Below are 49378 nucleotides of genomic sequence, written 5' to 3'. Positions count from 1 at the left end.
GGTAGCGAAATTCCTTGTCGGGTAAGTTCCGACCTGCACGAATGGCGTAACGACTTCTCGACTGTCTCAACCATAGGCCCGGTGAAATTGCACTACGAGTAAAGATGCTCGTTTCGCGCAGCAGGACGGAAAGACCCCGGGACCTTTACTACAGTTTGATATTGGTGTTCGGTTCGGCTTGTGTAGGATAGCTGGGAGACTTTGAAGCTCGCACGCCAGTGTGGGTGGAGTCGTCGTTGAAATACCAGTCTGGTCGTGCTGGATGTCTAACCTGGGTCCGTGATCCGGATCAGGGACAGTGTCTGATGGGTAGTTTAACTGGGGCGGTTGCCTCCTAAAGGGTAACGGAGGCGCCCAAAGGTTCCCTCAGCCTGGTTGGCAATCAGGTGTTGAGTGTAAGTGCACAAGGGAGCTTGACTGTGAGACCGACGGGTCGAGCAGGGACGAAAGTCGGGACTAGTGATCCGGCGGTGGCTTGTGGAAGCGCCGTCGCTCAACGGATAAAAGGTACCCCGGGGATAACAGGCTGATCTTCCCCAAGAGTCCATATCGACGGGATGGTTTGGCACCTCGATGTCGGCTCGTCGCATCCTGGGGCTGGAGTCGGTCCCAAGGGTTGGGCTGTTCGCCCATTAAAGCGGTACGCGAGCTGGGTTTAGAACGTCGTGAGACAGTTCGGTCCCTATCCGCTGTGCGCGTAGGAGTCTTGAGAAGGGCTGTCCCTAGTACGAGAGGACCGGGACGGACGAACCTCTGGTGTGCCAGTTGTTCTGCCAAGGGCATGGCTGGTTGGCTACGTTCGGGAGGGATAACCGCTGAAAGCATCTAAGCGGGAAGCCTGCTTCGAGATGAGGACTCCCACCTCCTAGAGAGGGTAAGGCTCCCAGTAGACGACTGGGTTGATAGGCCAGATATGGAAGCCGGGTAACCGGTGGAGTTGACTGGTACTAATAGGCCGAGGGCTTGTCCTCAGTTGCTCGCGTCCACTGTGTTGGTTCTGAAACCACGAACAACCCCGTCCATGGTCACGGACGGTGCGGTTGTCAGTTTCATAGTGTTTCGGTGGTCATAGCGTAGGGGAAACGCCCGGTTACATTCCGAACCCGGAAGCTAAGCCTTACAGCGCCGATGGTACTGCAGGGGGGACCCTGTGGGAGAGTAGGACGCCGCCGAACAATTTTTGCGAGAATGCCCCGCACCGGGAACGGTGCGGGGCATTCTGCGTTTCAGGACGGTTTCACGAGTTTGGTGTCGTAGGCCAGGATGACCGCCTGGACGCGGTCTCGGGAACCCGTCTTGGCGAGGATGCGGCCCACGTGTGTCTTCACCGTCGATTCGGCGAGGTGGAGGCGTTCCGCTATTTCTGTGTTGGTCCAACCCTGCCCCAGGACTTCGAGGATCTCGCGCTCGCGCTCGGTGAGGGAGGCGAGCCGCGGGTCCGGTGAGTCGTCGGCCTGTACGGCGGCCGGCAGGTGGTGGACGTAGGCGTCGAGCAGCCGGCGGGTCAGGCTCGGGGCCACCACGGCGTCGCCGGTGGCCACCGCTCGGACGCCGGAGAGCAGTTCCTCGGGCTGGGCGTCCTTGACGAGGAACCCGGAGGCACCGGCGCGCAGACCGGCGTAGGCGTACTCGTCCAGGTCGAAGGTGGTCAGGATGAGGACCCGGGTGCGTCCGCCGCCCGCGATGATGCGGCGGGTGGCCTCGATGCCGTCCAGGCCGGGCATGCGGACGTCCATGAGGACCACGTCGGGGGCGAGTTCGGCCGTCATGCGGGCGGCTTCCGCGCCGTTGGCCGCTTCACCCACGACCGTCATGTCGTCCTGGCTCTCCAGGAGCATCCGGAAACCGAAGCGCTGGAGGGGCTGGTCGTCGGCGATGAGGACGGTGGTCACTGCGGTGTTTCCTCCGGTAGGTGCAGGTGGACACGCCAGCCCCGCTCGGGGTGCGGGCGTGGGCCGGCCTCAAGTGTGCCGCCGTACAGGGCCGTCCGCTCGCGCATGCCGGGAAGTCCGCGGCCGTCGCCCGGGCTGTCGGACCGGACGGCGCGGCCGGTGTCCGTGACCGTGAGGGTGACCGAGCCTCCTTCGCCGTAGCGGAGCTGTATGTCGGCGGTGGCGTCCGGGCCCGCGTGCTTGAGGGTGTTGGTCAGGGCTTCCTGGATCACGCGGTAGACGGCGAGTTGGCGGCCCGCCGGGAGGTCGGGGCGGCCGTGCACGGTCGTGCGCACGGGCAGGCCCGCCCGGCGGACTCCGTCCACGAGCGGCGCGAGGTCGGTGAGGCTGGGCTGGGGGGCCAGTTCGGCGGAGTGGGGCCGGCCCGGAGCGTCCTCGCGCAGGACGTCGAGGAGGCGACGCAGCTCGCCCAGGGCCTGGCGGCTGGTGCTGCCGATCGCGTCGAGGGCCTGGGCGGCGCGCTCCGGGGACTTGGCGGCGGCGTACCGGCCGCCGTCGGCCAGGCCCGTGATGACGGAGAGGTTGTGGCCGATGATGTCGTGCATCTCGCGTGCGATGCGGGCGCGTTCCGCGGCGGCGGCGATCCGCGCCTGCTGGTCGCGCTCGGTCTCCAGGCGACGGGCGCGGTCCTCCAGGGCGGCCGTGTAGTTCCGCCGGGTGCGGACGGTGACGCCGATGAGGGCCGCCACACCGAGGGAGAGGAGCTGCGAGCCGAACTGCTGGTTCCAGGAGGCGCTGCTCTCGCCGTGGCGCAGCCCCGTCACGAGGACCTGGGCCAGCACCAGGGGTGTGGCCCAGCACAGGGCGCGCAGGGGCAGGCGCAGGGCGATGTGGAAGACGACGAGCAACTGGAGCATGGCGGCCTGGAGGATGGCACCGGTCCAGGCGTTGACGAGGGCGACCGGGACCATCGCGAGCAGGACGGCCGCCGGGTGCGCGCGGCGCCACAGGAGCGGGATCGTGAAACCCAGGCTCATGGCGAGCAGCATCGGACCGGGCACATCGAGGTTGTGGGCGATGCTGCGCCAGCCGCCGCCGGTGTAGTCGATCAGTGCTGCCGTCATCCAGAAGCCGGTCAGGAGCAGGTCCCAGACGAGCGGTCGGCAGCGGTCGAAGGCACGGACCCGGCGGACCAGGCGTTGGGCGTGCTCGGTGAGGGGATCGGCCGCCTTCTCTTCGCTCAGGTGCTCCATCCGCTCATCGTCGTGCGTCCGGGCGCGACGGGCGTCCTTCTCGGGGCCGTATATCAGGTGAGGGCCGTAGTACCGGGGTATTACGGTGACCCGCATGAGTGCCTCGGTCCCCGGTGACTACGTGATCCGCTCCATACGCGCCGACGAGTGGCCCGCCGTGAAGGAGCTGCGGCTGCGTGCCCTGCGGGACCCGCTGGCGCACCTCGCGTTCCTGGAGACGTACGACGACGCCGTGGGCCGGCCGGACTCCTACTGGCAGGAGCGGACGGCCAAGGCGGCCGAGGGCGCGATGGGGGCGCAGCAGATCGTCGCGGAGGGCCCGGAAGGGCTGTGGGTGGGCACCTTGACCGTGCTGGTCGAGGAGGCGGGGACGACCGACTGGGCCGGATTTCCGGTGGAGCGGCGGCAAGGACACGTGGTCGGTGTGTTCGTGCGGCGCGAGTGGCGCGGGAGCGGACTGACCAAGGCCCTGTTCGACGCCGGGCTGGAGTGGTCGTGGGCGCGCGGGCTGGAGCGGGTGCGGCTGATCGTCCACCCGGACAACGGGCGGGCGCAGGCCGCCTACCGGAAGGCCGGGTTCGCGCCGAGCGGGCGGACGGTGCCGCTGGAGGGCGGGGAGCCCGGCGAGGTCGAGCTGGAGTTCGCGGTCGAGCGCTGACGTGCGACCACCTTGCGGTGGGCGGCGGGTCAGACGGGCAGTTCGTCGTGGGGCCAGCGGGCGCGGGCCTGTTCGCGGGAGCGGAGCAGGGCCACGGTGGGCAGGCCCAGGTCCGCGCCGGTGGCCAGGAGCTCCGGCAGCTGGGGGAGCGGCGCCACGGCGGCCACGTCGTCCAGGACCAGGGTGAGTGGTGGGTCGAGGCGACCGGAGGATGACCGTTCGGCCATGCGCCGGCCGCTCTCGACCACGCTTGAGACGAGCGCCGTCAGCAGCGGCATCGCGCCGGGGCTCGTCCGAGGATCCTCGATGGATTCACCCACCACGTAAAGCGTTCCCTGTTCGTGCACGAAGGAATCCAGGGCGAGGGCATCAGTTCGGTTGGGAGTGCAGGCTTCGCGGATGTTGAGCGTCGAGAGGGCGGCCAGCGCTCGGGTGGTCAGCTGCTGGGCCATGTCCCGGCGGTCGGGGTGGGCGGTCAGGGCCCCCTCCAGCTCGCCCGCCGCGCCGGGTGCGGCCTTGGGGTTGGTGCGCAGGACGCGTACGGCGTCCTGGATCTGCAGGCCCTGGGCCCAGCGGTGGACGTGGCGGACGGTGCGGCCGTCGATGGCCGCCGCGTGGAGGTAGCTGCGCAGCAGGAGTTCGGCGGTGTCGCCGAGGGCCTGGTCGAGCCGGGCGGTGGGGCGGACCGGCGCCAGGAGGGCCGCCGCCCGGGCCGTGGCCGTCCCTCTGTCCTCGCAGCCGCTGGTGGGGGACCAGTGCAGGCGGGCCGGGGTGTCGCACAGGTGCGCGGGGTCGTAGAGGTGGCAGGGACCGAGTTTCGCGCGGGCGTCCTTGGTGTCCGACCAGAGGGCCGGGCTGGAGGTGATGACGAGGGCGGCGCCCTCCGCTTCGCGCAGGGCGTCGGCGGCGGTCCGGAGGCGGGAGTCCGGGGGACCGTAGTGGATCCCGGCCTCGGTGCGGCGGCTTTCCCATCCGCCCACCCGTCTGCCTGCGGCCACGGGGGCGAGGGGCTCTTCCGCGCGTGCGGGTTCTTCCGCGGGTACGGCCGCGGGTGCGGGGGTGGACTGCCGGGGCGCTCTCGGGGTCGGTACCTCGTGCACCTGCTCCGGTGCCGGCGTCGGCGTCGGCTCCGGCAGTGGTGCGGCCGCGGCCGCTCTCCCTTCGGCCCGCCGCCGCTGCCGTACCGCGCGCCAGCGGGCCACCGTGCCCAGCACGAACACGGTCAGCACGACCAGCACCATCAGCTGGCCGATGAACAGCCCCCAGAACAGCCCGTACCCCGAGAGGTCGGAGGCGGGGGTGTCCGGCCAGGCGCCGACGATGTCGTGCGGCTGGGCGACCAGATGACGCATGGCCAGGGGGGTGCCCGTGAAGGTGACGCCGGAGGGCCAGGCGCCGTGGGCGAACAGGGCGGCGAGACCGGTCGCCGTCCACACCAGCACGGTCATGCCGAGCAGAAAGGCGAGTATGCCGATCAACAGGCCGTCCGGGATGCCGCCCTGGCCGTCCCGCCGCTGGTCGTCCGGTCTCATCTGCCCCGTGCCTCCCCCTCGCCTAGGCCACCGTCGATTCCGACGAGTCGCCGATGTGCTGCTCCATGAAGGCCGCCGCCCTCTCCTCGGCCTCCAGCTCGGCGGCGCGCAGGGCGTCGTCGCGGAGGTCGGAGGAGGACTCGGTCATCGCGCGGTCGGTGAAGACCAGCGGGCGTTCGGTCTCCGTGATCAGGTGCTTGACCACCTGGACGTTGCCGTTGACGTCCCAGACCGCGATGCCGGGCGTGAGGGTCGGGATGATCTCCACGGCCCAGCGCGGCAGGCCCAGGACGCGTCCGGTGGCCCGTGCCTCGTCGGCCTTCTGGGCGTAGATGGTCCGGGTGGAGGCCATCTTCAGGATCGCCGCCGCCTCCCGTGCCGCGGCCCCGTCGACGACGTCCGACAGGTGGTGCACCACCGCCACGAACGACAGACCCAGCCGGCGCCCGAACTTCAGCAGCCGCTGGAACAGCTGCGCCACGAACGGGCTGTTGATGATGTGCCAGGCCTCCTCGACCAGGAAGATGCGCTTCTTCCGGTCGGGGCGGATCCAGGTGTGCTCCAGCCAGACGCCGACGATCGCCATCAGGATCGGCATGGCGATGGAGTTGCGGTCGATGTGGGAGAGGTCGAAGACGATGAGCGGCGCGTCCAGGTCGATGCCGACCGTGGTCGGGCCGTCGAACATGCCGCGCAGGTCACCGTCGACGAGGCGGTCGAGGACCAGCGCCACGTCCAGACCCCACGCCCGTACGTCGTCTATGGCGACGTTCATCGCCTCGGCGGACTCCGGCTCGGGGTGGCGGAGCTGCTCGACGATGTCGGTGAGGACCGGCTGGCGTTCGACGATGGTCTCGTTGACGTAGGCGTGCGCGACCTTGAGCGCGAAGCCGGAGCGCTCGTCGAGGCCGTGGCCCATCGCGACCTCGATGATCGTGCGGAGCAGCGCGAGCTGGCCCGTCGTGGTGATCGCCGGATCGAGGGGGTTGAGCCGGATGCCGTGGTCCAGGGCGGCCATCGGGTCGAGGCGGATGGGCGTTATGCCCAGCTCCTCGGCGATGAGGTTCCACTCGCCGACGCCGTCCTCGCCCTGCGCGTCCAGCACGACGACCTGGCGGTCGCGGAAGCGGAGCTGACGCAGGACGTACGTCTTCTCCAGCGCCGACTTGCCGTTCCCGGACTCGCCGAGGACCAGCCAGTGCGGGGCGGGGAGCTGCTGGCCGTAGAGCTGGAAGGGGTCGTAGATGTAGCCCTTGCCGGAGTAGACCTCGCGGCCGATGATCACGCCGGAGTCGCCGAGGCCGGGCGCGGCGGTGGGGAGGTAGACGGCCTGCGCCTGGCCCGTGGAGGTGCGGACGGGCAGGCGGGTCGTCTCGACCTTCCCGAACAGGAAGGACGTGAAGGCGTCGGTGAGGACGGTCAGCGGGTCCCGCATCAGGCTCAGCCCCTACCTTCGGATGCCGGTGGCGAACGGAAGTGTGTTCACGAAGGCGCGGTGGTGCTCACGGTCGCACCATTCCAGTTTCAGGTACGACTTTCCGGCCGAGGCCCTTATCGTCCGCTTGTCGCGGGCCAGCGCCTCGGGGGAACGGGAGGAGACGGTGATGTAGCCGACCAGGTTGACTCCGGCCGCGCCGCTGGCGAGGTCCTCGCCCCGCTGGTCCAGGCGGCCGTGGGCGGCGATGTCGCGCGGGTCGACGGTGCGGTTCATCTTGGCGGCGCGGGAGGCCTCGGCCTCGTCGTTGGTCTTCTCGGTCAGCATGCGTTCGATGGCGACCTCGGTGGGTTCGAGGTCCATCGTGACGGCGACCGTGCGGATGACGTCCGGGGTGTGGACGAGCAGGGGGGCCAGGAAGTTGACGCCCACCGGGGTCATCGGCCACTCCTTCACCCAGGCGGTGGCGTGGCACCAGGGGGCGCGGGTGGAGGACTCCCGGGTCTTCGCCTGGAGGTAGGTGGGCTCCATGGCGTCCAGCTCGGCCGGCCAGGCGTTGCGCTGGGTCATCGCCTGGATGTGGTCGATGGGGTGGTCCGGGTCGTACATGGCGTGGATGAGGGAGGCGAGCCTGCCCTGGCCCAGCGGCTGGCGGACCCGGATGTCGGCCTCCTGGAGGCGCGAGCAGATGTCGGTCAGCTCGCGGGCCATGACGACCGCGAGACCCGCGTCCCGGTCCAGCTTGCGCCCGTTCTGCGGGCGGGCGGCGCGGGCCATGGCGTTGGCCTCGGCCGCCAGCTCGCGGGTGTAGTGCATGCAGGCGACGAGATAGGCGCGGTGCTGCTCGCTGCTGGTCGACACCATCGACTGGAGCTGGTCGTACGACTGCTGGAGCCACGCCGGTGACTTGTCGTCGCCGCGCTGGGCGACGTCCTTGGCGTGCGCGTCGGGGTCGGCCGGGAGGGTGCGGGCCAGCATCTGGATGCGGGTGACGAAGCCGTCGCCGTTGGCCACGTGCTTGAGCAGCGTGCCGAAGCGGTCCACCAGGGCTTCCTGGTCCTCGGAGTCGCGCAGGCCGACGCCGGGGCCCTCGATCTCGATCGCGGCCGTCACCGTCTTGCGGTCGGCGTGCAGCAGCACGGCGATCTCGTCCGGCCCGAAGGGCGCGGCCAGCCAGGTGATCCGGCCGATGCCGGGCGGCGGGCCGACCTCGACCTCACGGCCGTCGAGCCGGGTGCCGGCCTCGATGGCGCCGGAGCGGTAGGTGGTGCCGTTGCGCAGGGTCCGCTTGTAGCTGCGGTTGATCTCGAACCACTTGTAGAACGTCCGGTGCTTGTACGGCACGTAGACGGCGGCCAGCGCGAGCATGGGGAAGCCGACGAGCAGCACGATGCGCAGGGACAGGACGGGGACGAGGAGCCCGCACATCATGCCGAGGAACGCGCCGACGATGATCAGCGCGATCTCACCGGTCTCGCGGTTGCGGCCGACGATCGCGTTCGGCCGGGCCCGGCCGATGAGATACGTACGGCGGGGCGTGACCGGATGGGACACGTGGGACTCGGTCGTCAACGCCCGTCACCTCCTGTGCTCTTGGTGCTGCTGTTGCGGGTGTTGCTGGCGTGAGGGGTGTTCACCGGGCTGCCGGAGCGCGGTGCGGGTGCGGCGGAGGGGACAGTTCCGCCGCCGCCGTTCGAGGGGCGCGTGCTGTGCGCGGCGACTCCGCCGGAGGCGGGGTTCGAGGGACGGGACGCGGAGGCGCCGGAACCGCCGCCCTGGCCGCCGCCGCTGTCGCCGTTGTGGCGGGTGCTGTGGGTTCTGATGCCCTGGGCGACCAGGTTCGCCGGGGAGCTGATCACGGCGGCGGCCTTGCCCTCGGCGCCCTGCATGATGCGGTTGTTGCGGCCGTTGGCGATCTCGTCGCCGAAGCCGGGGACGAAGCGGTAGATCATCGCGGACGCGAAGATGGCGAGCAGGATGATCGCGAGGCCGGAGACGACGGCGGAGAAGGCGTCCGGCCCGTCGTCGGCGGAGAGCGCCCCGGCGAGCCCGAGCACGATGACGATGACGGGCTTCACCAGGATCACCGCGATCATGATCCCGGCCCAGCGGCGGACGTGACCCCACAGGTTCTTGTCGACCAGGCCGGCGTAGACGACGGTGCCGAGCAGGGCGCCGACGTAGAGCAGGGCGGCACGGATGACGAGTTCCAGCCAGAGGACGCCGGCGGCGAGGATCGACACCAGGGAGACGACGATCAGCATGATCGGTCCGCCGCCGATGTCCTCGCCCTTCTTCAGGGCGCCGGAGAACGTGCCGAAGAAGGTGTCCGTCTGGTCGCCGGTGGTCTTGGCGAGGACGTCGGTGACGCCGTCGGTCGCCGAGACGACCGTGTAGAGGATCAGCGGCGTGAACGCCGACGCCAGGACGGTGAGCCAGAGGAACCCGATGGCCTCGGAGAGCGCGGTGGAGAGGGGGACGCCGCGCACGGCACGCTTCGCCACGGCGAGGAGCCAGAGGACGAGCGTGAGGATCGTCGACGCCGCGAAGACGACGGCGTACTGCTGGAGGAACTTCGGGTTGGTGAAGTCGACGTTCGCCGTGTCCTCGACGGCGGCGCTGAGCTTGTCGACGGTCCACGCGGCGGCGTCGGCGCAGCCCTTGGCGAGGGAGGAGAGGGGGTCGAGGGTGGAGGAGATACCGGGGGCGTCGGCTCCACCGCCACCGGTGGAGCCGGCACCGGAGTCGCCGTCTTCGCAGTACTTCCTGGCAGGCCCCGCGATGAGTGAGCAGGCGTCGTCGGAGTTCGTAGGTGTGGGACTGGGCTCTGCGGAAGCCGGCGTGGCCAGCAGGAAGACGGCCGTCTGAGCAGCGGCCACCAAGCCGGTGACGGTGAGAGCGCGGCGCTGGTTACCGGGCATACGTGAAGCCTCCGAACTCCTGGACCGCCTTGCCCATCTCCTCACCGCTGGACACTGCGTTGTCTCCAGGGACAGGCGTTGGGCCGGTTTTCTGGCTGGTCTCCAAGACCTTCCAGTCCATGCCGTTCCAGCTGAGGCTCATGGTCACGGTGAACCAGCTGGTCGTCACCGGGTGCGTCGTATTCTTCCCGGTCAGTCCGAACAACCCGGTGCACCAGACTTCTACGGTGGCGGCGCTGTCGCTGAAGGCAGTCACCTTGGTGCCAACGGGCGCTGTGCGATTGACGAAGGTACTCCCGGACGGCGCTCGCCCATCCTCGCCGAGCCCGATCTTCTTCAGGAACGCCGCCGAGTAGTCCGCGTCGAAGCCGGACTGAAGACGGTCGGCTGCCCCGGGGTCAGCGATGCTTTTCACGATGTCGTGCCGACGCGCGGCGTTGAACATCCCGTCAGACCCCAGAGCCACCGCGTAGTTCGCCGCCGCGCTCTGCGCGCCCTGCTCGTCGTGGGCGAAGCCCGACTGGACCGGGGCCGTCCCCGAGGGGGCCGTCGAGGACGTCTTCGGCTTGTCCGCCGCCGCGTCGGAGGAATCGGACTCGTCTCCTCCACGGTTCGCGAAGGCGATCGCGGCGATGAGGAGGACGACGACGCCGACCACGGTGACCAGGCTTCTGGACGACGAACGTCCGCCGCGCCGGTGACCGCCCTCCTCCTCGGGCAGCCGCACCCGCGTCCCGCTCATGCCGCCGTGACCGCCGGAGGACTGGTGGTCGTCTCCGAGACTCATGCCGCGTACGCCCCCTCGACGTCGTGCCTGCCGTAGAAGTACGACGGTAGCCGTGCTGGTTCCCGCGCGGGCGCGGTGTGGTGACTCGACATCAGGGAAACGCAACCTCAGCCGGTTGGCACGACGGGCGGGTGGGGTGGAGGGTGAGGGACGGACGTGAGTGCGGCTATACGGCCATCCCGTACACGATGGTGAAGAGCGTGCCGAGGGAGCCGATGATGAACACGCCCGTCAGGCCCGCGATGATGAGGCCCTTGCCCTGCTCCGCGCTGAAGGTGTCGCGGAGGGCCGTGGCGCCGATGCGCTGCTTGGCCGCGCCCCAGATGGCGATGCCGAGGCAGAGCAGGATGGCGACGGCCATGACGACCTGGACCATCGTCTTCGCCTCGGCCCCCAGCGCACCGAAGGGGCCCCAGTCCGGAGCGATCCCCCCGATGATGGTGTTGATGTCTCCCTCGTCGGCCGCAAAGAGCATGTAAGTCACCGCCCCTGTTGGGTAGTTCCGCATCCTCTGCGGACGTGCAGAGGTCAGGCCTCATTGTCGCCGACAAATCCGCCGTCGTATGTCGACTTGGCGTCATTGATTGGCAGGTTTCGTACGGATAGCTTGCCACCGGCCCGCGCCGGCCCTTAGGAGGGCCGTGCGGACCGGTATGCGATGAGTCGTATGGTCACTCTGTGTATCACGGTAGGTTACTCCGGGCAATGAGGCTGGAGCGCAACCTGTCGTGTGGTTGTTTCGTTGGGCCCTTCTGCGCCGTGATCGAAGATGGCGGGCCTTCGGGCCGCGACATGGCTAGAAAGTGTTATTGAACGGCCCGGACATGGGGGAGGGTTGGGCCATGCGGAAGTTGTGGGTCGGGGCCGGTGTCGCGGTCGCCCTCGGCATGGGCTTCGTGATGCTGCTCGTCGTGGGCGTCTACGTGGTCGCCGGGAATCTGGCCAACGGCATCGGGGGCGGGTCGAAGAGGCTGGCCAAGGGGTCGGTGCCCGCGGCGTACCAGGCGCTGGTGCAGAAGTGGGGCAATCTCTGTCCCGCCATCAACCCCGCGCTGCTCGCCGCCCAGCTCTACCAGGAGAGCGGCTTCAACCCGAAGGCCCAGAGCCACGCCGCCGCGCAGGGGATAGCGCAGTTCATCCCGGGGACGTGGGCCACGCACGGGATCGACGGCGACGGGGACGGTGACCGGGACGTCTGGGACCCGGCGGACGCCATCCCGTCGGCGGCGTCGTACGACTGCACGCTCGCGTCGTACGTGAAGGACGTGCCCGGCAACCCGACCGAGAACATGCTGGCCTCCTACAACGCGGGGGCCGGCGCGGTCATCCAGTACCAGGGCGTGCCGCCGTACAAGGAGACGCAGAACTACGTCAAGGTCATCCGGAGCCTGGAGAAGAGCTTCGCGGCCCCCGAGGGCCGCGTCGACCCCTCCGAGCAGGCCGCCGGGGCCATCGCCTACGCGCAGGAGAAGCTCGGGACGCCCTATCTGTGGGGCGGTACGGGTACGGCCAGTCAGGGCGGGCGGTTCGACTGCTCGGGGCTGACGCAGGCGGCGTACGAGAGTGTGGGGATCGAGCTGCCGCGGGTGGCCAACGACCAGTACAACGCGGGGCCGCATCCGAGCCGGGAGGAACTGCTCCCCGGGGACCTGGTGTTCTTCTCGGACGACCTGACCAACTCGCGGGCGATCCGGCACGTGGGCATCTACGTCGGCGGCGGTTACATGATCGACGCCCCGCGAACGGGTGCCGTGATCCGCTTCGATCCGATCGACACGCCGGACTACTTCGGGGCGACCCGGGTGACCGAAGATGGCGCGAAAGCGTTGCCCACGACGGTGTGAATGCGATGGTTTGGACGCAGCGTGAACCCCTGCCCTGAGCTGCGACGACGTATCTCTCTTCGATAACGTCTGCGTGATCATTCAGTGGAGTGTGGAACGTATCAACGGGGGCCGTGCGTTCCTGTTGGCGTGTAGGTGTGCGGGACGGGACGCGTCCCGGCGGATCTACGACCACGGGGGTGGCAGAGGAAAGGCGTGCGCTCGATGCGCCGCAGGACATGACGAAGGGGCCGCAGCACCATGGCTGGACTCGCCGAATCCGGGTCGAACCCCGACGTCGAGCTGCTCTACGACATCAACGGCCTGGCCAAGGACGCACCGCACTGGTTCGACCGGGTCATGGAGTTCGTCGGTGAGTACGGACTGCTGTTCGCGATCGTGCTGCTGGTGCTGTGGTGCTGGTGGGGTGTGCGGCGCCGGGGCGGCGAGGACGCCGCCTCGAGCGTGGCTGCCCTGGTGTGGGCGCCGCTCGCGGCCGGTGTCGCGGTCCTGGTCAACGTGCCGATACGGGGTTTCGTGGAGCGGCCGCGGCCGTTCAAGACCCATGACGGGCTGGAGGTGCTGGTCGCGGGCAAGGACGACTTCTCGTTCGTCAGCGACCACGCCACGCTGTGCATGGCCCTCGCCGTCGCCCTGTTCGTCGCCAACCGGAAGTTCGGGCTCGGCGCGATCGTGCTGGCGCTGTTCGGTGGCTTCATCCGGGTCTACATGGGCGTGCACTACCCGACGGACGTCATCGGCGGGTTCGCGCTCGGCACGGCGGTCGCGCTGCTGCTGTCGCCGGTCGCCATGGCGCTGCTGACGCCGCTGACGCGGGCCGTCGAGCGGTCGCCCCGGGTGGGTTGGCTGGTGCGGGCGCGGGGGCGAGGCGGTGCCGCCGGGCGGAGCACCGTGATCCCGGGGGCGCGCGCCGAGAGTGCCGAGACGGGGGAGCGGGACCTCGCCGCCTAGGGGGCGGACGCTGTCCCACTAGCTAGTAGCTACTGGCTACTGGCTACTGGTCACGAGTCAAGACGCACACGGCCGCCTGTCAGGCGGCCGTGTGCGTCTTCGCGTCCGTGCGGGCCTGGCTTCTGGCCCTGCGGGCCGGCCCTCGCCAGCCGCAGGTGCAGCGGGCCAGGCAGAAGCGGCCCTGTTCGACCGTCGTCGTGAGGTGTTCCGGTTGTCCGGGGGCTTCCCCGGGGACTTCGAGACCGTCCTGCTGCGCCACGCCGTCCACGTTACCGGCGTCACCTGCCCCTCGTTAACCGGGTCGGCAGGGGGTCCGGAGCGGGCGTGACGCTGGGGTAGGTGGCGATGGTCGGGTGGGAGCGGGAGCGGCGGGGCAGGAGAGTAGTCGGCGGCCTCGCCGCCGCCGGGGGCGTGCTCGGCGTGTGGCTGGCCGCCGGCGCGTGCTCCGGGCAGGGCGCCGCCGTCCAGGGGCAGGGCGCCGACGACCCGGTCGCCGTGCTGCACCGGGCCGCCGACCGGCTGGTGGCCGCCGGGAGCGCCAGGGCGCGCACCGCCATGGAGATGGCCAGCGGCGGCACGCGGGTGACCATCCGGGGCGAGGGCGTCTACGACTTCGAGCGGCGCTTCGGGCGGCTGGAGGTGCGGCTGCCGCAGGACCCGGCGGGGACGAGCGAGCACCGGCCGATCACCGAGCTGCTCGCGCCGGGCGCCCTGTTCATGAAGAACCGGGGCGCCGGTGTGCCCGACGACAAGTGGGTGCGGGTGGAGACCGCCTCGCTCTCCGACGGGAATCTGGTGACCGGCGGGGCGACGGACCCCTTCGCCGCGGCCGAGGTGCTGCGCGGGACGCGGACGGCGACGTACGTGGGGCGGACCGAGGTCGGGGGCGCCGAGGTGCGGCACTACCGGGGGACCGCCGACCTGGCGCGGGCGGCGCGGGGCGCGTCCGAGGACAACCGGGAGGCGCTGGCCGCGGCGGCCGACGGCTTCGCCACCGCCGAGGTGCCCTTCGACGCCTACGTCGACGACGAGGGTCGCGTCCGCAAGGTCCGGCACCGCTTCAGCTTCGTCAACGGGCGGGACGAGGGCACCGTCGACGTCGCCTCGACGACGCTGCTCTACGATTTCGGCGCCGCCGTCCGCGTACGGCTGCCGGACGACGCCGACATCTACGCCGGCAAGATCGCCGCGGGGCCGGGCGGCGGGACGGGCGGCAAGAACTAGCCCTTCCGTGCCATGCGCGGTGTGTAGGCCGCTCCCTACTCTAGGAAGTCGGTGACGGCAGAGACGAGGTGACGCGTGTGGCTCCGGTCGGCGGTACGGCGGTTCAGGACCACGTGGCCCTCGCCGAGATCGAGCTGTGCGGCGAGCTGATCATCGCGGCGTCCGCCGCTCGGGAGCGCCTCAGCCTGGAGAGCATCGACGAGGTGCTGCGGGTGGCCGAGGAGCGCCGGGGCGCCGGGGAGCGCCGGAGCGCCGGGGCCGGCCGGTAGGAGGCGCCGGCCCGTACGCCGGGGGTCAGGTGCGCAGCAGGCGGCCGATCGCCTTCGTGGCCTCCTCCACCTTCGCGTCGATCTCGTCGCCGCCCTTGACGGCGGCGTCGGCGACGCAGTGGCGCAGGTGCTCCTCCAGGAGCTGCAGGGCGAAGGACTGCAGGGCCTTCGTGGAGGCCGAGACCTGGGTGAGTATGTCGATGCAGTAGACGTCCTCGTCGACCATGCGCTGCAGGCCGCGGATCTGGCCCTCGATGCGGCGCAGTCGCTTCAGGTGCTCGTCCTTCTGCTTGTGGTACCCGTGCACCCCGCGGTCGTGGTCGGTCACGACGTCGGTGCCGTCCGTCTCCACCCCGGCCACCTCGTCGACGGCGGGGGAGGGCGCACCAGCGCCGGCCTCAGTGGTCGTCATCGCGTCCTCCTGTGGAGATTGGGCAGATAGCGGACATATACCCCTGGCGGGTATATGGTAACGAACTTTGCGGGGTAAGGGGCCCTCGGGAGGAAATCCTGGGCAGCGGCCCGGGTGTCGCCCCCCTGCTCATCAGTCTTCCTGATGGGCGACACTGGGGGACGGCCCGTTAGCCGTGGCCGGATGATGCGCCTAGCATCAGCCTGACCGAAACCGATGCACCCCGAGGACCCCACGTGCGCTTTCGTCTGACCCCCAGGGAGACGAGCTTCTACGACATGTTCGCCGCATCCGCGGACAACATCGTCACGGGCTCGAAACTCCTGATGGAACTGCTCGGGGCGGACGCTTCCGCCCGGGCCGAGATCGCAGAGCGTATGCGGGCCGCCGAACACGCCGGTGACGACGCCACGCACGCGATCTTCCACCAGTTGAACTCTTCGTTCATCACGCCCTTCGACCGCGAGGACATCTACAACCTCGCCTCGTCCCTCGACGACATCATGGACTTCATGGAGGAGGCCGTCGACCTGGTCGTCCTCTACAACGTCGAGGAACTGCCCAAGGGCGTCGAGCAGCAGATCGAGGTGCTGGCGCGGGCGGCGGAGCTGACCGCCGAGGCCATGCCGAACCTGCGGACCATGGACAACCTCACCGAGTACTGGATCGAGGTCAACCGGCTCGAGAACCAGGCCGACCAGATCCACCGCAAGCTGCTCGCCCACCTCTTCAACGGCAAGTACGAGGCCATCGAGGTGCTGAAGCTGAAGCAGATCGTCGACGTGCTCGAGGAAGCGGCCGACGCGTTCGAGCACGTGGCGAACACGGTGGAGACCATCGCGGTCAAGGAGTCCTGACCCCTTCATGGACACCTTCGCACTGGTCGTGACCATCGGGGTCGCGCTCTTCTTCACGTACACCAACGGCTTCCACGACTCGGCGAACGCGATCGCGACGTCCGTGTCGACGCGTGCGCTGACGCCCCGGGCGGCGCTCGCGATGGCCGCCGTCATGAACCTCGCCGGGGCGTTCCTCGGTTCCGGGGTCGCCAAGACCGTCAGCGAGGGGCTGATCGAGACGCCCGAGGGCTCGAAGGGGATGGGCATCCTCTTCGCGGCGCTCGTGGGCGCCATCGTCTGGAACCTGATCACCTGGTACTTCGGGCTGCCGTCGTCGTCCTCGCACGCGTTGTTCGGCGGCATGGTGGGCGCGGCGCTGGCCGGGAGCACGACCGTGTACTGGCACGGGGTCGTCGACAAGATCGTCATCCCGATGTTCGTGTCGCCCGTGATCGGTCTGGTCGCCGGTTATCTGGTGATGACGGCCATCATGTGGATCTTCCGGCGGGCCAATCCGCACAAGGCGAAGCGGGGCTTCCGCATCGCGCAGACGGTGTCGGCGGCGGGTATGGCGCTCGGGCACGGGCTCCAGGACGCGCAGAAGACGATGGGCATCGTGGTGATGGCGCTGGTCATCGCCGACGTCGAGGACTACGGCGATCCCATCCCGGTGTGGGTGAAGGTGGCGTGTGCGCTGATGCTGTCCGCGGGGACGTACGCGGGGGGCTGGCGGATCATGCGGACGCTGGGGCGGAAGATCATCGAGTTGGATCCGCCGCAGGGGTTCGCCGCGGAGACGACGGGGGCGTCGATCATGTTCGGGTCGGCGTTCCTGTTCCACGCGCCGATCTCGACGACGCATGTCATCACGTCGTCGATCATGGGTGTGGGGGCCACGAAGCGGGTGAACGCCGTGCGGTGGGGTGTCGCGCGGAACATCATCGTGGGGTGGTTCATCACGATGCCGGCGGCGGCGGTGGTGGCCGCGGTGTCGTTCTGGATCGTGAATCTGGTGTTCCTCTAGGCGGTGCCCGGTGCCGGTGTCGCCCCGGGGTGGGTGACACGGCCCGGCGCCGCGGGGCGCCGCCGCGCCAGATGAGAGGGCCCGCCCCCGGAATCCGGGGGCGGGCCCTTTGTGCTCCTCGCGGTGGCACCGCCATGCAGCACCGCGAGGGGATCGGGGGTGGGGCCTAGCCGAAGCGGCCCGAGATGTAGTCCTCCGTGGCCTGGACCGACGGGTTGGAGAAGATGCGCTCCGTCTCGTCGATCTCGATCAGCTTGCCGGGCTGGCCGACCGCCGCCAGGTTGAAGAAGGCCGTGCGGTCGGAGACGCGCGCCGCCTGCTGCATGTTGTGCGTCACGATGACGATCGTGAAGCGCTCCTTCAGCTCGCCGATCAGGTCCTCGATGGCGAGGGTGGAGATCGGGTCCAGGGCGGAGCAGGGCTCGTCCATGAGCAGGACGTTCGGCTCGACCGCGATGGCGCGGGCGATGCACAGGCGCTGCTGCTGACCGCCGGAGAGGCCGGAGCCCGGCTTGTTGAGGCGGTCCTTCACCTCGTTCCAGAGGTTGGCGCCGCGCAGCGACTTCTCGACGACGTCGTCCATCTCGGACTTCTTGTACTTGCCGTTGAGCCTCAGGCCGGCCGCGACGTTGTCGTACACCGACATGGTCGGGAACGGGTTCGGGCGCTGGAAGACCATGCCGACCTCGCGGCGCACGGCCACCGGGTCGATGCCCGCGCCGTAGAGGTTCTCGTCGTCCAGCATGACCTTGCCGTCGACCCGCCCGCCGGGCGTGACCTCGTGCATGCGGTTGAGCGTGCGCAGGAAGGTGGACTTGCCGCAGCCGGACGGGCCGATGAAGGCCGTCACGGAGCGGGGCTCGACGGTCATCGAGATGTCCTCGATGGCCAGGAAGGAGCCGTAGTAGGCGTTGAGGCCGCTGACATCTATGCGCTTGGCCATGGGTATCACTTCTTCTTTCGCGTGTCCGGGTCGCTGACTGTTCTTGCTCTGGCCGCGTCAGCGACCCGTCTTCGGGGCCTTCCAGCGCGCGATGCCGCGGGCCACCAGGTTGAGGATCATGATGAAGGCGATGAGCGTCAGGGCCGCGGCCCAGGCACGGTCGTACGCGGGATCCGAGCCGGCGTTGTACTGGAGGTAGATGTACATCGGCAGCGATTCCTGCGGGTCCTGGAACGGGTTCGCGTTGATGAAGTCCGTGCCCCAGACCAGCAGCAGCACGGGCGCCGTCTCGCCGGTGATGCGGGCGACGGCCAGCATGACGCCGGTGACGATGCCGCCGATCGACGTCGGCAGGACGACCTTCAGGATGGTGCGCCACTTCGGCACGCCGAGCGCCAGCGACGCCTCGCGCAGCTCGTTGGGGACGAGCTTGAGCATCTCCTCGGTGGAGCGGACGACCACCGGGATCATCAGGATGCACAGGGCGAACGAACCGGCGATGCCGGAGGGGCCCATGTCCAGGATCAGCACCCACAGGCTGAGGATGAACAGACCCGCGACGATCGACGGGATGCCCGTCATGACGTCGACGAAGAAGGTGACCGCCTTGGCCAGCCGTCCGCGTCCGTACTCGACGAGGTAGATCGCGGTGAGCACACCCACCGGCACGGAGAACAGGGTGGCGAGGCCGACCTGCTCCAGGGTGCCGAGGATGGCGTGGTAGATGCCGCCGCCGGGCTCGCTGTCGGCGACCACGCCCATCGAGTGGGTGAGGAAGTAGCCGTCGAGGACCTTCACGCCCTGCTTGACGGTCTCCCAGATCAGGGACAGCAGCGGGATCAGGGCCAGCAGGAACGCGACCCAGACCATGCTGGTCGCGACCCGGTCCTTGGCCTGCCGGCCGCCCTCGATCCGCGCCGAGATGGCGTAGGTGCCGCCGACGAAGAGGACCACGGCGATCAGGGCCCACTGGATGCTGCTGTTCAGCCCGGCCGCGGCGCTGATGCCGAGGCCGGCGGCGGTCGCGCCGGCCGCGACGGCCCACGGGAACCACTTGGGCAGGGTGGCGCCGCGCAGGGAGCTGCGGCTCTTCGGGGTAAGGGTTGCGTGGCTCATGCGTTGGCCCCCGAGTACTCCTTGCGGCGGGCGATGATCATGCGGGCACCGCCGTTGACCAGCAGCGTGATGACGAACAGCACCAGACCGGAGGCGATCAGCGCGTCCCGGCCCATCACGGTCGCCTCGTTGAACTTGCTGGCGATGTTCTGGGCGAAGGTGCCGCCGCCCGGGTCGAGCAGGCTGGCGTTGATGTCGAAGGTCGGCGAGAGGACCATGGCCACGGCCATCGTCTCGCCGAGCGCGCGCCCGAGGCCGAGCATCGAGGCGGAGATGATGCCGGAGCGGCCGAAGGGGATCACCGACATCCGGATGACCTCCCAGCGGGTGGCGCCCAGGGCCAGGGCGGCCTCCTCGTGCATGCGCGGGACCTGCCGGAAGACCTCACGGCTGACGTTGGTGATGATCGGCAGGATCATGATCGCGAGCAGGATGCCCACGGTGAGCAGCGAGCGCGGCGCTCCGCCGCTCCACTCGAAGATCCCGGTCCAGCCGAGGTACTCGTCCAGCCAGCCGAAGAGCCCGTCCATGTGCGGCACGAGGAAGAGCGCGCCCCACAGGCCGTAGACGATCGAGGGCACGGCGGCGAGCAGGTCGATCACGTACGCGATGGCGCCGCCCAGCTTGCGCGGCGCGTAGTGCGTGATGAACAGGGCGATGCCGACCGAGATCGGGACGGCGATGGCCATCGCGATGATCGACGACACGATGGTGCCGAAGGCCAGGACGGCGATGCCGAACTCCGGCGGGGTGCCGCTGGGGTTCCACTCGAAGCTGGTGAAGAAGTTGGCCTCGTCCTCGCTGATGGCGAGCCAGGCGCGGTAGGTCAGGAAGGCCGCGATGGCGGCCATGATGGCCAGCACCAGGATGCCGGACCCGCGGGAGAGCCCGAGGAAGATCCGGTCGCCGGGGCGGGTGGCGCCGCGTGCGGCGCGCTCGGCGTCCTTCGCGGGGGGCTGGTGCGGTACGGGGGCTGCTGCTGGCTTCTGGGGATCAGTGGTTATGTCCATCGGGTTCTCCGGTCTGCGGAGCCGCCTCGTCGGCGGCTCGGGCGGAGCCTCGCGGGCTCCTGGCGGCGGTGCACCGGACGGTGCGGTCCGGCCCCCGGGCGGAGGCCGGACCGCACTCGGGTCAGCTCAGGCCCGAGACGGTCTCGCGGACCTTGGTGATGATCTCGGTGGGCATCGGGGCGTAGCCGGCGTCCGCCAGCAGGCCCTGGCCGTCCTCCGAGGCGATGTAGTTCAGGAAGGACTTGGTGGCGGGCAGGGACTCCGCCTTGTTGCCCTTGTCGCAGACGATCTCGTACGTGACGAGGACGATCGGGTACGCGCCGTCGGCGGACGGCGTGTAGTCCAGCTCCAGGGCGAGGTCCTTGCCGGTGCCGACGACCTTCGCGGCGCCGATGGCGGCGGTGGCGTTCTCGACGGTGGCCTTGACCGGCTCGGCGGCCTCGGTCTTGATGTCGACCGTCTTGATGCCGTCCTTGGCGTACGACAGCTCGAAGTACGAGATGGCGCCGGCGGTCTGCTTCACCTGTCCGGCCAGGCCGGAGGAGCCCTGCGCGGACTGGCCGCCCTTGGCCTCCCAGGACTTGCCCGGCTCGTACTTCCAGTCGTCGGGCGCGGCGTCCTTGAGGTACTTGGTGAAGTTGTCCGTGGTGCCGGACTCGTCCGAGCGGTGGAAGGCCTGGATCTTCAGGTCGGGCAGCTTGGCGTCGGGGTTGAGCTTGGCGATCGCCTCGTCGTTCCAGTTGGTGATCTGGCTGTCGAAGATCTTGGCGAGCGTCGGGGCGTCCAGGGCGAGCGTGTCGACGCCCGGGACGTTGAAGCCGACGGCGATGGGGCCGCCGACCATCGGCAGGTTGATGGCCTGGCCGTCCTTGCAGACCTTCTTCGACGCCTCGACCTCGTCGGGCTTCAGCGCGGAGTCCGAGCCGGCGAACGCGGTCTGGCCCTGCGTGAAGGCGGTGATGCCCGCGCCGGAGCCGGTCGGGTTGTAGTTGATCTGCACGCCGTTGCAGGCCGCGACGTACTGCTTGACCCAGGCGTCGATCGCGTTCTTCTGCGCGGACGAGCCGGAGGCCTGGAGCTGGCCCTTGGCGTCGTCGCACTTGATGTTGCTGTTGGCGGCGGCGCTGGCGTCGCCGCCGCTGCTGTTGCCGCCGGTGTCGTCGGAGCCGCACGCCGTGAGGGCCAGGGCGCCGGAGACGGCGAGAGCACCGAGAGCGAGGGCCCGCCGGTTCATGCGCTGAAGCTTCACTTGAGGGAGTTCCTTCCAGGAGCCGCCGTCCTGAATTCGGCGGCGTGCGTGGAGTGGCGTTGAGGACGGAGAAGGCTTGGGCGATACGGACGCGTTTTCGGGATGCGCCCCGTATCGGGTAAGGCCGAAATTAGGCAGAACAGGTGAAGCCGCCGATGGGCGTAAATGAACGGGGGGTGAACCCCTGAGGACGGTGCGGTGAGGTCACGGAACGCTTACGTCAAGGACACGGACCGGTCCCGGGCGGGAGCGTCGCGAGCAGCGCGTCGACCAGGGGACGGTCGAGGGGCCGGGTGAGGCGGGCACGGGCTTCGTCCGGCGCCAGCCACAGGATGCGGTCGACCTCGTCGGAGGGGGCGAACGCGCCGGTGGTGGCCGCCGCCGCCCAGTACCGGACCTCCTTGGGACGGCCGTCCGAGAGGTAGCGCACGGTGGGCAACTCCGCGCCCGGTGCCGCCGCGTAACCGGTCTCCTCCGCCACCTCGCGCAGGGCGCCGGCGAGCGGGTCCTCGCCCCGCTCGAGCTTGCCCTTCGGGTGCGACCAGTCGTCGTACTTCGGCCGGTGCACGAGGCAGATCTCCAGGCCGGGGGAGCGGGGCGAGCGCCGCCACAGGACGCAGCCGGCCGCCCGGACGGTCCCGTCGGCGGAGGCGGAGGCGGAGGCGGAGGCGGAAGCGGGTGGGGGTGCGGGGGACGCGGGCGCGGCGGAGGCCGCGGTCGCGGTCGCGGGGTCCTGGTGCTCGGCCGGGTCCACGGTGCGCGCCTCCTGTCCTGCGGCGGTCCTAGAGCCTGATCGGTTCCTTGCGCCAGCTGTGCTGGAACGCGTACCTCGCCGCCTCCACCTCATGCCGCTGGTCGGCGTGGAGCACGCCGAGCGCGTAGGCCGTCGCCGGTGCGATGCGGGGCGTGCGCGCGGCCTGGGCCGCCGCCGCGGCGGCCTCGGAGGCGTCGCGGTGGCGGTCCAGGGCCTCGCCGGCCGCCAGCAGGCGTACGTCCGTGGTGCCGTCGGCCCCGTCTGCCCCGTCGGCGTCCGCGCCGGCCAGCACCTCGAGCGCGTACCGGTGCAGGCGCAGCAGCAGGCGCACCTGGTGCCACTGGGCGTCCTGGGGATGGGGGGCCGGGTCCGGGGAGAGACCGTGGACCAGAGCCTGGGCGTTGTACGGGTTGCCCGCGGTGACCAGCGGGAGGGCCGCCACCGCGTCGGTGAGGCGGTCCCGGGCCGCGGCGGCCAGCGGGCGCAGGTCGGCGGCGGCCGCGGCGGTGTCCTTCAGCGGGACCTCGCTGGCGAGTAAGGCGACCTTGTCGGCGACCGCGTGGAAGCGGCTGCTGCCCAGCGCCTGGAGGGCCGTGGAGTGCGCCCGGGTGCGGGCCAGGGTCAGCTGGCGGTCGAGCAGCGCACCGGCCTTCGCCGCGCCCACGGTGAGATTGCCGCGGTCGGCGGACGACGGGCGGGTGACGGAGGGCGCGAGGGGCGCGACCGGGGCGGGGTCCGCGGTGGCCGCCGCCCGGGCCGGCGCGGCGCGCCCCGCCTGCTGCTGCGCCGGGAACGCCGCAGAGCCCGACAGCCGGTGCAGGGCCTGGAGCAGGCGGTCCAGGCGGGAGGCGTAGGCGTGCTCCAGCGCCAGCGTGCCGGACAGCCAGGCCAGCTCGGGGCGCATGGCCTCGGCCCACTCGGCGTCCAGCAGCGGCTGGAAGGTGTGCAGGGTGCCGCTGAGGCGGCGGGCCGCACGGCGCAGGGCGCGGGCCGCGTCCACGGGCCCGTCGGGGGCCGGCGCGGGCCCCCGGCCCCGGCCCCGGTCGAGGGCTCCCGCACCCGACGGGTGCGCACCGCTCGGGTGTGAACCGCTCGACTGCGCTCCGTTGCCGTGCGCGCCCGCGCCGGACTCCCGGTGCAGGCGCAGGGCGCGCAGGAACTCCGTGGCCTGGGCGCGCAGGTAGTCCGCGAGGGCGTCGCCACCCGCGGGTACCGGCGGTGGCCCGGCGGCGGCCGTGGGGTCCGTCGGATCAAGGTGTCGCTGTGCCACGCCGGCGCCTCCGGGCGTCTATGAGCATCTCCTGGACGTTGCGCAGGGGCTGGCCGTCCGGGTCCGTCGCGTGCCGGGTCCACTCGCCGTCCGGGCCGAGGTGCCAGGAGGCGGTGGAGTCGGACATGCCGGTCTCCAGCAGCCGGTTCAGGGCCGCCCGGTGAGCCGGGTCGACGACCCTGACCAGGGCCTCTATCCGGCGGTCGAGGTTGCGGTGCATCATGTCGGCGCTGCCGAACCAGACCTCCGGCTCGCCCCCGTTGCCGAAGGCGAAGACGCGGGAGTGCTCCAGGAAGCGGCCGAGGACCGAGCGGACCCGGATGTTCTCCGACAGGCCCTCCACGCCCGGGCGCAGCGCGCAGATCCCGCGCACCCACACGTCGACCGGCACGCCCGCCTGGGACGCCCGGTAGCAGGCGTCGATCACGGCCTCGTCCACCATCGAGTTGACCTTGATGCGGATGTAGGCGGGGCGGCCGGCGCGGTGGTGCTGGATCTCCTTGTGGATGCGGGAGACCAGGCCGTCGCGCAGGGACTTCGGCGCGACGAGGAGACGGCGGTAGGTCTCGCGCCGGGAGTAGCCGGAGAGCCGGTTGAACAGGTCGGAGAGGTCCGCCCCGACCTGCGGGTCGGCGGTGAGCAGGCCCAGGTCCTCGTAGAGGCGGGCCGTCTTCGGGTGGTAGTTGCCGGTGCCGACGTGGCTGTAGCGGCGCAGGGTCTCGCCCTCCTGGCGGACCACCAGCGACAGCTTGCAGTGGGTCTTCAGGCCGACCAGCCCGTAGACGACGTGGCAGCCGGCCTCCTCCAGCTTGCGGGCCCACTTGATGTTCGCGTGCTCGTCGAAGCGCGCCTTGATCTCGACCAGCACCAGCACCTGCTTGCCGGCCTCGGCGGCCTCGATGAGGGCGTCGACTATCGGGGAGTCGCCCGAGGTCCGGTACAGCGTCTGCTTGATCGCCAGGACGTCCGGGTCGGTGGCCGCCTGCTCCAGGAACGCCTGCACGGAGGTGGAGAAGGAGTCGTACGGGTGGTGCAGCAGGACGTCGCGGCTGCGCAGGGCGGCGAAGACGTCCGGCGCGGAGGCGGACTCGACCTCGGCCAGGTCGCGGTGGGTGCCGGCGACGAACTTCGGGTACTTCAGCTCGGGCCGGTCCAGGCCGTGGATGCGGAAGAGGCCGGTGAGGTCCAGGGGGCCCGGGAGCGGGTACACCTCGGCCTCGCTGACCTTCAGCTCGCGGACCAGGAGGTCCAGCACCTCCCGGTCGATGGACTCCTCGACCTCCAGGCGCACCGGCGGGCCGAAGCGGCGCCGCATCAGCTCCTTCTCCAGCGCCTTGAGGAGGTTCTCGGCGTCGTCCTCCTCGACCTCCAGGTCCTCGTTGCGGGTGACGCGGAAGGCGTGGCTCTCCAGGACCTCCATGCCCGGGAACAGCTCCTCCAGGTGGGCGGCGATGACGTCCTCGATGGGGACGAAGCGGCCCGGGGACGCCTCCAGGAAGCGGGAGAGCAGCGGGGGGACCTTGACGCGGGCGAAGTGCCGGTGGCCGGTGACCGGGTTGCGGACGACGACCGCGAGGTTCAGGGAGAGACCCGAGATGTACGGGAAGGGGTGCGCCGGGTCGACGGCGAGCGGGGTGAGGACCGGGAAGATCTGGTGGCGGAAGAGGGTGAACAGGCGGGCCTGCTCCTTCTCCGCCAGCTCGCTCCAGCGGACCAGGTGGATGCCCTCCTCGGCGAGGGAGGGGGCGACGTCCTCCTGGAAGCAGGCGGCGTGCCGGGCCATCAGCTCGCGCGAGCGCGCCCAGATCATCTCCAGCACCTCGCGGGGCTGGAGTCCGGAGGCGGAGCGGGTGGCGACGCCGGCGGCGATGCGGCGCTTCAGGCCGGCGACGCGGACCATGAAGAACTCGTCCAGGTTGCTGGCGAAGATCGCGAGGAAGTTGGCGCGCTCCAGGACGGGCGTGTTCGGGTCCTCGGCGAGTTCGAGCACGCGCTCGTTGAACGCCAGCCAGCTGCGCTCGCGGTCCAGGAAGCGGCCCTGCGGGAGCCTGATGCCGTCCGCCTGGAGCCCCTGGGACTCCTCCGACTCCTCGTACGCGTCGAGGTCGGCGTCGATGTCCGGCTCCAGGTCGGAGACCGTGGCGGCCACGGTGTGCGGGCGGTGCGCTGCGATGGAGCCCACGGAGGGCTGCGGGTGCTGCACGGCCCGCTGCCCGGACTGTGCGGAGAGCCCGGACTGTGTGGACTGCCCGGACTGTGCGGTCTGGGTGTGCTGGACCCCTGCCTGGGTGTTCGGCTGCCTCATGAACCCATTCTTCCGCGCAGCGCGCGGGACAGGCGCGTCGGAAGGCGCGTGATGCTCTGCTCCCGGTGGCTCCGGCACGGTCGGCTTCATTCGGCGAGCGTCGCAAGGCAGTCTGAATCGATGGTTACGGGGACATGACGTGTGGGATAGCGGGGGGCTTCCGGCGGTGGTGCGCGCCGAGGACCCGCCTCCGGTCCGGAAACCGCCGGCTGCGACCGTGAACCGGAGGACACCCCTCGTGCGATGAGGAGACGTGAGCGAAACGAGAAGCGACGGCGAGCTGCTGCGGGCCGTCGCCGCCGACGGCGACCGGCGCGCCTTCGAGGAGCTGTACCGCCGCTACGCCCCCTGGCTGACCGCCCGGATGCGCGGCCGCTGCGCCGACGCCGGTGTCGTCGACGACGTCGTGCAGGAGACCTTCCTCGCCGTGTGGCGGGGCAGCGCGCGCTACCGGGAGGACGGGGACGTGGCCGGGTGGCTGTGGCGGATCGGGTCCCGGCGGCTGATCGACGTGATGCGGGGCGACGGTGCCCGGGGCCGGCTGCGGCAGGCCCTGGCGCGGTTGCGGCACCGGGACGAGGCATCGGCGGAGGAGCGGGTGCTGGCCGGTGTGGAGCACGGCGACCTCGCCGGCGCGCTCGTCCGGCTCTCGCCGGAGCTGCGCGCGGTGCTCCAGGCCACCGTCATCGACGGGCTGTCCACCCGCGAGGCGGCCGTCCTGCTCGGCATCCCGCCGGGCACGGTCAAGACACGGGCGATGCGGGCCCGCCGACAGCTGCGGGAGGCGCTGGCATGACCTGGCACGTTGACGAGTCCGACCTGCGGGCCTACGCCCGGGGCGAGCTGGCGGCGCCCGCGCTGTGGTCCGCCGACGCCCACCTGACCGCCTGCGCCCACTGCCGCGGCGTCCTCGCCGGGGTGAGCGACCCCGCCGCCCTGGACGCGGGCTGGGAACGGCTCGACGCGGAGCTGGACGCCCCGCGGCCGGGGTGGTTCGAGGGCCTGCTGGTGCGGTGCGGCGTCGGCGACGGCACCGCGCGGCTGCTCGCCGCCACGCCGGTCCTGCGCCGCTCCTGGCTCGGCGCGGTCGCCGCCGTGCTGCTGACGACGTTCCTCGTCGCCTGCTCGGCCGCCGCCACCGGCACGCCCACCCTCTTCCTCGCCGTCGCCCCGCTGCTGCCGCTGGCCTCGGTGGCGCTCGCGTACGGGCCCGCGCTGGACCCGGCGTACGAGATGGCCGTCGTCTCGCCGACGCACGGCTTCCGGCTGCTGATGATCCGTACGGTCGCGGTGCTCTCCGTCGCGCTCGGCGTGGGCGGACTGGCGAGCCTGGCCATGCCGGGGTACGGGCTGCGGGCGCTGGCCTGGCTGCTGCCCGGGCTCGCCCTGACCTCGACCGGGCTGGCGCTGACGCCCCGGCTGGGGCCGGTGGTCGCGCCGTCCGTCGTCGCGGGCGCCTGGGGAGCGGTGCTGCTGGCCGCGGACGCGGCGCGGCAGTCCGGGGACGGCCTGGCGCCGTTCACCGCGGCCGGGCAGGGCGTGTCGGGCGCGGTGGCCGTGCTGGGTGCCGGGCTGCTGTTCCTGCTGCGCGACCGCTTCGACGTCTCGGCGCGCGGTGTCGCGTGAGCGCCGTCCCCTTCCCTCACTTCTTCCGCTTCTTCCGCTTCTTCAACTTCTTCAACTTCTTCAACTCGAACCTCTGGTACGGGAGTGCCGTATGACCTCCACCGTCTCCGCCTCCGGGCTCAGCCTCTCCTTCGGCCGGACCCGCGCCCTCGACGACGTGTCGCTGCGGCTCACCCCGGGCGTCACCGGGCTGCTGGGGCCCAACGGCGCCGGGAAGACCACCCTGTTGCGGGTGCTCGCCACCGCGGTGCCCCCCGACCGCGGGGCGTTCACCGTCCTCGGGCACGACCCCGGGAGCGCGCGCGGACGGCAGGAGGTGCGGCGCCGGCTGGGCTACCTGCCGCAGACGCCCGGCTTCCACCCGGGCTTCACCGCCTTCGAGTTCGTCGACTACGTCGCCGTCCTGAAGGAGATGACGGGCCGTGCCGCCCGCCACCGCGAGGTGCGTCGGGTGCTGGAGGAGGTCGGGCTGGGCGAGGTGCGCGGGCGGAAGATCAAGAAGCTGTCGGGCGGGATGCGGCAGCGGGTCGCGCTGGCGGCGGCGCTGGTCGGCGACCCCGGGTTCCTCGTGCTCGACGAGCCGACCGTGGGCCTGGACCCGGAGCAGCGGATGCGTTTTCGGGAGCTGATCGCCGGCGCGGGCGAGACACGCACGGTGCTGCTCTCCACCCACCAGACGGAGGACGTGGCGATGCTCTGCCACCGGGTGGTCGTCATGGCCGCCGGCGCGGTGCGCTTCGACGGCACCCCGGCCGAGCTGACCGCGCGGGCCGCCGGACGCGTGTGGAGCAGCCGGACGCGCGACGCGGGGGCGAAGGCCGGGTGGCGTACGGGCGACGGATCGTTCCGGAACGTCGGCGACCCGCCCGAAGGGGCCGAGCCGGTGGAGCCCACGCTCGAGGACGGCTACCTGCTCGTCCTCGACGGCGCCGGCGTCGACGCGGAGGTGGCCGCGTGAGCGCCGTGCTGACGACGACCGCCCCGGACACCGTGGAGGCGGGCCCCCGCGGGGCGGGCGTGCGGGCCGTGTTCGCCCTGGCGGGCATCGAGGCGCGCCGGATGCTGACGAGCCTCCCCGTCGTGCTGGTCTTCCTCGGGTACGTCACCTGGATCGTGTGGCGGGGCGACAGCGACTGGAGCGACTACCCGGCCCTCCAGGACGCCGACCGCGCCACCCAGAGCATGCCGATGTTCTTCGGCCTGGCGATCATGATGAGCGCCAACTTCGCGGCGCTGCGGTCCCGGCGGCACGGCACCGAGGCCCACTTCGCCGTGCTCGTGATGCCGGCCTGGCAGCGTACGGCGGCCCACGCGCTGTCCGTCGTGCCGGCCGCCGTGCTCACCGCGGTGTGCGTGGCCGGGCAGTTCGCCCGGGAGGCGGTCAAGCCGGGCGCGGTCGGGCACGGTTCGCCGGCCGAGCTGGCCGTCGGACCGCTGACGGTGCTGCTGTTCGGCACGATCGGGGTGCTGCTGGCGCCGGTGCTGCGGTCCGTGCTCGCCGCGCCGCTGGCGGTGGTGCTGCTGCTGTTCGTCTCGGTGCTCGGTACCGGGCCCAGCGGCACGGACGGCACGTCCTGGCTCTCGCCGGTGGTCGCCGCGATCAGCAGCGACACCCTGCCCTCCGAACTCCTGGGCCGGCCCGCCGCCTGGCACGCCCTGTACCTCACGGGCGCGGCCCTGTGCGCAGCCTTCCTCGCCGTGCTCCTCGCCGGCGGGCGGAACCCGGCCGTCCGGGCGGGCGTCGCCCTCTCCCTCGCGCTGGCCGTGACGGGCGGCGTCCTCCAGGCCCGGGGCGTGGCGCCGTCGCCGGAGCTGACCGCGGCCCGGGAGCGTGCCTCGGTGCGGCCGGAGCAGACGTGTGTGGAGCGGGACGGGTCGACGTACTGCGCCTTCGACGAGTGGGTCCCCCGCGTCAGCGCCTGGGCCGGCGTCGTGGAGCGGGTCCGGTCCCTGGCGGGCGGCGCGGCACGGGAGCGGCGGATCGTCGTACGGCAGCGGATCGACGCCCGGTACGGGCTGGAGGGCGACGCCGCGATCCCCGCCCTCACCGAGCCCGGCCAGGTGACCGTCGGCACCGCCTGGGGCGGCAACCGCGTCCCCGAGTTCTCCAGTGCCGTCGCCGCCGTGCTCGTCGCGGGGACGGAGGCGAAGGGGAGCGAGCTGTGCGACGGACGGATGGTCACCCTCATGTGGCTGTCCCTGGCCTGGCAGGACGACCCGATGGACGCCCTGCGCCGGGTCCGGCTCGACGACAGCGTGCGGGGTTCGGCCATCGTCCTGTCGCCCACCGACCCGCTGACCATGACGGAGGGCCAGACGGACGTCGTGCGGCGGCTGCTGGAGGAGCCGCCGACCGGGGTCGGGCAGCGGGTCAAGGAGCACTGGGACGAGCTGACCGCCCCGGGCGTCACCACGGCCCGCGCGGCCGAGGTGCTGGGTGTGAAGGGGCCGGACAAGGCGGACTCGTGCGAGGAGTGACGCGAGCCCTGGTCGTCCCCGTGTGGCGCACCCTGCCGTGGCCGGCCCTGGCCGCAGCGGCGGCGCTCGGCCTGCTGGTCGCGAGCGTGCCCGCCCTGACGGGAGCGGAGCCGGCCCCCTGGCAGACGCTGGTCCTGCTGCGGGGCGTCGCGCTCATCGGCGGGCTCGGCCTGGCCTTCCTCCTGGACGACCCGGCCCGCCACCTGACCACGCCCGTCCCCGTCCGGCGCCCGCTCCGGCAGGCGCTGCGGGTCGCCCTGGTCGCCCCGTTCGCCGCCCTGTGGTGGACGGCCGTACTGCAGGTCGCCCCGGCGGCGTCCCGGCCCCCGGCTGGTGACCTCACCCTGGAGGCGGCGGCGGTGGGCGTCCTGGCCCTCGCGGGCGCCGCGACCGCGATACGGCTGACGGACGAGGCCCGCCCGGGTCCGGCGGTGGTGGCGGTCCTGCTGACGGCCGCCGTCGCCGCGCCCCTGCTGACGCCGGAGGGCTGGGCGCTGTTCGTCCCGGCCGAGGACCCGCGGTGGCCGCCGGCGCACGACCGGTGGGCGGTGCTGCTGGCGGCACTGGCCGCGACCTGGGCGGTGTGCGGCCCGGAGCCGGTGGGGCGGCGCCGGGGGCGGGGGTGACGGGCGGCGCCGGGGCGGGGATGACGGGCGCCGCCGGGGCGGGGGTGACGGGCGACGCGCCTCACGTCTCCGTGCGGTACATGAGGTCCGTCTCGTGGGTGACGAACCCGAGGCGTTCGTAGACCGACACCGCCGCCGTGTTGTCGGCGTCGACGTACAGCATCGCCGTGGGCAGCCCCCGCTGCTCCAGGTGCCGCAGGCCGACGGTGGTCAGGGCCTTGCCGAGGCCGCCGCCCTGCGCGTCGGGACGGATGCCGAGGACGTAGACCTCACCGAGCCGCTCCTCGGCGTGCACCTTGGTCCAGTGGAAGCCGATCAGCTCCCCGTCCCGCTCGGCCAGGAAGAACCCCTCCGGGTCGAACCAGCCTTCGGCCTTCCGGTCGTCGAGGTCCCGCTGCGTGAGCGAGCCCTGCTCGGGGTGGTGGGCGAAGGCGGCGGCGTTGACCGCGAGCCAGGCCGCGTCGTCCTGCCCCGGCACGAAGGTCCGCACGCTCACGCCCTCGGGCAGGCGCGGCTCGGGCAGGTCCAGACCGGCCAGCGGCCTGCGCATCTGGCGCAGTTCGCGGAAGAGGGTCAGCCCCAGTACCTGCGCGAGGTGCCGGGCGGCGGAGTGGCCGCCGTGCGCCCAGATCCGCAGCCGCTTGCCGGAGGCGGCGAGCAGTGCGGAGCCCAGCGCGCGTCCGTGCCCCTGTCCCCGGTGCGAGGGGTGGACGACCAGCTCCGCGGCCGGGGGCTCGATCGGATCGGTGCCCTCCAGCTGGGCGTAGCCGACGAGTTCACCGCCGTCGACGGTGAGCAGCAGATGCGAGACGCCCTCCCGTGCCGGCCCGCGCAGCTGCAGCCGGCCCTGCTCGGACACGGCCTGCTGACCGTCGTTCCGGGCGGCCTCGGCGAGCAGGGCGAGGACGGCCTCGGTCTGCTCCGGGGCGAGTTCGGAAAGGGTGTCGATCGAGCGGGAGCGGCCGGGCCGCACGGTGTCGTCGCTGGTCATGCGTACGAGGGTAAAGGGCGGGCGCGGCAAAGCGGTGGTGGTCGGCGGAGCCGTACCGACCGGGGCGCACACCGGGACATGCGCCAGGACCTGCACCAGGACGTACACCAGGCTGTAACCGGGAACCCCCTGTCGCGCTACGCGCGTTGACTCTAGGCTGTCGCGCCGGCGGACCGTCTCCTCAGCGGCCCGCGTCACGTACACCCACAGGGGGGCGCATGCCAGCCACAGCACCGTCGCACCATCCGCGCCGCAGACGCCGTACGACCCGTCTCCTCGCCGCCGCGGCCACCGTCGTCACCGCGGGCGCGCTCGCCGCGGCGGCGCTGCCCGCCTCGGCGAACGCGGGCGAGAGCCACCGTGGCCACGGCGGTCACGGCCGTTACCAGGACGTCCAGCTCCTCTCCTTCAACGACCTGCACGGCAACCTCGAACCGCCGACCGGCTCCTCCGGCCGGGTCACCGAGGTCCAGCCGGACGGCACGACGAAGACGATCGACGCGGGCGGCATCGAGTACCTGGCCACCCACCTGCGCGAGGCGCGCAAGGGCAACCGCTACTCCATCACCGCGGCCGGCGGCGACATGGTCGGCGCGTCCCCCCTCCTCTCCGGGCTCTTCCACGACGAGCCGACCATCGAGGCGCTGAACAAGCTGGACCTCGACGTGACGAGCGTCGGCAACCACGAGTTCGACGAGGGCGCCAAGGAGCTGGCCCGCCTGCAGAACGGCGGCTGCCACCCCACCGAGGGCTGCTACACGGACGAGGAGTTCGAGGGCGCCGACTTCCCGTACCTGGCGGCGAACGTCCTCGACGAGAAGACCGGCAAGCCGATCCTGAAGCCCTACTGGGTGTGGAAGCAGAAGGGCGTCAAGGTCGGCTTCATCGGCGTGACCCTGGAGGGCACCCCGGACATCGTCTCGGCGGAGGGCGTCAAGGGCCTGGCCTTTAAGGACGAGGTCGAGACGATCGACAAGTACGCCAAGGAGCTGCAGCGCCAGGGCGTGAAGTCCATCGTCGCCCTGGTCCACGAGGGCGGCTTCCCGGCCTCCTCCTCGTACAACTACGACTGCGACTCCTCGGGCGCCGGCGACGGCATCTCCGGCCCGATCGCGGACATCGCGAAGAACGTGACGCCCCAGGTGGACGCGCTGGTCACCGGCCACACCCACGCGGCGTACGTCTGCACGATCCCCGACCCGGCGGGCAAGCCCCGCATGGTCACCTCGGCCTCGTCCTTCGGCCGCCTCTACACGGACACGACGCTGACCTACGACCGCGCCACGGGTGACATCGCCCGTACGGCCGTGAAGTCGGCGAACCACGTCGTCACGCGGGACGTCCCGAAGGCGCCGGACATGACCCGTCTGATCGACAGGTGGAGCACCCTGGCCGCCCCCATCGGCAACCGCGCCATCGGCTACGTCTCCGGCGACATCGACCGGGGCGGCACCGAGTCGCCGCTGGGCGACCTGATCGCCGACGCGCAGCTCGCGTACGGCAAGACGCAGGACCCGGAGACCGACCTGGCCCTGATGAACCCCGGCGGCATCCGCGCGCCCCTCACCTACGCGGCGTCGGGCGGCGAGGGCGACGGTGTCGTCACCTACGCCGAGGGCTTCACGGTCCAGCCCTTCGCCAACACGGTGAACCTCAAGGACTACACGGGCGCCCAGCTGATCCAGGTCCTCAAGGAGCAGGTGAGCGGCCCGAACGAGGCGGCCCCGAAGATCCTCCAGATCTCCTCCGGCCTCACCTACACCCTGGACCTGACGAAGACCGGCGCGGACCGGGTCGTCACCGACTCCATCCGCCTCGACGGCGCGCCGATCGACGTGAACGCCACCTACCGCGTCGCCTCCAACAGCTTCCTCGCGGGCGGCGGCGACGGCTTCCCCACCCTGAACGAGGGCACGAACGAGCTGGTCGGCGCGGACGACCTGACGGCCCTTGAGCAGTACCTGACGGCCAACTCCTCGGCCGCCGACCCGATCGAGCCGCCGGCGGCGGACCGGATCACCATCGTGCAGTAGGCGCCGCGCGCCGTCCCTGACAGGGGCCCGAGGAGCCCGCACCCGGTGCGGACCCTCGGGCCCTCTCCGTATCCCTGTGACGGCCCGCCCCGCCATCGGAAGTTGCCGCGCGGTCAGAAATCGGCGGCCTCGAGGCGTGCGCCTCGGCTGACCGCGATCCGCAGCACGTCCTGCAGCGCCTCGGTCGTCCTGACCAACGCGAACCGCACCGCCCGCTCCCCGGCCCGCCGGTCCCCGAGTACCGCCCTGGCACCCGCGAGCACCTGCTCCCCCGACTCCACCTGCGCCTCCTCGATGTCGTCCGCGAGCCGGGAGAGCAGGCTGTCACCGTCATCGGTGCTCAGGTAGCAGGGGTTGCCTTCGGGGGTGGTCCAGGGGAGGAGGCGGAGTGGTGACGGCTTCATGACTCATGTCCCTTCAGGTGGCGACCAGCGGTGATCACCGATCGTGCTCCGATCGTCACCGCTCCGCCGTACGCTGCGGAAGAGGACCGGTGTTGCCTGCGGGCCAGACAACGGGGAGGGGTGACATGGCCGAAAGCCCGGATGCCGAGCGGGAGTCGAGGCGTGCCGAGCTTGGACAGACACTCCGGATACTGCGCGAGAAGGCAGGCAGGTCGCTGGGGCAGCTGGCCGAGGAGACGTCGTACGACAAGAGCTACCTGTACCGCTTGGAGAAGGGGGAACGGCTCTCCAAGCGGGCGGTGATGGAGGACCTGGACAGGTATCACGGCACGGGTGACCTGCTGGTCCGCCTGTGGCGGGACGCGCACAAGGAGGTCATCAAGGACAAGTACAAGGCGTTCATGGAACTGGAGGCGACGGCCCGGGTCATGTGGCTCTTCCAGCTCCGAGTGCCGGGGCTGCTGCAGACCGAGGACTACGCCCGGACGGTGTTGTCGGGGTTGTCCGGCGCCCAGACAACGGCGGGCAACGGTGAGGCGGTGGAGGAACAGGTGGCGCTGCGCCTGGGGCGCCAGGAGTTGCTGCACCGCAGGCCGGCCCCGAACGTCCGCGTGATCCTGGACGAAGGCGCGCTGCGACGCCAGGTCCCGGACACCAAGGTGTGGCGGGACCAGTTGACACACCTCCTGCACGCGGCGGAACTGCCCTCCGTCGCGCTCCAGGTACTGCCCTACACGGCCGGCGTGCACGACCTCATGGACAGCCACCTCTGGCTCCTGTGGCAACGAGTCGGCGACCCCGTCGCCTACGTCGAGGGCAACGGCTTCGGCGAGTTGATCGACGATCCGGACAAGGTCCTGTCCTTTCGCCTGTCCTACGATCTGGTCAGGGACGCGGCTCTGACTCCGGTGGAGTCGATGGCGTTCATCAAGGGCCTTCTGGAGGAGCGCAGACCATGAACCGAATCCCTGACCTCACCATCACGACCTGGCGGAAGTCCTCCTACAGCGACGGAGGCGGGACGAACTGCGTCGAGGTGGCCGACGGTTACCCCGGCCTCGTACCGGTGCGGGACAGCAAGGTGCGGAACGGGCGGGTGCTCGTGTTCGGCACGGCCTCGTGGCAGGCGTTCGTGACGGGGGTCAAGGCCGACGCCTGAAGCGGGCCGGCTCGCCGGGTACTTCGTCACGGGCGGGCTTCTCCTTGACCCCCGTCGGCCCCGCCCGTCTCCGGCGGTGGGACCGGCGCCCCCGGCAGGCGTACGGTCGCCGTCGTGCCGCCTCCCTCGCCCGGGGTCAGGCTCACGGTGCCGCCGGCCTGGTGCACCGTGCGGGCCACGATGGACAGGCCCAGGCCCGAGCCGGGCAGGGCGCGGGCGGACGGCGAGCGCCAGAAGCGGTCGAAGACGTGGGGGAGTTCCTCGGCGGCGATACCGGGGCCGTGGTCGCGGACGGTGAGGACCCCGTCGGTGAGGCGTACGTCGACGGTGCCGCCCTCCGGGCTGAACTTCACCGCGTTGTCGAGGATGTTGACGACCGCGCGTTCCAGGGCGGCCGGCTCGGCGCGCACGTACCAGGGCCGCACGTCGGCGGTGATGGTCAGCTCCGGGCCGCGCAGGCGGGCGCGGCGCAGGGCGGACTCCACGACGTCGTGCCAGGCGAGGATGCGGGTCCTGCCGGTGTGCTGGCCGGTGTCGGGGCGGGAGAGTTCCTGGAGGTCGCCGATGAGTGCGGCCAGTTCCGTCATCTGGGCCTTGACCGAGGCGAGGAGCGCCTTGCGGTCGGCCTCCGGGAGGGGACGGCCGGTCTCCTCGCTGCGGGTGAGCAGTTCGATGTTGGTGCGCAGCGAGGTGAGGGGGGTGCGCAGTTCGTGGCCGGCGTCGGCGATGAGCTGCTGTTGCAGGTCGCGGGAGCTGGCCAGGGACGAGGTCATGGAGTTGAAGGAACGGGAGAGACGGGCGATCTCGTCCTCGCTGTCGTCCGCCACGGGGATGCGGACGGTCAGGTCCTCGGTGCGGGCCACGTGTTCCACGGCCCGCGTCAGTTCGTCGACCGGGCGCAGGGCGGTACGGGCGACCCAGAGACCCGCGGCGCCCGCGCCGACGACCCCGGCGCCCGCGACGAAGACGAGGACCAGCGCGAGGTTGCTGAGGGAGCTGTTGACCTCGTCCAGCGGGCGTGCGGCGGAGACGGCGACGCCCAGTTCGGGCAGCACGCTGTAGGTGTAGACCCGGTACTGGGTGCCGTCCGGGCTCCTGGCGTCGTGCAGGGCGTCCTCGGTCCTGCCCTCGGCCACGGCACGGTCGCCGGCGGTGAGCGGGACCTCTTCCATGCCGATGATCAGGCAGCTTCCGCCCTTGCCGTCCACGAGCTGTACCGACGAGCCGAAGGGGTTCTGTTCGTGGGTGACGGGGTCGTGGGCGCACTCACCGGTGCGCAGGTTGACGTACTGGCTCACCTGCTGCTTGCTCATGCGGTTCGCCTTCAGCGCCTCGTCCAGCGAACTGACCAGCACGCTCTTCACCACGAACCAGCACGCCACCGCCGCCGCCGCGACCGCCAGCGCCACCGCCGACGCCACCAGCAGCGACAGCCGTGCCCGGATGGGCAGGGCGCGGACGCGGCGGGCCGGGCTTCTCACTCCGCGCCGCCCTGCCGCAGGACGTAGCCGACGCCGCGCACGGTGTGGACGAGGCGGGGCTCGCCGGCCGCCTCGGTCTTGCGGCGCAGGTACATGACGTACACGTCGAGGGAGTTGGAGGACGGCTCGAAGTCGAAGCCCCAGACGGCCTTGAGGATCTGCTCGCGGGTGAGGACCTGGCGCGGGTGGGCCATGAACATCTCCAGGAGCGTGAACTCCGTGCGGGTCAGCTCGACCGGGCGTCCGCCTCGGACGACCTCCCGCGTCGACAGGTCCATGGTGAGGTCGGCGAAGGTGAGGGTGTCGTCGTCCTCGGCGGTGGCCTCGACCGCCGCCGCGTAGGAGCTGCGGCGCAGCAGCGCGCGGATGCGGGCGAAGAGTTCGTCCAGTTCGAAGGGCTTGACCAGGTAGTCGTCGGCGCCGGCGTCCAGGCCGGTCACCCGGTCGCCGACCGTGTCGCGGGCCGTGAGCATCAGGATGGGGGTCGTGTCGCCGGCGCCGCGGATGCGGCGGGCGGCGGTCAGGCCGTCCATGCGGGGCATCTGGATGTCGAGGACGACCAGGTCGGGGCGGTACGCCGCCGCCTTCTCCAGCGCGTCGGCGCCGTCGACGGCGACCTGCGTGTCGTAGCCCTCGAAGGCGAGGCTGCGCTGGAGGGCTTCGCGGACCGCCGGTTCGTCGTCGACGATCAGGATGCGCTGGACGTCGCGGTCACGGTCGCCGTCTGCGGGGCTCATGGCTCGGATTCCTCGGGTGCGGTGTCGGGTACGGCTGCGGTGCCTTCAGCCTCGCACGTTCAGCCGTCGGCGCCCGCACGCAGCTTCGCCAGGTCGGCCTTGACGGTGTTGATCGGGATGGCGAAGCCCAGGCCGACGCTGCCCGCACCGGCGGAGGACTCGGCGGACGAGTACATCGCGGAGTTGATCCCGATGATGTTGCCGTTCATGTCGATCAGCGCGCCGCCGGAGTTGCCCGGGTTGAGGGAGGCGTCGGTCTGGATCGCCTTGTACGTCGTCGTGGACGAGCCGGTGTCGCCGTTGAACTCCTGGCCGCCGAACTCGAACGGCCAGCCGCCGCCCTGCCGCTGCTGCTGTTGCTGCTGCCCCTCGTCGGTCGAGACGGTCACATCGCGGTCGAGGGCGGAGACGATGCCGCTGGTCACCGTGCCCGTCAGGCCCTCGGGGGAGCCGATCGCCACCACCTGCTGGCCGACCTTCACGGCGTCGGAGTCGCCGAGGGTCGCGGCCTTCAGGCCGGAGGCGTCCCGCAGCTTGATCAGCGCGAGGTCCTTGCTGCTGTCGGTGCCGACGACGTCGGCCGTGTACTGCTTGCCGTCGCTGGTCGTCACCTTCACGGACGAGGCCCCGGAGACGACGTGGTTGTTGGTGATGATCTCGCCGTCGCCGGTGATGATCACGCCGGAGCCGGTGGAGGAACCCGCGGCCGACGTGGCGTTGATCTCGACGATGCTCGGGCTGACCGCCTCGGCGACCCCGGCGACCGTGCCCTTCTGGCTGGAGGGGACCACGTTGGTGCTGCTGCTGCTGGTGGAGGCGACGGTGTCGCTCCCGGTCAGTTCCTGGATGCCGAAGGCGGTGCCGCCGCCGACGGCCGCCGCGACGATGGCGACCGCCGCGAGGAGGGCGACCGGGCCGCGCCGGACGCTGCGCCTCCGGGGCGGCTGCGCGGGCTGCTGCTCCGGGAAGGCGGCGGTGGGCGGCTGCGCCGGCGGGGGCGGCCACTCGGGGTTGACGGGAGAGGAGGCGTGCTGCCGGGCGCCCTGGTACGGGGTGCCGTACGGGTTCTCTTGCGCGTGCTCGTACTCGCCGTTCCGGCGGAGGCTCTCGGTCATGTCCATGAGCGTCCCGCCCGTGGATGAGATTGCCCTGAGTGCCGCCTGAGAAGCCCGGCAGAACCTCGTATGCCCGATGTAAAGAAGCCGCGGGGGGCGGGCGGGAGGGCTGCCCGGAAGAAACGCCCGGGGCTACTCGCAGCCGCAGGACCGGCGGACCACCAGCCGGGACGGGAACACCTTCAGCCGCTCCCGTCGCGAGCCCGCCACCCGCAGGCCGTCGTCCAGGACCAGGTCCACGGCCGCCCGTGCCATCGCGGAGCGGTCCGAGGCGACCGTGGTCAGCGGCGGATCGGCCAGGTCGGCTTCCTTGATGTCGTCGAAGCCGGCCACCGCCAGCTCCCCGGGCACGTCGATGCGCAGCTCGCGGGCGGCGCGCAGCAGGCCGATCGCCTGGTCGTCGGTGGAGCAGAAGATCGCGGGCGGGCGCCGCGGGCCGGAGAGGAGTTCGAGGGCGACGCGGTAGGCGTCATAGCGGTTGTACGGGGCTTCGAAGAGCCGGCCCTCGGTGGAGAGACCGGCCTCCTTCATCGCGCGCTTCCAGCCCTCGACGTGGTCGGAGACCGGGTCGCCGACGGACGGGGTCTCGGCGGTGCCGCCCATACAGGCGACGTACTCGTACCCGTGCTCCAGCAGGTGGCGCACGGCGAGCTGGGCGCCGCCCAGGTCGTCGGTGACGACGGCGACGTCGTCGATGGCCTCGGGGCGCTCGTGCAGCAGGACGACCCGGGCGTCCCACGCCTCGATCTCGGCGGCGGCCAGGTCGTTCAGCGCGTGGCTGACCAGGATCAGACCGGAGACCCGCATCCCGAGGAAGGCGCGCAGATAGTGGACCTCGCGCTCGCCGACGTAGTCGGAGTTGCCGACGAGGACCATCTTCCCGCGCTCGGACGCGGCCCACTCGACGGCGTGCGCCATCTCCGCGAAGAAGGGCTGGCGCGCGTCCGGCACGATCAGACCTATGAGGTCCGTGCGCCGGGACGCCATCGCCTGGGCGACCCGGTCCGGGCGGTACCCCAGTTCCTTGATCGCGGCGAGGACACGCTCGCGCGTGGCCGGGGCGACCGGCCGGGGTCCGTTGTTGATGACATAGCTGACGACGGCGGTGGAAGTCCCCGCCAGTCGCGCCACGTCATCCCGAGTCACCTTGGCCACGCGCGGAGTCTACGCGGATGGATCCGCCCCGGGCAGGGCGTATCACACCTTGGTCGACGTCGCTTCCGCGCCGGACGCGCCGCTCTCCGCCTCGGACCGGGCCGTGGCCTTCGCCTTGGCCTCCTCCGGGCGCTCGCCCTTCTCGGGCTTCTCCGGCGTGACGAAGCGGTAGCCCACGTTCCGCACCGTGCCGATCAGTGACTCGTGCTCGGGGCCGAGCTTGGCCCGCAGCCGCCGCACGTGCACGTCGACCGTGCGGGTGCCGCCGAAGTAGTCGTACCCCCACACCTCCTGGAGCAGCTGGGCGCGGGTGAAGACCCGGCCCGGGTGCTGGGCGAGGTACTTCAGCAGCTCGAACTCCTTGAAGGTCAGGTCCAGGACCCGGCCCTTGAGCTTCGCGGAGTACGTCGCCTCGTCCACCGACAGGTCGCCGTTGCGGATCTCCATCGGGGAGTCGTCGCCGGCGATCTGCTGACGGCCCATGGCGAGACGCAGTCGGGCCTCGACCTCCGCGGGCCCCGCCGTGTCCAGCAGTACGTCGTCGATGCCCCAGTCGGCGGTGACGGCGGCGAGGCCGCCCTCGGTGACGACCAGGACCAACGGGCAGCTGAGGCCCGTGGACCGCAGCAGCTGGCACAGGCTGCGGACCTGGGGGAGATCGCGGCGCCCGTCGACGAGGATCACGTCGGCGCCGGGGGTGTCCACGAGGGCGGGTCCCTCCGCGGGCGCGACGCGGACGTTGTGCAGCAGCAGGCCGAGGGCGGGAAGCACCTCCGTCGACGGCTGGAGGGCGTTGGTCAGGAGCAGCAGAGAACTCATCGCGCCCCACCTGCCTGGGTCGCCCTGTGGTCGTGCCCGGTTCGCTCGCCCATAACGTCTGGTTCCTCCTGGGTCCCTGCGAGGACGTTTGCGGCACTGCTTCGTACATTCGTGCAGGTGGCGGGTCCCGTGCCCGTGGGGCCCACCGCGCGTCCGGGAGGTGAACGCCCAGCAGCCGCTCGGCGACCGCCGGGCGTCGCTCCCGAAAGCACAAAAGGACCCGGGGGCTACGTTGCCCGAGTCCTCTGCCCAGCAGAATAGCCGACATGAGCAACCCACCGGCAGGTCATGTGGCGCGTTCCACCATTCGTCCGAATGCCGAGACACCCGGCGGGACGCCTGGGCGCGCGTCGCGCCGCACCCCCGCACGCACCTTCCTCCGTACGTCCGACGGGGTACGGATCGACGCCGCGTACCGTCCCGGCGCCACCGACGCCGACGCCGCTGACCTGGTGTTCGTCGTCGCCCACGGGTTCACCGGCGACGCCGACCGCCCGCACGTGCGGCGCATCGCCGAGGCGTTCGCGCGCCACGGCGCCGTCGTCACGTTCTCCTTCCGCGGGCACGGCGCCTCCGGTGGCCGGTCCACCGTCGGCGACCGTGAGGTGCTGGACCTGGCGGCGGCGGTCACCTGGGCGCGCGGCTTCGGGTACGCCCGCGTGGTGACCGTGGGCTTCTCCATGGGCGGCTCGGTGGTGCTGCGGCACGCCGCGCTGTACGCCGACGACCGCGAGGCCGGCACGGACGCCGTGGTGTCGGTGAGCGCGCCGGCGCGCTGGTACTACCGGGGCACGGCCCCCATGCGCCGGCTGCACTGGCTGGTGATGCGCCCCGCCGGGCGCCTGGTGGGCCGCTACGGCATGCGCACCCGCATCCACCACCGGGACTGGGACCCGGTGCCGCTGTCGCCGGTGGAGGCCGTGCCCCGGATCGCGCCGAGGCCGCTGCTGGTCGTGCACGGCGACCGGGACGGCTACTTTCCCCTGGACCACCCCCGGATGCTGGCCGAGGCGGCCGGTGACCACGGGGAACTCTGGGTGGAGCCCGGCATGGGCCACGCCGAGCACGCGTCCGGCGAGGAACTGCTGCACCGCATCGGCGACTGGGCGGTGGCGCGGGCGGGCTAGCCTGACGGTGTTCACCGCCGAACGGCACCGACGCCGATCGGCACCGGCGACGAAGGATCCAGATGGCAAAGGTCACGGTGCGCTACTGGGCCGCCGCGAAGGCCGCGGCGGGGGTGGCCGAGGAGGCGTACGACGCGGCCACGCTCGCCGACGCGCTCGGCGCGGTGCGCGAGCGGCACCCCGGCGAACTCACACGCGTGCTGCTGCGCTGCTCGTTCCTCGTCGACGGCGACCCCGTGGGCACGCGCGAGCACGGGACGGTACGGCTGGCCGACGGCGGCACGGTCGAGGTGCTCCCGCCGTTCGCGGGAGGGTGAGCATGTCCGACCAGCCTTATCAGCCGCACCAGCCGCATCAGCCGCACCAGCCGCATCAGCCGCACCAGCCGCATCAGCAGCACCAGCCCGGTCAGCCGCACGAGCCGCATCAGCCGTACGGGCGGCCCGGCCAGACCTACGGGCAGGACGGGACCTACGGGCAGGACGGGTCCTACGGGCCCGAGCAGGCGTACGGCCAGGGCCAGCGCCAAGCCTCCGGGCACGACCCGTCCTACGGCCACCACCAGCCGTACGCGCAGAATCAGCCGTACGGGGGACACGGCGCCCAGGCGTGGCCGTCCGGGCAGCAGGCGTATCAGGGCTACGAGAGCCCGCAGGGGTTCGAGGACCCGGACGCCGCGCAGTACACCCAGCAGTGGCAGGGGCAGACCTGGGAGACCCAGGTGCAGCCGCCGGTCTCCGCCGAGGAGACGGCGTACCTCCCGCCGCTGCAGCCCGGTGGGCCGCACCAGCCGGACCCGCAGTCCTACGGGTATCCCTCCCAGCCGCAGCCGCAGCCGCAGCCGCAGCCGCAGCCCTACGGTCACGAGACCCCGCAGTACCGGTCGGCCACCGTGGCCCCGGCCGCCCCGGCCGCCCCGGCCCCCGACGCCTCCGCCGAGCCCGCCGCCGGCTCCGCCTACGAGCCCGGCTACGGTCCCGCCACCATCGCGGGGAACGCGCGGATCACGGACGCCCAGCGCGCCCGTGCCGAGGGACGGTCGCCGATCATCGACCCGGGCATGCAGCCGGCGGGACTCACCGCGCTGCTCGGCCTGCTGCTGGCCGGCTCGGCGGCGCTCGGCACCTACGCCCTCCTCGTGCCGCTCGTCGTGCTGCAGGCGGTCACCGCGGCGGGCTGGTTCCGGCTGAACGGCATGTGGCCCGCCCGGCAGGGCATCGCGCTGGGCTTCGCCGGCGCGCTGGCCGCCGACGCGGCGATGCTGGTGTCCGACCGCTCCCCGGCGGCGATCCTCGGCACGCTCGGGGTGTGGGTGCTGCTCTCCCTCGTCCTGCAACTGCGTTCCCACGCCGACCCCGACGAGCGGATGTACGGCCTGATGGCCACCGTCGCCGCGGCGGCCCTGGCCGTCGTGGCGGGCGGTTACCTCGCCGCCGACGCGGACGCCGTGACGGTCGGCGCGGTCGCGGTGGCCGTCGCCGTGGTGGCCCGCGCCCTGCCGCTGCCGACCCCGGCCTCGGTGGCCGTCGCGCTGCTCGCGGCGGCCGGGGCGGGCATCGCGGCCGGCGCGATGACGGACCTCGGGACGCCGGGGGCGCTGCTCGGGGCCGGCGCGGCGGTGTGCGCGCTGATCGGCCACCGGGCGGCGGCCTACGACTACCCCTCCCGCTTCGTCCACTTCACGGCGGGCGTGGCCCTCCCGCTGGCCGCCGCGGCACCGGCGGTGTACCTGCTGGGCCGGGCGCTCGGCTGAACCGGCCGCCGTCAGGGGCGCCGGCCCCGCCTGTCACAGGTGATCGACAAAACCCCGGCGCCCCCTGTGCCCCGCGTTACCCTCGCGCTGGACGGCCACCGGTCGTCGGGGACCGCCGTCGTTGACCAACCGGGGCTGGGGAAGACCGCATGCGCGCACTGCGAATACTGCTGATCGTCGTCGTGATCCTGGGCGGCCTCTTCGTGATCGCGGACCGGGTGGCGGTCAACTTCGCCGAGAGCGAGGCGGCGGACCGGCTGCGCGGCGCCGAGAACCTGCCCTCGACGCCCGACGTCTCCATCAACGGCTTCCCCTTCCTCACCCAGGCCGCCGGCGGCGAGCTGGACGACGTCGAGATCGGCATCGACGACTACGAGGCGTCGACCGGCAAGGGCACCGAGAAGATCCGCATCGACCACCTGCGCGCGAACATGCGGGGCGTCGACTTCGCGAGCGACTTCAGCTCCGCCACCGCGGCCACCGCCACCGGCACCGCGACGATCGGCTACGACGAGCTGATGAAGGCCACCAAGTCCGAGCCCACGGACATCGCGCCCGGCATCACCGCCAAGGTCGTCGGCCTCTCCGACGGCGGCGACGGCAAGATCAAGGTCTCCCTCCAGGCCACGGTGTTCGGCGTCGAACTTCCCCAGCCGGTCGACGTCCTCAGCTCGGTCACGGTCAAGGACGACAACGTCGAGGTGGTCGCCGACGGCCTGCCGACCATCGGCGGCAGGCAACTCGCCGAGTCCCGCATCCGGGCCATCACCGACTTCCAGCAGACCATCGACGAGCTGCCCGGCGGCATCGAGCTGGACAAGGTCGAGGCCGCGAAGGACGGCGTCGAGATCACGGTGAAGGGTTCGAACGTCGAGCTGGCCGGGTAGGACGACGGGGGCCCTCCGCGAGAGCGTCCCCGCTGTCCCCAGTCCGCTGCCCGTTGTCCGGGGAGCGAGACGATGCCGTCCGCCGCGCAGCCCGCAGGGCGACGGAGTTGGGCCCGGAGGCCGCTCGGCGGCGCTCGGGGAGGGCGCGCATCCCGCATGTCGGACGATCGCGTCTCATCATGCGACACGCCGGTGACATGGCCCGCCGTCCGTCCCTACGATCGAGCCCATGAAGCGACAGGCGGATCTCACGAAGCGGCGGGCAGTCGACCTGTGCCGCGTCGCCGCCATGCTCTGTCGCACCGTCTGAGCGGACGGCGACGCCGCCGTCCGCGCCCCCTCACCCCGCCCTGCCCTGGGCACCCGCGCGCCGCCACCGGCCCGAGCGCGCACACCCTCTCACCGCACGCCCCGCCGCAACTGCCCCGGAGGAGAAAACATGAGCCGCAGCGACGTCCTGGTCGACGCCGACTGGCTGCAGGAGCACCTGGACGACCCGACCATCGCGATCGTCGAGGTGGACGAGGACACGTCCGCGTACGACAAGAACCACATCAAGAACGCGATCCGGATCGACTGGACCCAGGACCTCCAGGACCCGGTCCGCCGTGACTTCGTCGACCAGGAGGGCTTCGAGAAGCTCCTGTCGAAGAAGGGCATCTCCAACGACCACACCGTGGTCCTCTACGGCGGCAACAACAACTGGTTCGCGTCCTACGCCTACTGGTACTTCAAGCTGTACGGCCACGAGAACGTCAAGCTCCTCGACGGCGGCCGCAAGAAGTGGGAGCTGGACGCCCGCGAGCTGGTCGACGGCACCGAGGTGCCCGAGCGCCCGGCCACCGACTACAAGGCCAAGCCGCAGGACACCTCCATCCGCGCCTTCCGTGACGATGTCGTCGCCGCGATCGGCGCGCAGAACCTGGTCGACGTGCGTTCGCCCGACGAGTTCTCCGGCAAGCTGCTCGCCCCGGCCCACCTCCCGCAGGAGCAGTCGCAGCGTCCGGGTCACGTCCCGTCCGCCCGCAACATCCCGTGGTCGAAGAACGCCAACGACGACGGCACCTTCAAGTCGGACGACGAGCTGAAGGCGCTCTACGAGGCCGAGCAGGTCGACCTGGCGAAGGACACCATCGCCTACTGCCGCATCGGTGAGCGCTCCGCCCTGACCTGGTTCGTGCTGCACGAGCTGCTGGGCGTGGAGAACGTCAAGAACTACGACGGCTCCTGGACCGAGTACGGCTCCCTGGTCGGCGTGCCGATCGAGCTCGGCGCCAACAAGTAAGCCCGCCCCCCTCTCAACCCCTCAGGAGTACGACATGTGCGGAGCGAAGGCCGGCGGCCCCGACGCCTCGACGATCAAGCCCGGTGAGACCACCATCCAGGGTCAGGTGACCCGCGACGGCGAGCCGGTGACGGGCTACGTCCGTCTGCTGGACTCCACCGGCGAGTTCACGGCGGAGGTCCCGACCTCCGCGACGGGCCAGTTCCGCTTCTACGCGGCCGAGGGCACCTGGACCGTCCGCGCGCTCGTCCCGGGCGGCAGCGCCGACCGCACGGTCGTCGCCCAGCAGGGCGGCCTCGCGGAGGTCGCGATCGCCGTCTGACGGCGACGGTGGCGGCGAGGGGCCGCACCCCACGGGTTGGACGCCCGGGGTGCGGCCCCTCGGCATGTCCGGGGCCGGATCCCGGACCTACCCTGGAGTCATGTACGCGCGGCGGCGGCATCGCTACTTCGTGATGATGGGCATCTGCATCGCGCTGTTCGTCCTGGCCTGGGGGGTCGTCAGGCTCTGGTCGGTGCCCGCGGCCGTCGCCATGTGCGTGGTCGCCATGGTCATCCCGCCGCTCGCGGCCGTGGTCGCCAATCGCCGCGGCCCCGACGACCGCTGGTGGGACGACCCCTCCGGGGACCCGAAGTCCGACGAGTGGTGGGACGAGTTGGACGGCAGGAAGGGCCACCACTAGCCCCGGCGGCTACCCCCGGTCCAACCCCCCGACGAGCCGTTCCAGGCAGCGCACCGCCAGTGCGGCCGGTGCGCCCGGGCCCGTGGCGCCCGCGTCCGAGTCGGCCCAGGTCTCCATGGCGATCCGGATGGCGTCGGTGGCGGCGGCGGCCACCAGACGCACCTCCAGCGGATCGGCCGCGCCGTCCGTCAGGCGCGCGATCACCGGGACGAGCCGCTCCTCGGACTCCTGGTTCACCCGGTACCACACGGCGCGCAGCGCCGGATCGTCCTGAGCGGCCCGCAGCAGCCCGCGCGTGCGCAGCAGCGCCTCGGCGGCCCGGGCGTCCGGGACCGCCAGCGCCTCCTCCGCCGCGGCGCGCAGCGCGGGCCCCAACGGGCTGCCCGGTTCCGCGTCCGCCAGCAGTCCGCGCCAGCGGTCGGCGCCGACCGTCAGCAGCGGGGTGACCGCGTCCTGCTTGGAGCGGAAGTACCGGTAGAAGGTGCGCAGCGCCACGCCCGCGCGCCGGGCGATCTCCTCGGCCGTCGTGGCGTGCGGGCCCTGGGTGCCGAACAGCTCGGCCGCCGCGTGCGCGATGTCGAGCTGGGTGGCCGCCTTGCGGCGCTCGGTCAGGGACGGGGGCGACGGCTCGGTGCTCACCCCAGAAGCGTACGACCCGCGACCACCCGATGGCATGCCGTGACCTAGTGGCAAAGTGTGCCACCCAGGCGTACCGTGAAGTCGAATCGGGCGTCGCGGGACAGAGAGCGGACGCCGCAAGGGACCGGCCGACGGGCAACGCCGGGCCGGCTTGGAGCAGACATGAGCCAGATGAACGACATGAGCCGGACGCACCACGCCAACCGCTACGAGGGCCGCCGCGCCCTCGTCACCGGGGCCGGCTCGGGCATAGGCCAGGCCACCGTGGAGCGCCTGCTCGCGGAGGGCGGCACCGTCGTGGCCGCGGACGTCAGCGAGGCGGGTCTGAAGGACACCGCCGAGAGGGCGGCCGCCCACGCGGACCGGCTCACCACCCTCGTCGTCGACATCGCCGACGAGACCTCGGTGCGCGAGGGCGTGCAGGCCGCGACGGACATGCTGGGCGGACTGGACGTCCTGGTGAACGCCGCCGGCATCCTGCGCTCCTCGCACACCGAGCACACCAGCCTCGCGGACTTCACCCGCGTCCTGACGGTGAACCTCGTCGGCACCTTCCTGGTGATCCGCGAGGCGATCCCGGCGCTGTCGGAGGGCCGGGACCCGGCCGTGATCAACTTCAGCTCCACCTCGGCGGCGTTCGCCCACCCGTACATGGCGGCCTACGCGGCGAGCAAGGGCGGCATCCAGTCCATGACCCACGCCCTGGCCAGTGAGTACGCGGGGCGCGGCATCCGCTTCACCGCCGTGCAGCCGGGCTCGATCTCCTCGGGCATGACGGACGGCAGCGGGGCCAGCGGGCAGAGCGCCGGCCCCGGACTGCCCGAGGACGCCGACATGAGCCTGTTCGCCAAGCTCTCGCCCGCCCTCGGCCAGGGGTTCGCCGGGCCGGAGACGGTGGCGTCGGTGGTCGCGATGCTCGGCTCGAGGGACGGCCGGTTCATCACCGGCACCGAGATCCGGATCGACGGCGGCACCCACTTCTGACCCGGCCCGACCCCCAGAGGAGCCCACCATGCACGACCTGACCGGCAAGAACCTGATCATCACCGGCGGTGCCCGGGGCCTGGGCGCGGAGGCCGCCCGCCAGGCCGTCGCCGCCGGCGCACACGTCCTGATCACCGACGTCCTGGACGACGAGGGCGAGGCCACCGCCCGCGAGCTGGGCGCCCGCGCCCGCTTCCTGCACCACGACGTGACCTCCGAGGAGGACTGGCGGCGGGCCACCGACCTGGCCGTCACCGAGTTCGGCGCGCTGCACGGCCTGGTGAACAACGCCGGCATCTCGACCGGCACCCTGCTGGAGTCGGAGACCGTCGAGCACTTCCGCAAGGTGCTCGACATCAACCTCACCGGCGTCTTCATCGGCATGAAGACCGTGATCCCCGCGCTGAAGGAGGCCGGCGGCGGATCGATCGTCAACGTCTCGTCCGCCGCGGGCCTGATGGGCCTCGCCCTCACGGCCGGCTACGGCGCCTCCAAGTGGGGCGTACGCGGGCTGACGAAGATCGGCGCCGTGGAGCTGGGCACCGCCCGCATCCGCGTCAACTCCGTGCACCCGGGGATGACGTACACCCCGATGACCGCCTCCGTCGGCATCGAGCGCGGCGAGGGCAAGTACCCGAACACGCCCATGGGCCGGGTGGGCGAGGCCCACGAGATCGCCGGCGCGGTCGTCTTCCTGCTCTCGGACGCCGCGTCCTACGTCACCGGCGCCGAACTCGCGGTGGACGGCGGCTGGACCACCGGCCCGACCGTCGCCCACGTCATGGGGCGGTGAACGCCGGCGACGGGACGACCGGGGACGCCCCGGCGACCGCGGGCGCCGGTCAGTGGACCAGCGCCTGCGGTCAGTAGACCAGCGCCTGCGCGTCGTCGGCCAGCGCCTCCTGCACGAAGACCTGGGCGCCCGCGATCCGCACGCCCTCGATGACGTCCTTCTCGGTGAGGTCGCGCCGCGCCGCGCACTGGGTGCACAGCGTCACCCGGCCGCCGGCCAGGAGGGCGTCGAGCAGGTCGGGCAGGGGCGCGGCGTGCGGCAGCTCGAACTCGGCGGCGCGGCCCGGCACCGCGAACCAGGAGGACTCGCCGGTCAGCCACAGGGAGACGTCGACCCCGCTGGCCACGGCCACCGCCGCCACGGTGAACGCCTGCGAGCACCGTTCGGGAGCGTCGGCCCCCGCCGTCACCTTGATCACGAGCTTCTTCGCCATGGCCGCATCGTACGGCCCGCCGCTCCGGCCCACCGGAGGGCGCACCTCACCCAGTGGCCCCCGCCCCGGCCGCGTAAGCTGGGCCCCGGCCCTGTGCCCACAGCGCACGCACCGCACTCCGCTTACCGAGGAGCACCCCGTGGAGATCTTCTTCGAAGCCCTGCTGGTCCTGGTCTGCGTCGGCGTCCTCGCCTTCGCCGGTCTGACCGTGAAGAAGCTGTACCAGGGCCAGCGCTGATCACCGACGCCAGGAAGTACCGCTCATGATCGAGATCCCGTCCGACCTCCACAAGGACCTCGTCCCCCTCGCCTTCCTCCTCGGGAACTGGGCGGGCGCGGGCGTGCACGACTTCCCCGGCGCCGAGAAGTGCAACTTCGGGCAGGAGGTCTCCTTCACCCACGACGGCCGTGACTTCCTGGAGTACCAGTCCCACACCTGGGTGCTGGACAAGGAGGGCAACAAGGTCCGCCCCCTGGAGTCC

At 71.6% G+C, this 49378-nt stretch carries 52 protein-coding genes and 2 rRNA genes (2 of these 54 only partly in view); 28 read left to right on the top strand and 26 right to left on the bottom strand.

Features of this window, described 5'->3' with window-relative positions:
* Both ACFZP7_RS16630 and rrf read left to right on the top strand, forming a co-directional pair.
* Nucleotides 1–971, top strand: a 23S ribosomal RNA gene (locus ACFZP7_RS16630); it begins 2153 nt to the left of the window's first position.
* Between the two features lie 87 nt (nt 972–1058).
* Nucleotides 1059–1175: ribosomal RNA gene (gene rrf, locus ACFZP7_RS16625) — 5S ribosomal RNA — on the top strand.
* A gap of 51 nt (nt 1176–1226) precedes the next feature.
* On the opposite strand, the gene ACFZP7_RS16620 is transcribed toward rrf, so the two are convergent.
* Nucleotides 1227–1892, bottom strand: a complete 666-nt coding sequence (locus ACFZP7_RS16620) for a response regulator (RefSeq protein ID WP_385634700.1) — start codon at nt 1890–1892, stop codon at nt 1227–1229.
* Nucleotides 1889–3145, bottom strand: a complete 1257-nt coding sequence (locus ACFZP7_RS16615) for a sensor histidine kinase (RefSeq protein WP_385634699.1) — start codon at nt 3143–3145, stop codon at nt 1889–1891. Before ACFZP7_RS16615 ends, ACFZP7_RS16620 begins: the two co-directional genes overlap by 4 nt.
* A gap of 94 nt (nt 3146–3239) precedes the next feature.
* Between ACFZP7_RS16615 and ACFZP7_RS16610 the strand changes: the two genes are divergently transcribed.
* Nucleotides 3240–3803 (top strand): GNAT family N-acetyltransferase, encoded by a 564-nt coding sequence (locus ACFZP7_RS16610; RefSeq protein ID WP_185912073.1) that lies wholly within the window; start codon nt 3240–3242, stop codon nt 3801–3803.
* A gap of 29 nt (nt 3804–3832) precedes the next feature.
* Here the strand turns inward: ACFZP7_RS16610 and ACFZP7_RS16605 are convergent, their stop codons facing one another.
* The 6 genes from ACFZP7_RS16605 to ACFZP7_RS16580 all read right to left on the bottom strand — a co-directional run bounded on the left by ACFZP7_RS16605 (nt 3833) and on the right by ACFZP7_RS16580 (nt 10953).
* Nucleotides 3833–5335 carry a type VI secretion protein gene (locus ACFZP7_RS16605; protein ID WP_385634698.1) on the bottom strand — a complete coding sequence of 501 codons (1503 nt, stop codon included), beginning with the start codon at nt 5333–5335 and terminating at the stop codon, nt 3833–3835.
* A 22-nt stretch (nt 5336–5357) separates the two neighbouring features.
* Nucleotides 5358–6770, bottom strand: a complete 1413-nt coding sequence (locus ACFZP7_RS16600; protein WP_031019830.1) for an ATP-binding protein — start codon at nt 6768–6770, stop codon at nt 5358–5360.
* 12 nt (nt 6771–6782) lie between these two features.
* On the bottom strand, nt 6783–8342 hold the full coding sequence (locus ACFZP7_RS16595) for an SCO6880 family protein (RefSeq protein WP_210902892.1): 1560 nt from the start codon (nt 8340–8342) through the stop codon (nt 6783–6785).
* Complete coding sequence (locus ACFZP7_RS16590; RefSeq protein ID WP_385634697.1) at nt 8339–9691, bottom strand: hypothetical protein; 1353 nt, start codon at nt 9689–9691, stop codon at nt 8339–8341. Before ACFZP7_RS16590 ends, ACFZP7_RS16595 begins: the two co-directional genes overlap by 4 nt.
* Nucleotides 9681–10478 carry a hypothetical protein gene (locus tag ACFZP7_RS16585; protein ID WP_322501080.1) on the bottom strand — a complete coding sequence of 266 codons (798 nt, stop codon included), beginning with the start codon at nt 10476–10478 and terminating at the stop codon, nt 9681–9683. Before ACFZP7_RS16585 ends, ACFZP7_RS16590 begins: the two co-directional genes overlap by 11 nt.
* 166 nt (nt 10479–10644) lie before the next feature.
* Nucleotides 10645–10953, bottom strand: coding sequence for a membrane protein (locus tag ACFZP7_RS16580; RefSeq protein ID WP_019326783.1), 309 nt, complete (start codon nt 10951–10953; stop codon nt 10645–10647).
* 349 nt (nt 10954–11302) lie between these two features.
* On the opposite strand from ACFZP7_RS16580, the gene ACFZP7_RS16575 reads away from it, so the two are divergent.
* Both ACFZP7_RS16575 and ACFZP7_RS16570 read left to right on the top strand, forming a co-directional pair.
* Nucleotides 11303–12322: a bifunctional lytic transglycosylase/C40 family peptidase gene (locus tag ACFZP7_RS16575; protein WP_078912054.1), complete on the top strand. Its 1020-nt coding sequence runs from the start codon at nt 11303–11305 to the stop codon at nt 12320–12322.
* A 240-nt stretch (nt 12323–12562) separates the two neighbouring features.
* Nucleotides 12563–13273 (top strand): phosphatase PAP2 family protein, encoded by a 711-nt coding sequence (locus tag ACFZP7_RS16570; protein WP_031019838.1) that lies wholly within the window; start codon nt 12563–12565, stop codon nt 13271–13273.
* A gap of 79 nt (nt 13274–13352) precedes the next feature.
* Here the strand turns inward: ACFZP7_RS16570 and ACFZP7_RS16565 are convergent, their stop codons facing one another.
* A complete protein-coding gene (locus tag ACFZP7_RS16565; protein WP_078494954.1) occupies nt 13353–13532 on the bottom strand; it encodes a hypothetical protein in 180 nt (59 codons plus the stop codon).
* 86 nt (nt 13533–13618) lie between these two features.
* Here ACFZP7_RS16565 and ACFZP7_RS16560 point away from each other — a divergent pair, with 86 nt between their 5' ends.
* Both ACFZP7_RS16560 and ACFZP7_RS16555 read left to right on the top strand, forming a co-directional pair.
* The gene (locus ACFZP7_RS16560; RefSeq protein WP_385638465.1) at nt 13619–14497 is read left to right on the top strand and encodes a hypothetical protein; all 879 of its coding nucleotides are present in this window, start codon (nt 13619–13621) and stop codon (nt 14495–14497) included.
* 68 nt (nt 14498–14565) lie between these two features.
* The gene (locus ACFZP7_RS16555) at nt 14566–14766 is read left to right on the top strand and encodes a hypothetical protein (protein WP_220671987.1); all 201 of its coding nucleotides are present in this window, start codon (nt 14566–14568) and stop codon (nt 14764–14766) included.
* Nucleotides 14767–14791: 25 nt separating this feature from the next.
* On the opposite strand, the gene ACFZP7_RS16550 is transcribed toward ACFZP7_RS16555, so the two are convergent.
* Nucleotides 14792–15178 (bottom strand): metal-sensitive transcriptional regulator, encoded by a 387-nt coding sequence (locus ACFZP7_RS16550; protein WP_019326778.1) that lies wholly within the window; start codon nt 15176–15178, stop codon nt 14792–14794.
* Between the two features lie 236 nt (nt 15179–15414).
* Between ACFZP7_RS16550 and ACFZP7_RS16545 the strand changes: the two genes are divergently transcribed.
* Both ACFZP7_RS16545 and pitH read left to right on the top strand, forming a co-directional pair.
* Complete coding sequence (locus ACFZP7_RS16545; RefSeq protein ID WP_003974832.1) at nt 15415–16035, top strand: DUF47 domain-containing protein; 621 nt, start codon at nt 15415–15417, stop codon at nt 16033–16035.
* 7 nt (nt 16036–16042) lie between these two features.
* The gene (gene pitH, locus ACFZP7_RS16540; protein ID WP_019326776.1) at nt 16043–17041 is read left to right on the top strand and encodes a low-affinity phosphate transporter PitH; all 999 of its coding nucleotides are present in this window, start codon (nt 16043–16045) and stop codon (nt 17039–17041) included.
* 166 nt (nt 17042–17207) lie between these two features.
* On the opposite strand, the gene pstB is transcribed toward pitH, so the two are convergent.
* From pstB to ACFZP7_RS16505, 7 genes are all read right to left on the bottom strand, one after another.
* On the bottom strand, nt 17208–17984 hold the full coding sequence (gene pstB / locus ACFZP7_RS16535) for a phosphate ABC transporter ATP-binding protein PstB (protein ID WP_019326775.1): 777 nt from the start codon (nt 17982–17984) through the stop codon (nt 17208–17210).
* Between the two features lie 57 nt (nt 17985–18041).
* Nucleotides 18042–19100 carry a phosphate ABC transporter permease PstA gene (gene pstA, locus ACFZP7_RS16530; RefSeq protein ID WP_019326774.1) on the bottom strand — a complete coding sequence of 353 codons (1059 nt, stop codon included), beginning with the start codon at nt 19098–19100 and terminating at the stop codon, nt 18042–18044.
* Complete coding sequence (pstC, locus tag ACFZP7_RS16525) at nt 19097–20110, bottom strand: phosphate ABC transporter permease subunit PstC (RefSeq protein ID WP_019326773.1); 1014 nt, start codon at nt 20108–20110, stop codon at nt 19097–19099. Before pstC ends, pstA begins: the two co-directional genes overlap by 4 nt.
* A 121-nt stretch (nt 20111–20231) precedes the next feature.
* Nucleotides 20232–21359, bottom strand: coding sequence for a phosphate ABC transporter substrate-binding protein PstS (gene pstS / locus ACFZP7_RS16520; RefSeq protein ID WP_031019845.1), 1128 nt, complete (start codon nt 21357–21359; stop codon nt 20232–20234).
* A gap of 220 nt (nt 21360–21579) precedes the next feature.
* Entirely contained in the window at nt 21580–21972 is a 393-nt protein-coding gene (locus ACFZP7_RS16515; protein WP_046249290.1) for an NUDIX hydrolase, read from the bottom strand.
* A gap of 169 nt (nt 21973–22141) precedes the next feature.
* A complete protein-coding gene (locus tag ACFZP7_RS16510) occupies nt 22142–23383 on the bottom strand; it encodes a CHAD domain-containing protein (protein ID WP_385634696.1) in 1242 nt (413 codons plus the stop codon).
* Nucleotides 23364–25778 (bottom strand): RNA degradosome polyphosphate kinase, encoded by a 2415-nt coding sequence (locus tag ACFZP7_RS16505; RefSeq protein ID WP_051850999.1) that lies wholly within the window; start codon nt 25776–25778, stop codon nt 23364–23366. The genes ACFZP7_RS16510 and ACFZP7_RS16505 overlap by 20 nt, the downstream gene beginning before the upstream one ends.
* Before the next feature lie 163 nt (nt 25779–25941).
* Between ACFZP7_RS16505 and ACFZP7_RS16500 the strand changes: the two genes are divergently transcribed.
* The 5 genes from ACFZP7_RS16500 to ACFZP7_RS16480 all read left to right on the top strand — a co-directional run bounded on the left by ACFZP7_RS16500 (nt 25942) and on the right by ACFZP7_RS16480 (nt 30418).
* Nucleotides 25942–26484 (top strand): RNA polymerase sigma factor, encoded by a 543-nt coding sequence (locus tag ACFZP7_RS16500; protein ID WP_019326768.1) that lies wholly within the window; start codon nt 25942–25944, stop codon nt 26482–26484.
* Nucleotides 26481–27314 carry a zf-HC2 domain-containing protein gene (locus ACFZP7_RS16495; protein ID WP_385634695.1) on the top strand — a complete coding sequence of 278 codons (834 nt, stop codon included), beginning with the start codon at nt 26481–26483 and terminating at the stop codon, nt 27312–27314. Before ACFZP7_RS16500 ends, ACFZP7_RS16495 begins: the two co-directional genes overlap by 4 nt.
* A gap of 91 nt (nt 27315–27405) precedes the next feature.
* Nucleotides 27406–28272 (top strand): ABC transporter ATP-binding protein, encoded by an 867-nt coding sequence (locus ACFZP7_RS16490; RefSeq protein ID WP_031019854.1) that lies wholly within the window; start codon nt 27406–27408, stop codon nt 28270–28272.
* Nucleotides 28269–29792 carry an ABC transporter permease gene (locus ACFZP7_RS16485; protein WP_385634694.1) on the top strand — a complete coding sequence of 508 codons (1524 nt, stop codon included), beginning with the start codon at nt 28269–28271 and terminating at the stop codon, nt 29790–29792. Before ACFZP7_RS16490 ends, ACFZP7_RS16485 begins: the two co-directional genes overlap by 4 nt.
* Nucleotides 29780–30418 (top strand): ABC transporter, encoded by a 639-nt coding sequence (locus ACFZP7_RS16480; protein WP_385634693.1) that lies wholly within the window; start codon nt 29780–29782, stop codon nt 30416–30418. Before ACFZP7_RS16485 ends, ACFZP7_RS16480 begins: the two co-directional genes overlap by 13 nt.
* A 61-nt stretch (nt 30419–30479) precedes the next feature.
* Here the strand turns inward: ACFZP7_RS16480 and mshD are convergent, their stop codons facing one another.
* On the bottom strand, nt 30480–31409 hold the full coding sequence (mshD, locus tag ACFZP7_RS16475; protein WP_019326763.1) for a mycothiol synthase: 930 nt from the start codon (nt 31407–31409) through the stop codon (nt 30480–30482).
* A 218-nt stretch (nt 31410–31627) separates the two neighbouring features.
* Between mshD and ACFZP7_RS16470 the strand changes: the two genes are divergently transcribed.
* On the top strand, nt 31628–33442 hold the full coding sequence (locus tag ACFZP7_RS16470; protein ID WP_385634692.1) for a bifunctional metallophosphatase/5'-nucleotidase: 1815 nt from the start codon (nt 31628–31630) through the stop codon (nt 33440–33442).
* A 113-nt stretch (nt 33443–33555) separates the two neighbouring features.
* Here ACFZP7_RS16470 and ACFZP7_RS16465 read toward each other — a convergent pair whose 3' ends face one another.
* Nucleotides 33556–33846 carry a hypothetical protein gene (locus ACFZP7_RS16465; RefSeq protein WP_046250868.1) on the bottom strand — a complete coding sequence of 97 codons (291 nt, stop codon included), beginning with the start codon at nt 33844–33846 and terminating at the stop codon, nt 33556–33558.
* A gap of 125 nt (nt 33847–33971) precedes the next feature.
* On the opposite strand from ACFZP7_RS16465, the gene ACFZP7_RS16460 reads away from it, so the two are divergent.
* Nucleotides 33972–34805, top strand: a complete 834-nt coding sequence (locus tag ACFZP7_RS16460) for a helix-turn-helix domain-containing protein (RefSeq protein ID WP_385634691.1) — start codon at nt 33972–33974, stop codon at nt 34803–34805.
* Nucleotides 34802–35005 carry a DUF397 domain-containing protein gene (locus ACFZP7_RS16455; protein WP_385634690.1) on the top strand — a complete coding sequence of 68 codons (204 nt, stop codon included), beginning with the start codon at nt 34802–34804 and terminating at the stop codon, nt 35003–35005. The genes ACFZP7_RS16460 and ACFZP7_RS16455 overlap by 4 nt, the downstream gene beginning before the upstream one ends.
* Before the next feature lie 26 nt (nt 35006–35031).
* On the opposite strand, the gene ACFZP7_RS16450 is transcribed toward ACFZP7_RS16455, so the two are convergent.
* The 5 genes from ACFZP7_RS16450 to ACFZP7_RS16430 all read right to left on the bottom strand — a co-directional run bounded on the left by ACFZP7_RS16450 (nt 35032) and on the right by ACFZP7_RS16430 (nt 40312).
* On the bottom strand, nt 35032–36486 hold the full coding sequence (locus ACFZP7_RS16450) for a sensor histidine kinase (protein WP_385634689.1): 1455 nt from the start codon (nt 36484–36486) through the stop codon (nt 35032–35034).
* Complete coding sequence (locus ACFZP7_RS16445) at nt 36483–37223, bottom strand: response regulator transcription factor (protein WP_019326756.1); 741 nt, start codon at nt 37221–37223, stop codon at nt 36483–36485. The genes ACFZP7_RS16450 and ACFZP7_RS16445 overlap by 4 nt, the downstream gene beginning before the upstream one ends.
* Nucleotides 37224–37282: 59 nt before the next feature.
* Complete coding sequence (locus tag ACFZP7_RS16440) at nt 37283–38344, bottom strand: S1C family serine protease (RefSeq protein WP_385634688.1); 1062 nt, start codon at nt 38342–38344, stop codon at nt 37283–37285.
* A 126-nt stretch (nt 38345–38470) separates the two neighbouring features.
* On the bottom strand, nt 38471–39493 hold the full coding sequence (locus ACFZP7_RS16435; protein ID WP_029393644.1) for a LacI family DNA-binding transcriptional regulator: 1023 nt from the start codon (nt 39491–39493) through the stop codon (nt 38471–38473).
* A gap of 42 nt (nt 39494–39535) precedes the next feature.
* Nucleotides 39536–40312: a response regulator transcription factor gene (locus tag ACFZP7_RS16430; protein ID WP_019326753.1), complete on the bottom strand. Its 777-nt coding sequence runs from the start codon at nt 40310–40312 to the stop codon at nt 39536–39538.
* Between the two features lie 266 nt (nt 40313–40578).
* Here ACFZP7_RS16430 and ACFZP7_RS16425 point away from each other — a divergent pair, with 266 nt between their 5' ends.
* The 8 genes from ACFZP7_RS16425 to ACFZP7_RS16390 all read left to right on the top strand — a co-directional run bounded on the left by ACFZP7_RS16425 (nt 40579) and on the right by ACFZP7_RS16390 (nt 46047).
* A complete protein-coding gene (locus ACFZP7_RS16425; protein WP_220671837.1) occupies nt 40579–41439 on the top strand; it encodes an alpha/beta hydrolase in 861 nt (286 codons plus the stop codon).
* 62 nt (nt 41440–41501) lie between these two features.
* The gene (locus ACFZP7_RS16420) at nt 41502–41756 is read left to right on the top strand and encodes a MoaD/ThiS family protein (RefSeq protein WP_019326751.1); all 255 of its coding nucleotides are present in this window, start codon (nt 41502–41504) and stop codon (nt 41754–41756) included.
* A 2-nt stretch (nt 41757–41758) separates the two neighbouring features.
* Complete coding sequence (locus ACFZP7_RS16415) at nt 41759–43192, top strand: hypothetical protein (protein ID WP_385634687.1); 1434 nt, start codon at nt 41759–41761, stop codon at nt 43190–43192.
* A 149-nt stretch (nt 43193–43341) separates the two neighbouring features.
* The gene (locus ACFZP7_RS16410; RefSeq protein ID WP_019326749.1) at nt 43342–44079 is read left to right on the top strand and encodes a DUF2993 domain-containing protein; all 738 of its coding nucleotides are present in this window, start codon (nt 43342–43344) and stop codon (nt 44077–44079) included.
* A gap of 229 nt (nt 44080–44308) precedes the next feature.
* Nucleotides 44309–44389 (top strand): putative leader peptide, encoded by an 81-nt coding sequence (locus tag ACFZP7_RS16405; protein WP_350203226.1) that lies wholly within the window; start codon nt 44309–44311, stop codon nt 44387–44389.
* Between the two features lie 129 nt (nt 44390–44518).
* Complete coding sequence (locus ACFZP7_RS16400) at nt 44519–45364, top strand: sulfurtransferase (protein WP_019326748.1); 846 nt, start codon at nt 44519–44521, stop codon at nt 45362–45364.
* Nucleotides 45365–45398: 34 nt separating this feature from the next.
* Nucleotides 45399–45686, top strand: coding sequence for a DUF1416 domain-containing protein (locus tag ACFZP7_RS16395; protein ID WP_006139129.1), 288 nt, complete (start codon nt 45399–45401; stop codon nt 45684–45686).
* Between the two features lie 100 nt (nt 45687–45786).
* Nucleotides 45787–46047 (top strand): DUF3099 domain-containing protein, encoded by a 261-nt coding sequence (locus tag ACFZP7_RS16390; RefSeq protein WP_167545994.1) that lies wholly within the window; start codon nt 45787–45789, stop codon nt 46045–46047.
* A gap of 9 nt (nt 46048–46056) precedes the next feature.
* Here ACFZP7_RS16390 and ACFZP7_RS16385 read toward each other — a convergent pair whose 3' ends face one another.
* A complete protein-coding gene (locus ACFZP7_RS16385; protein WP_019326746.1) occupies nt 46057–46686 on the bottom strand; it encodes a TetR family transcriptional regulator in 630 nt (209 codons plus the stop codon).
* 171 nt (nt 46687–46857) lie between these two features.
* Here ACFZP7_RS16385 and ACFZP7_RS16380 point away from each other — a divergent pair, with 171 nt between their 5' ends.
* Entirely contained in the window at nt 46858–47670 is an 813-nt protein-coding gene (locus ACFZP7_RS16380) for an SDR family NAD(P)-dependent oxidoreductase (protein ID WP_385638462.1), read from the top strand.
* A 28-nt stretch (nt 47671–47698) separates the two neighbouring features.
* Entirely contained in the window at nt 47699–48463 is a 765-nt protein-coding gene (locus ACFZP7_RS16375; protein ID WP_109204522.1) for a glucose 1-dehydrogenase, read from the top strand.
* A gap of 70 nt (nt 48464–48533) precedes the next feature.
* On the opposite strand, the gene ACFZP7_RS16370 is transcribed toward ACFZP7_RS16375, so the two are convergent.
* Complete coding sequence (locus tag ACFZP7_RS16370; RefSeq protein WP_086876339.1) at nt 48534–48896, bottom strand: DsrE family protein; 363 nt, start codon at nt 48894–48896, stop codon at nt 48534–48536.
* Between the two features lie 263 nt (nt 48897–49159).
* Here ACFZP7_RS16370 and ACFZP7_RS16365 point away from each other — a divergent pair, with 263 nt between their 5' ends.
* A protein-coding gene (locus ACFZP7_RS16365) for an FABP family protein (protein WP_019326742.1) crosses the window boundary here: on the top strand, nt 49160–49378 show its 5' portion. The gene runs 357 nt beyond the window's last position; the window shows 219 of its 576 coding nt (coding positions 1–219); its start codon is at nt 49160–49162; its stop codon lies beyond the right edge, outside the window.

Origin of the sequence: Streptomyces sp. SudanB5_2050, assembly GCF_964272335.1 — a bacterium.
Classification (GTDB): Bacteria; Actinomycetota; Actinomycetes; order Streptomycetales; family Streptomycetaceae; genus Streptomyces; species Streptomyces rochei.
The sequence above is the reverse complement of the archived record's forward strand: the minus strand, read 5'-3'. Positions and strand labels throughout refer to the sequence as shown.

Coding starts and splice junctions, on each gene's coding strand:
- ACFZP7_RS16425 (WP_220671837.1), top strand. CDS start 40,579: ATGAGCAACCCACCGGCAGGTCATGTGGCGCGTTCCACCATTCGTCCG.
- ACFZP7_RS16585 (WP_322501080.1), bottom strand. CDS start 10,478: ATGAGTCTCGGAGACGACCACCAGTCCTCCGGCGGTCACGGCGGCATG.
- ACFZP7_RS16380 (WP_385638462.1), top strand. CDS start 46,858: ATGAACGACATGAGCCGGACGCACCACGCCAACCGCTACGAGGGCCGC.
- ACFZP7_RS16615 (WP_385634699.1), bottom strand. CDS start 3,145: ATGGAGCACCTGAGCGAAGAGAAGGCGGCCGATCCCCTCACCGAGCAC.
- pstB (WP_019326775.1), bottom strand. CDS start 17,984: ATGGCCAAGCGCATAGATGTCAGCGGCCTCAACGCCTACTACGGCTCC.
- ACFZP7_RS16490 (WP_031019854.1), top strand. CDS start 27,406: ATGACCTCCACCGTCTCCGCCTCCGGGCTCAGCCTCTCCTTCGGCCGG.
- ACFZP7_RS16575 (WP_078912054.1), top strand. CDS start 11,303: ATGGGGGAGGGTTGGGCCATGCGGAAGTTGTGGGTCGGGGCCGGTGTC.
- ACFZP7_RS16400 (WP_019326748.1), top strand. CDS start 44,519: ATGAGCCGCAGCGACGTCCTGGTCGACGCCGACTGGCTGCAGGAGCAC.
- ACFZP7_RS16550 (WP_019326778.1), bottom strand. CDS start 15,178: ATGACGACCACTGAGGCCGGCGCTGGTGCGCCCTCCCCCGCCGTCGAC.
- ACFZP7_RS16430 (WP_019326753.1), bottom strand. CDS start 40,312: ATGAGTTCTCTGCTGCTCCTGACCAACGCCCTCCAGCCGTCGACGGAG.
- ACFZP7_RS16610 (WP_185912073.1), top strand. CDS start 3,240: ATGAGTGCCTCGGTCCCCGGTGACTACGTGATCCGCTCCATACGCGCC.
- ACFZP7_RS16460 (WP_385634691.1), top strand. CDS start 33,972: ATGGCCGAAAGCCCGGATGCCGAGCGGGAGTCGAGGCGTGCCGAGCTT.
- ACFZP7_RS16455 (WP_385634690.1), top strand. CDS start 34,802: ATGAACCGAATCCCTGACCTCACCATCACGACCTGGCGGAAGTCCTCC.
- ACFZP7_RS16445 (WP_019326756.1), bottom strand. CDS start 37,223: ATGAGCCCCGCAGACGGCGACCGTGACCGCGACGTCCAGCGCATCCTG.
- ACFZP7_RS16390 (WP_167545994.1), top strand. CDS start 45,787: ATGTACGCGCGGCGGCGGCATCGCTACTTCGTGATGATGGGCATCTGC.
- ACFZP7_RS16605 (WP_385634698.1), bottom strand. CDS start 5,335: ATGAGACCGGACGACCAGCGGCGGGACGGCCAGGGCGGCATCCCGGAC.
- ACFZP7_RS16495 (WP_385634695.1), top strand. CDS start 26,481: ATGACCTGGCACGTTGACGAGTCCGACCTGCGGGCCTACGCCCGGGGC.
- pstC (WP_019326773.1), bottom strand. CDS start 20,110: ATGGACATAACCACTGATCCCCAGAAGCCAGCAGCAGCCCCCGTACCG.
- ACFZP7_RS16600 (WP_031019830.1), bottom strand. CDS start 6,770: ATGCGGGACCCGCTGACCGTCCTCACCGACGCCTTCACGTCCTTCCTG.
- ACFZP7_RS16395 (WP_006139129.1), top strand. CDS start 45,399: ATGTGCGGAGCGAAGGCCGGCGGCCCCGACGCCTCGACGATCAAGCCC.
- ACFZP7_RS16420 (WP_019326751.1), top strand. CDS start 41,502: ATGGCAAAGGTCACGGTGCGCTACTGGGCCGCCGCGAAGGCCGCGGCG.
- ACFZP7_RS16440 (WP_385634688.1), bottom strand. CDS start 38,344: ATGGACATGACCGAGAGCCTCCGCCGGAACGGCGAGTACGAGCACGCG.
- ACFZP7_RS16370 (WP_086876339.1), bottom strand. CDS start 48,896: ATGGCGAAGAAGCTCGTGATCAAGGTGACGGCGGGGGCCGACGCTCCC.
- ACFZP7_RS16410 (WP_019326749.1), top strand. CDS start 43,342: ATGCGCGCACTGCGAATACTGCTGATCGTCGTCGTGATCCTGGGCGGC.
- pitH (WP_019326776.1), top strand. CDS start 16,043: ATGGACACCTTCGCACTGGTCGTGACCATCGGGGTCGCGCTCTTCTTC.
- ACFZP7_RS16465 (WP_046250868.1), bottom strand. CDS start 33,846: ATGAAGCCGTCACCACTCCGCCTCCTCCCCTGGACCACCCCCGAAGGC.
- ACFZP7_RS16375 (WP_109204522.1), top strand. CDS start 47,699: ATGCACGACCTGACCGGCAAGAACCTGATCATCACCGGCGGTGCCCGG.
- ACFZP7_RS16570 (WP_031019838.1), top strand. CDS start 12,563: ATGGCTGGACTCGCCGAATCCGGGTCGAACCCCGACGTCGAGCTGCTC.
- ACFZP7_RS16560 (WP_385638465.1), top strand. CDS start 13,619: ATGGTCGGGTGGGAGCGGGAGCGGCGGGGCAGGAGAGTAGTCGGCGGC.
- ACFZP7_RS16505 (WP_051850999.1), bottom strand. CDS start 25,778: ATGAAGCCGACCGTGCCGGAGCCACCGGGAGCAGAGCATCACGCGCCT.
- mshD (WP_019326763.1), bottom strand. CDS start 31,409: ATGACCAGCGACGACACCGTGCGGCCCGGCCGCTCCCGCTCGATCGAC.
- ACFZP7_RS16580 (WP_019326783.1), bottom strand. CDS start 10,953: ATGCTCTTTGCGGCCGACGAGGGAGACATCAACACCATCATCGGGGGG.
- pstA (WP_019326774.1), bottom strand. CDS start 19,100: ATGAGCCACGCAACCCTTACCCCGAAGAGCCGCAGCTCCCTGCGCGGC.
- ACFZP7_RS16470 (WP_385634692.1), top strand. CDS start 31,628: ATGCCAGCCACAGCACCGTCGCACCATCCGCGCCGCAGACGCCGTACG.
- ACFZP7_RS16415 (WP_385634687.1), top strand. CDS start 41,759: ATGTCCGACCAGCCTTATCAGCCGCACCAGCCGCATCAGCCGCACCAG.
- ACFZP7_RS16405 (WP_350203226.1), top strand. CDS start 44,309: ATGAAGCGACAGGCGGATCTCACGAAGCGGCGGGCAGTCGACCTGTGC.
- ACFZP7_RS16590 (WP_385634697.1), bottom strand. CDS start 9,691: ATGCCCGGTAACCAGCGCCGCGCTCTCACCGTCACCGGCTTGGTGGCC.